The organism is Mesorhizobium sp. M0500, from assembly GCF_040321165.1.
Lineage (GTDB): Bacteria > Pseudomonadota > Alphaproteobacteria > Rhizobiales > Rhizobiaceae > Mesorhizobium.
This window is the reverse complement of sequence record NZ_JAMYRB010000004.1, coordinates 336,299-390,168: the sequence shown is the minus strand read 5'-3', so window position 1 is coordinate 390,168 and position 53,870 is coordinate 336,299. Positions and strand designations below refer to the sequence as shown.

Annotated in this window: 61 protein-coding genes and 1 pseudogene (1 of these 62 cut by a window edge); 21 read left to right on the top strand and 41 right to left on the bottom strand. The window is 62.5% G+C overall.

Annotated elements, in window-relative coordinates:
• Window positions 1-28: 28 nt before the first annotated feature.
• From NKI70_RS11455 to NKI70_RS11430, 6 genes are all read left to right on the top strand, one after another.
• The gene (locus NKI70_RS11455) at window positions 29-511 is read left to right on the top strand and encodes a (2Fe-2S)-binding protein (protein ID WP_352503850.1); all 483 of its coding nucleotides are present in this window, start codon (window positions 29-31) and stop codon (window positions 509-511) included.
• A 14-nt stretch (window positions 512-525) separates the two neighbouring features.
• Complete coding sequence (locus NKI70_RS11450) at window positions 526-1,893, top strand: xanthine dehydrogenase family protein molybdopterin-binding subunit (protein WP_352571739.1); 1,368 nt, start codon at window positions 526-528, stop codon at window positions 1,891-1,893.
• A 1-nt stretch (window position 1,894) separates the two neighbouring features.
• Complete coding sequence (locus NKI70_RS11445; protein ID WP_352571738.1) at window positions 1,895-2,899, top strand: xanthine dehydrogenase family protein molybdopterin-binding subunit; 1,005 nt, start codon at window positions 1,895-1,897, stop codon at window positions 2,897-2,899.
• A 9-nt stretch (window positions 2,900-2,908) separates the two neighbouring features.
• Window positions 2,909-3,805: an AAA family ATPase gene (locus NKI70_RS11440; RefSeq protein ID WP_352700183.1), complete on the top strand. Its 897-nt coding sequence runs from the start codon at window positions 2,909-2,911 to the stop codon at window positions 3,803-3,805.
• A gap of 234 nt (window positions 3,806-4,039) precedes the next feature.
• A complete protein-coding gene (locus NKI70_RS11435) occupies window positions 4,040-5,176 on the top strand; it encodes a vWA domain-containing protein (RefSeq protein ID WP_352571736.1) in 1,137 nt (378 codons plus the stop codon).
• On the top strand, window positions 5,176-6,063 hold the full coding sequence (locus NKI70_RS11430; RefSeq protein WP_352571803.1) for an amidohydrolase family protein: 888 nt from the start codon (window positions 5,176-5,178) through the stop codon (window positions 6,061-6,063). The genes NKI70_RS11435 and NKI70_RS11430 overlap by 1 nt, the downstream gene beginning before the upstream one ends.
• A 213-nt stretch (window positions 6,064-6,276) precedes the next feature.
• Here NKI70_RS11430 and NKI70_RS11425 read toward each other — a convergent pair whose 3' ends face one another.
• A complete protein-coding gene (locus NKI70_RS11425) occupies window positions 6,277-6,684 on the bottom strand; it encodes a carboxymuconolactone decarboxylase family protein (protein ID WP_352571735.1) in 408 nt (135 codons plus the stop codon).
• Window positions 6,685-7,020: 336 nt separating this feature from the next.
• Here NKI70_RS11425 and NKI70_RS11420 point away from each other — a divergent pair.
• Window positions 7,021-8,219: pseudogene (locus tag NKI70_RS11420) on the top strand (IS256 family transposase).
• A gap of 304 nt (window positions 8,220-8,523) precedes the next feature.
• Here NKI70_RS11420 and NKI70_RS11415 read toward each other — a convergent pair.
• The 20 genes from NKI70_RS11415 to NKI70_RS11320 form a co-directional block, all read right to left on the bottom strand.
• Window positions 8,524-10,020 (bottom strand): sugar ABC transporter ATP-binding protein, encoded by a 1,497-nt coding sequence (locus NKI70_RS11415; protein WP_352571247.1) that lies wholly within the window; start codon window positions 10,018-10,020, stop codon window positions 8,524-8,526.
• A complete protein-coding gene (locus NKI70_RS11410) occupies window positions 10,020-11,078 on the bottom strand; it encodes an SMP-30/gluconolactonase/LRE family protein (protein ID WP_352571248.1) in 1,059 nt (352 codons plus the stop codon). Before NKI70_RS11410 ends, NKI70_RS11415 begins: the two co-directional genes overlap by 1 nt.
• Window positions 11,075-13,198: an ABC transporter permease gene (locus NKI70_RS11405; RefSeq protein WP_352724602.1), complete on the bottom strand. Its 2,124-nt coding sequence runs from the start codon at window positions 13,196-13,198 to the stop codon at window positions 11,075-11,077. Before NKI70_RS11405 ends, NKI70_RS11410 begins: the two co-directional genes overlap by 4 nt.
• Before the next feature lie 217 nt (window positions 13,199-13,415).
• Complete coding sequence (locus NKI70_RS11400) at window positions 13,416-14,441, bottom strand: sugar ABC transporter substrate-binding protein (RefSeq protein WP_352465280.1); 1,026 nt, start codon at window positions 14,439-14,441, stop codon at window positions 13,416-13,418.
• A gap of 59 nt (window positions 14,442-14,500) precedes the next feature.
• Window positions 14,501-15,487 (bottom strand): ABC transporter permease, encoded by a 987-nt coding sequence (locus NKI70_RS11395; RefSeq protein WP_352724601.1) that lies wholly within the window; start codon window positions 15,485-15,487, stop codon window positions 14,501-14,503.
• 279 nt (window positions 15,488-15,766) lie between these two features.
• The gene (locus tag NKI70_RS11390; protein ID WP_352700181.1) at window positions 15,767-17,209 is read right to left on the bottom strand and encodes a DHA2 family efflux MFS transporter permease subunit; all 1,443 of its coding nucleotides are present in this window, start codon (window positions 17,207-17,209) and stop codon (window positions 15,767-15,769) included.
• Between the two features lie 226 nt (window positions 17,210-17,435).
• The gene (locus tag NKI70_RS11385; RefSeq protein WP_023675787.1) at window positions 17,436-18,236 is read right to left on the bottom strand and encodes a 3-methyl-2-oxobutanoate hydroxymethyltransferase; all 801 of its coding nucleotides are present in this window, start codon (window positions 18,234-18,236) and stop codon (window positions 17,436-17,438) included.
• A gap of 37 nt (window positions 18,237-18,273) precedes the next feature.
• The gene (locus tag NKI70_RS11380) at window positions 18,274-18,588 is read right to left on the bottom strand and encodes a MocE family 2Fe-2S type ferredoxin (protein WP_352465283.1); all 315 of its coding nucleotides are present in this window, start codon (window positions 18,586-18,588) and stop codon (window positions 18,274-18,276) included.
• 44 nt (window positions 18,589-18,632) lie between these two features.
• Complete coding sequence (locus tag NKI70_RS11375) at window positions 18,633-19,721, bottom strand: fatty acid desaturase family protein (protein ID WP_352700180.1); 1,089 nt, start codon at window positions 19,719-19,721, stop codon at window positions 18,633-18,635.
• A 91-nt stretch (window positions 19,722-19,812) separates the two neighbouring features.
• Entirely contained in the window at window positions 19,813-20,994 is a 1,182-nt protein-coding gene (locus NKI70_RS11370) for an aldose 1-epimerase family protein (RefSeq protein WP_352700179.1), read from the bottom strand.
• Between the two features lie 34 nt (window positions 20,995-21,028).
• Window positions 21,029-21,811, bottom strand: a complete 783-nt coding sequence (locus tag NKI70_RS11365; RefSeq protein ID WP_352700216.1) for an ATP-binding cassette domain-containing protein — start codon at window positions 21,809-21,811, stop codon at window positions 21,029-21,031.
• Complete coding sequence (locus NKI70_RS11360; RefSeq protein WP_352700178.1) at window positions 21,808-22,812, bottom strand: ABC transporter permease; 1,005 nt, start codon at window positions 22,810-22,812, stop codon at window positions 21,808-21,810. The genes NKI70_RS11365 and NKI70_RS11360 overlap by 4 nt, the downstream gene beginning before the upstream one ends.
• Before the next feature lie 61 nt (window positions 22,813-22,873).
• Complete coding sequence (locus NKI70_RS11355) at window positions 22,874-23,815, bottom strand: sugar ABC transporter substrate-binding protein (RefSeq protein WP_023675781.1); 942 nt, start codon at window positions 23,813-23,815, stop codon at window positions 22,874-22,876.
• A 37-nt stretch (window positions 23,816-23,852) separates the two neighbouring features.
• Window positions 23,853-24,767, bottom strand: a complete 915-nt coding sequence (locus NKI70_RS11350) for a sugar phosphate isomerase/epimerase family protein (protein ID WP_352700177.1) — start codon at window positions 24,765-24,767, stop codon at window positions 23,853-23,855.
• Window positions 24,768-24,793: 26 nt separating this feature from the next.
• Window positions 24,794-25,882 (bottom strand): Gfo/Idh/MocA family protein, encoded by a 1,089-nt coding sequence (locus NKI70_RS11345; protein ID WP_352579122.1) that lies wholly within the window; start codon window positions 25,880-25,882, stop codon window positions 24,794-24,796.
• 50 nt (window positions 25,883-25,932) lie between these two features.
• On the bottom strand, window positions 25,933-26,994 hold the full coding sequence (locus tag NKI70_RS11340; protein WP_352465289.1) for an ABC transporter ATP-binding protein: 1,062 nt from the start codon (window positions 26,992-26,994) through the stop codon (window positions 25,933-25,935).
• 1 nt (window position 26,995) lies between these two features.
• On the bottom strand, window positions 26,996-28,087 hold the full coding sequence (locus NKI70_RS11335; RefSeq protein WP_352700176.1) for an ABC transporter ATP-binding protein: 1,092 nt from the start codon (window positions 28,085-28,087) through the stop codon (window positions 26,996-26,998).
• The gene (locus NKI70_RS11330; protein ID WP_352700175.1) at window positions 28,084-29,043 is read right to left on the bottom strand and encodes a carbohydrate ABC transporter permease; all 960 of its coding nucleotides are present in this window, start codon (window positions 29,041-29,043) and stop codon (window positions 28,084-28,086) included. Before NKI70_RS11330 ends, NKI70_RS11335 begins: the two co-directional genes overlap by 4 nt.
• Window positions 29,040-29,900, bottom strand: a complete 861-nt coding sequence (locus tag NKI70_RS11325; protein WP_352700174.1) for a carbohydrate ABC transporter permease — start codon at window positions 29,898-29,900, stop codon at window positions 29,040-29,042. Before NKI70_RS11325 ends, NKI70_RS11330 begins: the two co-directional genes overlap by 4 nt.
• A gap of 78 nt (window positions 29,901-29,978) precedes the next feature.
• Window positions 29,979-31,592, bottom strand: a complete 1,614-nt coding sequence (locus tag NKI70_RS11320) for an extracellular solute-binding protein (protein WP_352452729.1) — start codon at window positions 31,590-31,592, stop codon at window positions 29,979-29,981.
• Window positions 31,593-31,964: 372 nt separating this feature from the next.
• Between NKI70_RS11320 and NKI70_RS11315 the strand changes: the two genes are divergently transcribed.
• Genes NKI70_RS11315 through NKI70_RS11305 form a run of 3 tightly spaced genes read left to right on the top strand, consistent with a single transcriptional unit; the run spans window position 31,965 to window position 33,387 of the window.
• Entirely contained in the window at window positions 31,965-32,996 is a 1,032-nt protein-coding gene (locus tag NKI70_RS11315) for a LacI family DNA-binding transcriptional regulator (RefSeq protein ID WP_352724600.1), read from the top strand.
• A gap of 11 nt (window positions 32,997-33,007) precedes the next feature.
• Window positions 33,008-33,220 carry a hypothetical protein gene (locus NKI70_RS11310; RefSeq protein WP_352724599.1) on the top strand — a complete coding sequence of 71 codons (213 nt, stop codon included), beginning with the start codon at window positions 33,008-33,010 and terminating at the stop codon, window positions 33,218-33,220.
• 2 nt (window positions 33,221-33,222) lie between these two features.
• Window positions 33,223-33,387, top strand: coding sequence for an SIP domain-containing protein (locus NKI70_RS11305; RefSeq protein WP_023675773.1), 165 nt, complete (start codon window positions 33,223-33,225; stop codon window positions 33,385-33,387).
• Here NKI70_RS11305 and NKI70_RS11300 read toward each other — a convergent pair.
• The 3 genes from NKI70_RS11300 to NKI70_RS11290 all read right to left on the bottom strand — a co-directional run bounded on the left by NKI70_RS11300 (window position 33,384) and on the right by NKI70_RS11290 (window position 35,489).
• Window positions 33,384-33,806: an aconitase X swivel domain-containing protein gene (locus NKI70_RS11300; RefSeq protein WP_023675772.1), complete on the bottom strand. Its 423-nt coding sequence runs from the start codon at window positions 33,804-33,806 to the stop codon at window positions 33,384-33,386. The genes NKI70_RS11305 and NKI70_RS11300 overlap by 4 nt on opposite strands.
• The gene (locus NKI70_RS11295) at window positions 33,803-35,053 is read right to left on the bottom strand and encodes an aconitase X (RefSeq protein WP_352724598.1); all 1,251 of its coding nucleotides are present in this window, start codon (window positions 35,051-35,053) and stop codon (window positions 33,803-33,805) included. The genes NKI70_RS11300 and NKI70_RS11295 overlap by 4 nt, the downstream gene beginning before the upstream one ends.
• Window positions 35,054-35,237: 184 nt before the next feature.
• The gene (locus tag NKI70_RS11290; protein WP_023675770.1) at window positions 35,238-35,489 is read right to left on the bottom strand and encodes a hypothetical protein; all 252 of its coding nucleotides are present in this window, start codon (window positions 35,487-35,489) and stop codon (window positions 35,238-35,240) included.
• A gap of 273 nt (window positions 35,490-35,762) precedes the next feature.
• On the opposite strand from NKI70_RS11290, the gene NKI70_RS11285 reads away from it, so the two are divergent.
• A complete protein-coding gene (locus NKI70_RS11285; RefSeq protein WP_023675769.1) occupies window positions 35,763-36,095 on the top strand; it encodes a hypothetical protein in 333 nt (110 codons plus the stop codon).
• Between the two features lie 290 nt (window positions 36,096-36,385).
• Here the strand turns inward: NKI70_RS11285 and NKI70_RS11280 are convergent, their stop codons facing one another.
• The 4 genes from NKI70_RS11280 to NKI70_RS11265 all read right to left on the bottom strand — a co-directional run bounded on the left by NKI70_RS11280 (window position 36,386) and on the right by NKI70_RS11265 (window position 37,987).
• Complete coding sequence (locus NKI70_RS11280) at window positions 36,386-36,619, bottom strand: DUF2934 domain-containing protein (RefSeq protein WP_352594170.1); 234 nt, start codon at window positions 36,617-36,619, stop codon at window positions 36,386-36,388.
• 86 nt (window positions 36,620-36,705) lie between these two features.
• Window positions 36,706-36,918 carry a hypothetical protein gene (locus NKI70_RS11275; RefSeq protein ID WP_352594171.1) on the bottom strand — a complete coding sequence of 71 codons (213 nt, stop codon included), beginning with the start codon at window positions 36,916-36,918 and terminating at the stop codon, window positions 36,706-36,708.
• 124 nt (window positions 36,919-37,042) lie between these two features.
• Window positions 37,043-37,348: a DUF1236 domain-containing protein gene (locus tag NKI70_RS11270; RefSeq protein ID WP_023675766.1), complete on the bottom strand. Its 306-nt coding sequence runs from the start codon at window positions 37,346-37,348 to the stop codon at window positions 37,043-37,045.
• 342 nt (window positions 37,349-37,690) lie between these two features.
• Window positions 37,691-37,987, bottom strand: coding sequence for a hypothetical protein (locus NKI70_RS11265; RefSeq protein WP_023675765.1), 297 nt, complete (start codon window positions 37,985-37,987; stop codon window positions 37,691-37,693).
• A 167-nt stretch (window positions 37,988-38,154) separates the two neighbouring features.
• Here NKI70_RS11265 and NKI70_RS11260 point away from each other — a divergent pair, with 167 nt between their 5' ends.
• A complete protein-coding gene (locus tag NKI70_RS11260; protein WP_023675764.1) occupies window positions 38,155-38,430 on the top strand; it encodes a hypothetical protein in 276 nt (91 codons plus the stop codon).
• Between the two features lie 51 nt (window positions 38,431-38,481).
• On the opposite strand, the gene NKI70_RS11255 is transcribed toward NKI70_RS11260, so the two are convergent.
• The 6 genes from NKI70_RS11255 to NKI70_RS11230 all read right to left on the bottom strand — a co-directional run bounded on the left by NKI70_RS11255 (window position 38,482) and on the right by NKI70_RS11230 (window position 40,751).
• Window positions 38,482-38,688, bottom strand: a complete 207-nt coding sequence (locus NKI70_RS11255) for a hypothetical protein (RefSeq protein WP_352724597.1) — start codon at window positions 38,686-38,688, stop codon at window positions 38,482-38,484.
• Between the two features lie 265 nt (window positions 38,689-38,953).
• Complete coding sequence (locus NKI70_RS11250; protein WP_023675762.1) at window positions 38,954-39,277, bottom strand: hypothetical protein; 324 nt, start codon at window positions 39,275-39,277, stop codon at window positions 38,954-38,956.
• Window positions 39,277-39,480 (bottom strand): hypothetical protein, encoded by a 204-nt coding sequence (locus tag NKI70_RS11245; RefSeq protein WP_023675761.1) that lies wholly within the window; start codon window positions 39,478-39,480, stop codon window positions 39,277-39,279. Before NKI70_RS11245 ends, NKI70_RS11250 begins: the two co-directional genes overlap by 1 nt.
• The gene (locus NKI70_RS11240; protein WP_023675760.1) at window positions 39,465-39,734 is read right to left on the bottom strand and encodes a hypothetical protein; all 270 of its coding nucleotides are present in this window, start codon (window positions 39,732-39,734) and stop codon (window positions 39,465-39,467) included. The genes NKI70_RS11245 and NKI70_RS11240 overlap by 16 nt, the downstream gene beginning before the upstream one ends.
• Window positions 39,734-39,946: a hypothetical protein gene (locus tag NKI70_RS11235; protein WP_023675759.1), complete on the bottom strand. Its 213-nt coding sequence runs from the start codon at window positions 39,944-39,946 to the stop codon at window positions 39,734-39,736. The genes NKI70_RS11240 and NKI70_RS11235 overlap by 1 nt, the downstream gene beginning before the upstream one ends.
• Window position 39,947: 1 nt before the next feature.
• Window positions 39,948-40,751: an N-acetylmuramidase family protein gene (locus NKI70_RS11230; RefSeq protein ID WP_023675758.1), complete on the bottom strand. Its 804-nt coding sequence runs from the start codon at window positions 40,749-40,751 to the stop codon at window positions 39,948-39,950.
• Between the two features lie 152 nt (window positions 40,752-40,903).
• On the opposite strand from NKI70_RS11230, the gene NKI70_RS11225 reads away from it, so the two are divergent.
• The 5 genes from NKI70_RS11225 to NKI70_RS11205 all read left to right on the top strand — a co-directional run bounded on the left by NKI70_RS11225 (window position 40,904) and on the right by NKI70_RS11205 (window position 43,102).
• A complete protein-coding gene (locus NKI70_RS11225; RefSeq protein WP_031211530.1) occupies window positions 40,904-41,089 on the top strand; it encodes a hypothetical protein in 186 nt (61 codons plus the stop codon).
• Between the two features lie 140 nt (window positions 41,090-41,229).
• Complete coding sequence (locus NKI70_RS11220) at window positions 41,230-41,412, top strand: hypothetical protein (RefSeq protein ID WP_031211529.1); 183 nt, start codon at window positions 41,230-41,232, stop codon at window positions 41,410-41,412.
• Window positions 41,413-41,589: 177 nt separating this feature from the next.
• Window positions 41,590-41,757 carry a hypothetical protein gene (locus NKI70_RS11215; RefSeq protein WP_023675755.1) on the top strand — a complete coding sequence of 56 codons (168 nt, stop codon included), beginning with the start codon at window positions 41,590-41,592 and terminating at the stop codon, window positions 41,755-41,757.
• 167 nt (window positions 41,758-41,924) lie between these two features.
• Window positions 41,925-42,098, top strand: a complete 174-nt coding sequence (locus NKI70_RS11210; RefSeq protein WP_023675754.1) for a hypothetical protein — start codon at window positions 41,925-41,927, stop codon at window positions 42,096-42,098.
• Between the two features lie 308 nt (window positions 42,099-42,406).
• Window positions 42,407-43,102: an acyltransferase gene (locus tag NKI70_RS11205; protein WP_352724596.1), complete on the top strand. Its 696-nt coding sequence runs from the start codon at window positions 42,407-42,409 to the stop codon at window positions 43,100-43,102.
• On the opposite strand, the gene NKI70_RS11200 is transcribed toward NKI70_RS11205, so the two are convergent.
• The 4 genes from NKI70_RS11200 to NKI70_RS11185 form a co-directional block, all read right to left on the bottom strand.
• Window positions 43,091-43,804, bottom strand: coding sequence for a class I SAM-dependent methyltransferase (locus tag NKI70_RS11200; protein WP_352452700.1), 714 nt, complete (start codon window positions 43,802-43,804; stop codon window positions 43,091-43,093). The genes NKI70_RS11205 and NKI70_RS11200 overlap by 12 nt on opposite strands.
• 33 nt (window positions 43,805-43,837) lie before the next feature.
• Window positions 43,838-44,059 carry a hypothetical protein gene (locus NKI70_RS11195; RefSeq protein ID WP_352579390.1) on the bottom strand — a complete coding sequence of 74 codons (222 nt, stop codon included), beginning with the start codon at window positions 44,057-44,059 and terminating at the stop codon, window positions 43,838-43,840.
• Between the two features lie 3 nt (window positions 44,060-44,062).
• The gene (locus NKI70_RS11190; protein ID WP_352724595.1) at window positions 44,063-47,266 is read right to left on the bottom strand and encodes an SGNH/GDSL hydrolase family protein; all 3,204 of its coding nucleotides are present in this window, start codon (window positions 47,264-47,266) and stop codon (window positions 44,063-44,065) included.
• Window positions 47,267-47,423: 157 nt separating this feature from the next.
• Window positions 47,424-47,774, bottom strand: coding sequence for a hypothetical protein (locus NKI70_RS11185; RefSeq protein ID WP_352724594.1), 351 nt, complete (start codon window positions 47,772-47,774; stop codon window positions 47,424-47,426).
• 588 nt (window positions 47,775-48,362) lie between these two features.
• On the opposite strand from NKI70_RS11185, the gene NKI70_RS11180 reads away from it, so the two are divergent.
• Entirely contained in the window at window positions 48,363-48,575 is a 213-nt protein-coding gene (locus NKI70_RS11180) for a KTSC domain-containing protein (protein WP_254820486.1), read from the top strand.
• Window positions 48,576-48,686: 111 nt separating this feature from the next.
• Window positions 48,687-49,526 carry an ATP-dependent DNA ligase gene (locus NKI70_RS11175; protein WP_502896285.1) on the top strand — a complete coding sequence of 280 codons (840 nt, stop codon included), beginning with the start codon at window positions 48,687-48,689 and terminating at the stop codon, window positions 49,524-49,526.
• A 1,015-nt stretch (window positions 49,527-50,541) separates the two neighbouring features.
• Here NKI70_RS11175 and NKI70_RS11170 read toward each other — a convergent pair.
• A complete protein-coding gene (locus NKI70_RS11170) occupies window positions 50,542-50,739 on the bottom strand; it encodes a hypothetical protein (RefSeq protein ID WP_352699863.1) in 198 nt (65 codons plus the stop codon).
• Window positions 50,740-51,587: 848 nt separating this feature from the next.
• On the opposite strand from NKI70_RS11170, the gene NKI70_RS11165 reads away from it, so the two are divergent.
• Together NKI70_RS11165 and NKI70_RS11160 are read left to right on the top strand one after the other, a co-directional pair.
• Entirely contained in the window at window positions 51,588-52,049 is a 462-nt protein-coding gene (locus tag NKI70_RS11165) for a hypothetical protein (protein WP_352724593.1), read from the top strand.
• A 75-nt stretch (window positions 52,050-52,124) separates the two neighbouring features.
• The gene (locus NKI70_RS11160; RefSeq protein ID WP_352699859.1) at window positions 52,125-52,643 is read left to right on the top strand and encodes a hypothetical protein; all 519 of its coding nucleotides are present in this window, start codon (window positions 52,125-52,127) and stop codon (window positions 52,641-52,643) included.
• 34 nt (window positions 52,644-52,677) lie between these two features.
• Here the strand turns inward: NKI70_RS11160 and NKI70_RS11155 are convergent, their stop codons facing one another.
• Window positions 52,678-53,487, bottom strand: coding sequence for a hypothetical protein (locus NKI70_RS11155; RefSeq protein ID WP_352724592.1), 810 nt, complete (start codon window positions 53,485-53,487; stop codon window positions 52,678-52,680).
• Window positions 53,487-53,870 carry the 3' portion of a hypothetical protein gene (locus NKI70_RS11150; protein ID WP_352724591.1) on the bottom strand. The gene runs 108 nt beyond the window's last position, so 384 of the gene's 492 nt are visible here — the last part of the coding sequence; its start codon lies off the right edge, out of view; its stop codon occupies window positions 53,487-53,489. Before NKI70_RS11150 ends, NKI70_RS11155 begins: the two co-directional genes overlap by 1 nt.

Below are 53,870 nucleotides of genomic sequence, written 5' to 3'. Positions count from 1 at the left end.
GCCTGGCTGCGGCGCAAGGAGTAAAAAGATGGCAAAGGTCCCGGTTCAGTTCACGCTCAATGGTGCCGAAAAGGCCGAATTCATCGACAGCGGCACAACGCTGCTTCATGCGCTGCGCGACAAGATCGGCGACACCTCGCCGAAGGGCGGCTGCCATCAAGGCACCTGTGGCGCCTGCTCGGTCATCATCGACGGCGAGCTCAGGCTGTCCTGCCTGACGCTGGCCGAGACCTGCAACGGCGCAACCGTCACCACCACCTCGGGACTGGCGGAAGGCGGCGTGCTGCATCCGCTGCAACGCGCTTTCCTCGATGCTTTCGCCACGCAATGCGGTTTCTGCACGCCGGGCATGATCATGGCCGCCAAGGTGCTGCTCGACCAAACCCCGAACCCCAGCCGCGAGGACGTGGTCGAGGCGTTGTCGGGCAATATCTGCCGCTGCACCGGTTACGAGCCGATCATCCAGGCTGTGCTGAGCGCCGCGCGCTCCAATTCGCAGAACGCGGCTTGAGGGGAGTCAAGAAAATGGAACTCCGCAAGAGCTATTTCGCCGACCAGCGCAAGGACGATCTGCACGAGATCGGCCAGCCGCGGCCGCGATCGGATTCGCCCGGCCATGTCACCGGCAAGACCGCCTATTTCGCCGACCGCAATTTTCCCGGCATGCTGCACCTGAAGATGGTGCGCAGCCCGCATCATCACGCCCGCATCCGCAGCATCGATACGTCAGAGGCGGAAAAGCACCCCGGCGTCGTCAAGGTGCTGACCGCCAAGGATGTGCCGCACAATGTCTACACCATCCTGATCCTGATCCAGATCGGGCCGGAGGACGAGACGGTGCTGGCCGACGGCAAGGTGCGCTGGAAGGGCGAGGCCGTGGTGGCGGTGCTGGCCGAGACCGAGCGCGCCGCGCAGGAAGCCGCCGCCAAGGTCAAGGTCGATTACGAAGTGCTGCCGGCCGTCTTCGACATGGAGGAAGCGCTGAAGCCCGGCGCGCCGATCGTCAATGAGTACCATGGCCGGAATTATTACCTCTACGACAGCGGCGAATGCCGCAAGGTGCGCTTCGGCGATGTCGAGGCAAGCTTTACAGGAGCCGACCACGTGCTCGAACAGACCTACCAGTCTTCACCGATCGAGCATGCGCCGACCGAAACGACCGGCTGCATCGTCGCGCCGGAGGGCAACGACCGCTTCACCTGCTACACCAACACGCAGGCGATGTTCTTCACTCTCGATAACGCCTCGATCATCCTGCAGATGCCCGGCAACAAGTTGCATTTCGTCGGCGGCACTGTCGGCGGCGGCTTTGGCGGCAAGGTCGACGTCATCGTCGAGCCGATCGCCATCCTTGGCGCCAAAATAACAGGACGACCGGTCTGTTTTATCTACAGCCGCGAGGAAGAGATGCAGATTTCCTCGCCGCGCGCCGCCGAGAAAGTCGTCATCAAGGACGGCGTCATGAACGACGGCCGCATCGTCGCGCGCAAAGTGACCGGCTACACCGACGCCGGCGCCTATTCGCGCCATTCGCCCTACGGCGCGCAGAAGGGCGCCGGGCATTATCCCGGCCCGTATACGATCCCGAATGTCTGGATCGACACCTACTGCGTCTACACCAACCGCACCCCGTCCTCTGCGATGCGTGGCTTCGGCGTGACGATCGGCGATTTCGCGCTGGAGGTACAGATGGACAAGCTCGCCCGGCTGATCGGCATGGACCCGCTCGAATTCCGTTTCATCAACGCCTATCGCGATGGCGACATGAAAGCACATCGGCAGCCGACCGAGGGTGCTGCGCTGATCGAGTGCATGCAGGAAGCCTCGCGCGCCGCCAACTGGCCCGTGGCAGAAAAATTCATGGCGATGTCGTCTTACGCGAAGGGAGTTTGAGATGGCGATCAGGCGCGGACGCGGCGTCGCCGCGATCAACTATCCGACCGGCATGAATCTCGGCGGCGACCCGACCCAGGCGCTGGTCCATTCGACGCCGACCGGCAATTTCATGGTGACGCTGTCGAGCGTCGATCTCGGCCAGGGCATGAAGCAGATCATGGCGCAGATCTGCGCCGAGACGATCGGCGTGCCGACCGACCGCGTCGTCGTCGACACCGCCGACACCGACACCGGCCCGCATTGCATGGGCACCTTCGCCTCGCGCGGCACGCACCGCGCCGGCAATGCAGTCATCCAGGCGGCCAGGGAAGCCCGCCAGGTGATGCTGGAAGTGGCGGCCGAGGAGCTTGAAGTCAATGCGTCCGACCTCGAGACCGATGGCCAGGGCAACATCCTGGTCAAGGGCGCGCCGCAGAAATCGATCTCGATCTTCGATGTCGCGCTGTCGGCGCATTTCAAGCGCGGTCGTTCAATTTCCGGCCGCGGCATGTTTTTGATCCCCCGCTCCTATCCCGAAAAGGAAACCGGCGCGATGAAGCCGTCGACCTGCTACGCCCACGCCTGCACGGTTGCCGAGGTCGAGGTCGACGACGAGACCGGCGAGGTCACCGTGCTGACCGTGAAGAACGTCTTTGAGATCGGCCGCGCGCTGAACCCGAAAATGGTCGAGCAGCAGCTCGTCGGAGGCTCGTGGATGGGCATCAGCCATGCGCTCTACGAAACGACCGAACCCTATTATCCCAATCGCGACCATGGCGGCACCGACTTCAACCAATATCTGATGCCGGGTCCTGGGGATCTCGCTCAAACCGAGATCATCGTGCTGGAACGGCCCTCGGCGGACGGGCCGTATGGCGCCAAGGGGCCGGGCGAAATGTGCGCCAACCCGCAGATCCCGGCGGTCGCCAATGCCGTCTTCGACGCCGTCGGCGTGCGCATCGACACGCTGCCGATCACGCCGGAGCGCATCCTGCGGGCGCTGAAGGCGCAAGCCCCGAACTGAGTGCTGGAAATGCCCAAGAGAAGCGCCCGGACTTCAAGCGCAGAGACAGTCGCGACCTCGCCGGAGGCGGTGGCGTCCCGCCTCGCCGCCTCGCACTATCTCGCCGATGAAAGCCTGGCCACCGCAATCTTCCTGGCGATCCGGCTGGGCAAGCCGCTGCTGCTCGAAGGCGCGCCTGGCGTCGGCAAGACCGAAGCGGCGAAGGCGATAGCCGAACTGCTCGGGCGCGATCTGGTGCGGCTGCAATGCTATGAAGGCATCGACGCCGCACATGCGCTATACGAGTGGAACTACCAGCGCCAGCTGCTCGCCATCCGCCATGCCGGCGAGCACGAGGTCGACATCTATGACGACCGTTTCCTTATCGCGCGGCCGCTGCTGCAGGTGCTGAAGGCGCCGGAAAAGCGCGTGTTGCTGGTCGACGAAATCGACCGTTCCGACCATGAATTCGAAGCGCTGCTGCTGGAATTCCTGTCCGATTTCCAGATCAGCATTCCCGAGCGCGGCACCATTCGCGCGACGGCGCAGCCGATCGTCATCCTGACCTCGAACCGCACCCGTGAACTGGCCGAAGCGCTGCGGCGGCGCTGCGTCTACCACTCGATCACCTATCCCGACGCCATTCGCGAGGCCGAGATCATCATGCTGCGCGCCGGCGACGTCGCCGAGGCCACGGCGCGCGCCGTGGCTTCCGCCGTGCGCGACATCCGCGCGCGTCCGCTGGCCAAGCCGCCAGGCATCGCCGAGGCGGTCGAATGGGCCAATGCCGCCACCATCCTCGAAAAGGGCGGCAGCCCCTGGCCGGAAGCCTTCCGCCGGGCCATTGGCGTGCTGATCAAAGACGAGGAGGACCTTTCCTGCATCGCGCCCGAGCTCGGCAAGATTGTCGAGGAGGCGCTGGCGTGATGCGCAATCGACCCGCCTCTTTCCACAATACTGGCGCTCTACGGCGCCCCCCTCTGTCCTGCCGGACATCTCCCCCTCGAGGGGGGAGATTGGCAGTCACGAATGCTTTCGCCAATCTCCAATGTTGCAGGAAGGGCGACGCCAACGAAACTGCCAATCTCCCCCCTCGTGGGGGAGATGTCCGGCAGGACAGAGGGGGGCGCGAAGGATCGCGACGCCGAAGACCTGTCAGCCATGTGTAACAAAGTCAGCTTGCCGCGCGCCGCAACCCCAATGCTCGGCTTCGGCCGGCTGCTCCGCCGCTATGGCTTTGCTGTCGCGCCGGAGCAGGTATTAGACTTCATGCAGGCCGTAACCCTGCTCGGTCCCCGTTCGATGGCCGACATCCGCGAAGCGGCCCTCGCCACGCTGGCGCCGCCGCCCGACCGCCGCGACGAATTCGAGGCGCATTTCCGGAGCCATTTCTATGGCGACGCCGCGGCGCTGGTCGAAGGCGAGGCCGACGAGGAAACCCGCATCAAGGACGATGGTGCAACGGGCGACGAAGAAATCGAGGTGGTCCGCCAGGAGCAAGGCGGCGAATTGTCTTCGGCCAGCGAACAGTTGAGCGTCCGCGAGTTCCATCGCGACAGCGACGGGCTTGCCGCCTTCCGCCGCAAGCTCGCCACCGCTTTGCCCGCGCGCCGCTCCTTCCGCACCGTACGCACGCATGCGCGCGGCAAGCTCGATCTGCGCCGCTCGCTTCGCGAAATCGTCAGCGCCGACGGCGATATCCCCTCGCCGCTGCTGCGCCGGCGGCAGGCGGTGCCGCGCAAGCTTCTCATCCTCATCGATGTATCCGGCTCGATGAAGCTCTACACCTCGGACTATCTCAAGCTGGCGCATGCGGCCGTGCAAGGCGCCGACCGGGCGGAGGTCTTCACTTTCGGCACACGGCTGACCCGCATCACCTCGCCGCTGCGCATTCGCGACCGCGACCAGGCGCTGGCCCGCGCCGCTGCCCAGGTCGACGACTGGGACGGCGGCACCCGCATGGGACCGACGCTGCTCGCGTTTCTATCGGTGCCGCGCTTCTCCGCCTTTGCACGCGGGGCGGCAATCGTCATCCTGTCGGATGCGCTGGAGCGCGGCGACCATTCCGAGCTGGAGACGGCGATACGCCGGCTGAGCGCCCGCGCCTTTCGGCTTTCGCTGGCGACGCCATTGGCCGGCGATCCGCGTTTTCGGCCGGCCACGGCAGCACTTCGCACCATCCTGCCGGTGCTCGACGATCTGGTCGACGGCTCGTCGATCGCCGGCCTCACCGAGTTCATCCTGTCGCTCGCCCGCCCCGCCCCTGCGGCCGCGGCAATCTGGAAGAGGGTTTCGTGATGCAGAAGGCGATCGACGCGCATTTCCACATCTGGCGCCAAAAGGACCAGCCATGGCTGGTCGGGCCGATGGTGCCGCGCATCTTTGGCCCTTACGAGCCGATCCGCCGCGACTATCCGATCGAGGAATTCCTCGCCGACCAGCAAGGCTCGGGCGTCGAGAAGGCGGTCTATGTCCAGACCAACTGGGCCAAGGAGGATTTCGAGAACGAGGTCGCGTTCCTGCAGAAGACCGCGGAAGAAACCGGCTGGCCGCACGCCATCGTCGGCTATGCCGACATGACCGTGGACGACGTGCGTTCCCGGATCGACCGGCTGATCAAATACCCTCTGCTGCGCGGCGTGCGCATGCAGCTGCACTGGCACGGAACGCCGGCCTTCCGCTTCGCCGCCTCGGCCGATCAGGTCATCGACCCGAAGGTGCGGGCCAATGTCGCGCGGCTCAAGGATTACGGCCTATCCTTCGACCTGCAGCTTTTCCCCGCCCAGATGAAGGATGGGCTGACGCTCGTCGGCGACAACCCCGAGACCAATTTCATCCTCACCCACGCCGGCATGCTGACCGACATGGAGCCGGAGACCACCGAGGCGTGGAAGTCCGGCCTGCGCACGCTGTCAGCGGCGCCCAACCTCTATGCAAAGCTGTCCGGCCTCGGCACCTTCGTCCACCGCAACGACCCGGCGCTGATCGGCTATATCGTCGACAACGCCATCGACATCTTCGGCAGCGACCATTTGATGTTCGGCTCGAACTTCCCGATCGAGAAGCTGTGGACCAGCCATGCCGAGCTGATCAGGGCGCACCGCGCAGCCGTAGGCAAACATGGCGCGGCCGCCGAGGCGGATATTTTCTGGAACACTGCGGCGAAGGTTTATCGGCCGGTGTAGCGCGCATCCCTTCTCCCGTTGTGGGAGAAGGTGGATCGGCGCGTAGCGCCGAGACGGATGAGGGGTGCTGGAAGAAACTCGGCGGAGAAAATCCAAGCGATTTGAAGCACTTACGTCTCCAAGGCCGCGATCCGTCCAGCACCCCTCATCCGACCGAGCTTCGCTCGGCCACCTTCTCCCACAAGGGGAAAAGGGAAGGCGCCGCGCCTCACCTCACTTCACCTCGAATTCCGGATCGACCGGGATCTGCAGCGCTGTCACCATCTGGTTGGTTTGCCCGGCCAGCCCGATGATCGAGACCAACTCGCCATGCTGCGCGTCGGTCATGCCTTTGGCCCGCGCTGCGGCGGTGTGCGAGTGGACGCAATAGGAGCAGCCATTGGCGGTCGAGACGGCGATGTAGATCATCTCCTTGGTCAGCGGATCGATGGCGCTGTCAGCGACCATCACCGCCTTGAGCTGCTCCCAGACCCGCTTCAGCGAGACCGGATCATTGGCCAGCCCACGCCAGAAATTGTTGACGAAATCGGATTTGCGCGTCGCGCGGATGTCGTCGAACACAGCCTTCACGGCGGGAATCGCCTGGACCTCGGCATCGGTCAGAAGTTTCGTCGTGGCCATGGCTTGGTCCTTTCGTTTGGATCGTTATGCGAGGTCGTTGAATCAGGTCGGGAGAAAAGGCGGCTAACCGCCTTGGATGAATCAGCAATTGACGCGCTGAGGCAAGACCGTAAGGCTGGCCGAGGCCCCTCACCTTCGTCATCCCTGGGCGAAGCAGGAGCGAAGCTCCGTCGCGGAGACCCTGGGATCCATGCCGTGACCTTAGCCGAAGCGTGATAGTGTGCTGAAGGTTCTGCAAAAAGTTTTGGAGAGAGAACGGCGCCTGCTCTGAGGGGCGAGCGGCCATGGCACGGTGGTGACATTGCGATCACCGATTCCCGTGGGAGGGGAAGTGCCATGACCAATCGAGACGTTAGACTGAGCAGAGGCGAGTTGAAAGCGTTGCTGTTGTCGGATGAGGACGGCTTTCGCCAGGCATTGCAGAGTGTCGTGCAGGAGGTTCTTGAAGCCGAGATGACGGAGGCGATCGGGGCCGAGAAAGGGGAGCGGACGGCGGAGCGGACGAGTTACCGGTCCGGCTATTACGAGCGCAAGCTGGTGACGCGGGTCGGGGTGCTGGAGCTTCGCGTTCCGCAGGATCGGGCTGGCCGGTTCTCGACGGAGTTGTTTGAGCGCTACCAGCGTTCGGAGAAGGCATTGGTGTCGGCGCTGGTCGAGATGTACGTGCAGGGCGTCTCGACCCGCAAGGTGAAGGCGGTGACGGAGGAATTGTGCGGCCACTCTTTCTCGGCCTCGACGGTGAGCGAGGCGACGATGCGGCTGGATGAGGCGCTCAAGGCGTTCTTCACGCAGCGGCTCGAGGAAAGCTATCCGTATCTCATCTTGGACGCGCGCTACGAGCGGGCTCGCGAGGCGGGCGTGATCGCCAGCCAGGCGGTGCTGGTGGCGATCGGCGTGGATTGGGAGGGCCGGCGCCAGGTTCTGGGCGTGGAGCTGGCCAACCGGAGAGCCATTCGAGCTGGCGCGAGTTCGTGACGGGGCTCAAGAATCGCGGGCTCGCCGGCGTCGAGTTCGTCGTCTCCGACGACCATCCGGGGCTCAGGGCGGCAATCCGCGAAGTGCTGCCCGAGGCGGTCTGGCAGCGCTGCTACGTGCACTTTCTCAGAAACGCGCTCGACTACGTGCCGCGCAAGGTCGACGACGATTGCCTGATGGAGCTCAGATGGTTCTACGACCGGCGCGACCTTGCCGAGGTCAAACGCGACCTGGCGCAGTGGATCGCCAAATGGCAGGCCAAATACCCGAAGCTGGTCAACTGGGTGGAAGATAACATCGAGGAGACGCTGAGCTTCTATCGGCTGCCGCTAGCTCACCACAAGCACATGAAGTCGACGAACATGCTGGAGCGGCTGAACCAGGAGATCAAGCGGCGCACCCTGGTCGTTCGCATCTTCCCCAACCCGCGGAGCTGTCTGCGACTGGTTCGGGCATTGGCGGTGGAGATCCACGAGAACTGGCTCGAGGCGACCCGCTACCTCAACATGGATCATCTGCGCGAGCACAAGAAGGAGAGCCTGAGGGCCTTGGCCGCCTGAGCACCGTCATGTGTCCGCCGCTCCGCTAAACACGGGGGCTGCGCGGCGGACACGCCGACGTCACCGCAATGCCACGCCATTTTGCAGAACTTGACGCACACAACTCGAAGCGTGCAGCGGAGCAGAATGCTGCACCGCGGCAGCGCTCTGATGTAGCGGCATGGATCCTGGGGTCTGCGCCGCGTCGCTTCGCTCCTTGCTTCGCCCCAGGATGACGAAACGACGGCCGCCTCGGCCAATCTCCAAAGTGTACGATCCGCCGGCGCAAAAACCATCCAAATGTCAACCTTCCGCGCCCGGGAACCTAATGCACGGCCGCGTACATGATCTTCTCCTCCGTGGCCTCCGCAGGCGAAAACTCCTCGACGATGCGGCCTTGCCGGCAGACCAGGATGCGGTCGGAGAGGTTCATGATCTCCGGCAGGTAGGACGAGATGACGACGACGGCGAGGCCTTCATCGGCCAGCCGGTTGATGATCTGGTGGATCTCGGCGATGGCGCCGACATCGACGCCGCGCGTCGGCTCGTCGAAGACGACGATGCGCGGCTTCTGCACCAGCCCCTTGCCGATCACCACCTTCTGCTGGTTGCCTCCGGAAAGCTCGACCACGCGGGCATTGTCGTTGATCGCCTTGACGTTCAGCGTCCTGGTCCATTCGGCAGACATCGCCCGCATCTCCTGCGCGTTGATTACCCAGCCCTTTTCCCGCCCCGCCGCCAAAAAGCCGCCGAACAGGTTCTCGGCGACGTCCATCGTCTCGAAAATCCCCTCGCTTTTGCGGTCTTCGGTGACATAGACGATACCGTCCGCCACCGCCTCGCTGGGCACGAGATAGCGCACCGGCCGGTCGTGCAGTTCGATGCTGCCGCCGCGCAGGAAGTCGCGCTTGTAGATGCCGGAGACGATCTTGAACGTCTCGGTGCGGCCCGAGCCGATCAGCCCGAACACGCCGGTGATCTGGCCCTCGAAGATCGAGAAGGAATTGTTGCGCACGACATTGCTCATCGAGATGTCCTGTACCGACAGCACCTTCCTGCCGGCCCTGCGCAGCCTGGCCTCGTCGCGCTGGCTGTAGAGCTGTCCCGAAAGCGTCCGCCCGACCATGGCGGCGACGATCCTGTCGCGATCGAAAGCGGCGGTATTGTCGGTGATCACCAGCTCGCCGTCGCGCAGGATGGTGATGCGGTCGGCGATATCAAGCGCCTCTTCGAGCGCATGGCTGATGAAGACGATCGACACCCCCCTTGCCTTGAGCCGGCGGATCAGTGCGAAGAAGTGCCGCTTCTCCTCCGGCGTCAGCGTCGCCGTCGGCTCGTCGAAGATGATGATCTCGGCATTGTGGTGGACGGCGCGCGCAATTTCGACCATCTGCCGCTTGGCGGCGCCCAGCGTCGCCACCATGGCGTTCGGGTCGACCGGGAAGTTCAGCGACTGCAGGAACTGCTGCGCCGAGATGTAGGTGCCGCGCAGCCGGTTGAGAAAGCGCTCCGTGCCGAGGTAGAGGTTCTGCGCCACCGTCATCGACGGCACCAGGCTGGTCTCCTGGAACACCATGGCGATGCCGGCTTGAAGCGCCGCGTGCGGCGAGCCGTAGGCGATCTCCTGCCCCTTGTGGAACATCTTTCCCGATGTCGCGTCGACGACGCCGGCGATGATCTTGGTCAGCGTCGATTTTCCCGCACCGTTCTCGCCGAGTAGCGCGTGGATCTCGCCCTTGCGCAGCTCGAAGCTGACATTCTTCACCGCAGGCACGCCGCGATAGGTCTTGGTCACGTTCTCCAGGCGGACGATCGGTTCCATCAGCGATGCCCTCCTGAAGCCAGATCGATGGCCAGCAGGCAATCGCCGCCTTTCGAGGCAATGAACAGGCGACCGTCTGTCTCCGCCACGCTGCAGATGCCGTGGCGCGTGCCGTTGGCGCGGCTGTGCAGGCTGTACCGCGGCCGCATGTCCCGATCGAGCCTGACCACCAGCCCGTAGGAGCGGCTCGGCGACCACGGCTTGTGGATGCCCATGGTGCGGATGCCGCCGCATTGCAGCGGCTCGAGGAAGCTGCGGTTGGAGGCGAGTGCCGGCGCGATCCAGTGTTGCGGCGACACTTGCGCCAGCATGTCGTTCCGATAGTGCGTTTCCTGTAGCACGAATTCGATCAGACGGTTCCGGGGCGCAAACAGCGCCAGCCAGGCACCGCCATCGGCGGCGGGCGATAGCCGCGCGGGATAGCCGGGCAGATGCGCCAGCACCGTCGAGCGGCTGCCTGTCGCGCCGTCGAAGCGGACGAGTTGGTGCCGCCAGCTCTCGCCGACCAACACGTCCTTGCCGGTTGGATGCAGCCCATAGGGAAAGGCGATGTCACCGGCGAGCTTGCGGAATTCGCTGCCTGCCGGATCGCGCTTCCACAGCGAACCCGACGCACCCTTCTTCATCAGATCGGCGGCCCATTGCGACGGCCCGTGGTCGGCCGAGCCATTTGCCAGCCAAAGCGTGCCATCTTCCGCGTAGGCGAGTGCTGTGATGCAGCGGATCTCGGCCGGCAGGGCGGCCTCCTTGCCTGCAATCAGCAGCCTGCCGCTTTCGAGCCCGACCGTCAGTTCGCCGGCAGGCGAGCGCGCGAGCGCGGTGACTGCGGCCGGAAATGTCTCGACCAGAACAGGCGCGCCACCGGCGGCGAGCGCGTAGACGGCATTGCCGCTGGAAACCAGCAGCCGGCCGTCGGCGACCAGCAGATTATCAGGCTCGAGCAGTTCGGCGAAGGCCGCAGCATCGTCCAGCAGCGTGTTCGGCCTGAAGGCGCCGTCGAGCGGCGGGATGGTCACCGCCTTGCCGCGGAAGATGTCGAGGATCGGGTCCAGCATCATGCCTTCGCCCCCCAGTAAGAAGCGGGGCTGGTCCAGTTCGGGTCGGCCCCGGCAATCCGGTAGCGGCCGATGCGGTTGTTGAGAATACCGCCGACGAACAGAAAACCCTTGTGCTCGCGCATCGAGGTGACCATCGGATGCGCGGCGCCCGACAGGTCGCCCATCGCTTCGACGATGCCGCCCTTCTCGTTGAATTTCACCACGCCGCCGGTGTTGATGTTGGGGAACAGCCATTCGTCCTGCGGCAGCCGGCGCGTCATGCGCTTGCGCATGTCGGGGTGGCGCAGCGACAGGTCGAAGCTTGGCGTGCGCATGCCGAGCCAGGCCATCCAGTAATTGCCGTCCGACGCTCGGTTGATGTTGTCGGGGTAGCCAGGCATGTCGCGGATGACGCATTCGGCAACGCCCGCCTTCGGCCCTTCCAGCCAGTAGCGGTGCACGCGGCAGGCCCAGCTTTCGGCGAAGAACAGCGACTTGCCGTCATGCGCCATGCAGACGCCGTTGGTGTAACGGTAGCCGTCGAGCAATGTCTTGGTCGAACCGTCCGTCGGATCATAGACGAGCAGCCGCCCGGTGGCGCGGTTCTCGATCGAATCCAGCGCCCAGTCGTGCGCGTCATAGCGCTTGGTGGAATCGGTGAAGTAGATGCGGCCGTCCGGCGCGATGTCGCAATCATTTGGGTCGCGCAGCCGCGCATCGTCGACGATCGAGGTCCAGGAGCGCGACGTTTCCGCCGAAAGCCGCTTCACCTCCCGCTGCGGCGAAACCGAATAAAGGCCCATCGCGCCAACACAGCTGATCAGATTGCCTGTCTTGTCGAAGGCCAGGCCGAGCGGAAAGCCGCCAATATGGGCAAAGACCTCCGAGCGTTTGTAGTCCGGTGCGAAGAAACGGACGATCTCGCCATGCCTGGTGCCGCAATAGAGATGGTCGTCGCGGTCGAGGATGACGTCTTCCGGCCCTTCCAGCTCGCCGAGCCCGATATGGTCAGCCCCAGACAGCCGATTGTCGAGCTCGTAAGGCGTGCCCGAGCCCGGTGCCGCCGACTGCGTTGCGCCCATTTTCAGATAGACCGGTGCGACATAGACCTCGTCCAGAACCTTGTGGCGGTTCTTCAGCCAGCGAATGTCGATGGTGACGGCGACGGCCAGCATGATGCCCAGCACCATCTGGTTGGTGCCGGTGCCATAGCCCAGCCGGATCAGCCCGTTGGTCATCGTCAGCACGATGATTGCGCCCATCAGCCCCTTGATCACCGAACCGCGGCCGCCGCCCAGGCTGACGCCGCCGACGACCGCCGCCGTCAACGCCATGACCTCAAGGTTGAGGCCGGTTCCCGGCCCTGCCCCGCTCAGCCGGCAGGCGATGAGAAAGCCGCCGAGCGAGGCGCAGAAGCCGGAGAACACATAAGTCATGAACACGGTGTGGCGCACGCGGATGCCGGCATTGTGGGCCGAGCGCCGCGACCCGCCTACCGCCTGCACATGCCAGCCGGGCCGCGAGCGCGTCAGCGCGACGTGGGTGATGATGGCCAGGATAATCGCCGCCCACACCGCAACCGACAGGCCCCAAAAGGTATCGTCGCCGATGAAGTCCAGCACATCCGATGTGGCATCGGAAAGCTGCACGTCGGCGGCATAGGTGGTGACCAGTATGTCGAACAGCGCCCGCCCGAAAATGAAGGTGACCAGTGTCGTCAGGAAAGCGCGCAGGCGGAAATAGCCGATCAGATAGCCATTGATCGCGCCGAACAGCAGGCCGGTGACGATCGAGGCGGCCAGCGCCAGCCACATCGACTGTTCGAGGATGAAGAAGACGAACACGGCGGAAAAGCACGACAGCGCGAAGATCGAGCCGACCGAAAGGTCGATGCCGCCGCCCAGCATGACCACCGTCATGCCGGTGACCACCAGCGAGAACTCGCCGAGCTGGCGGGTCGATTCCTGCAGCGACATCGGCTTGAAGAAGCCGGGAATGATTGAACCGAACACGCCGAGCGTCGCCACCAGCGCCAGGAACGGAATGGCGTTGTCGGTCCAGCGTTTGCTCAATATCTCGCCGACGAGATGGTCGGGCACGAGATTGTAGCGCCAGGACTGGAGGCGTTCGCGAAAGGACATCGGTTGCTGCTATTCGAGAGAAAAGGGAAAAAGAGGCCGGGCTATCCGCAGAACAATCGCCTCAGGTTTGCGCTGCCCCTCACCCTTACCCTCTCCCCGTATAGAGACGGGGAGAGGGGGTCGCCAGCGTTGGAGCGTATCCCTTCTCCCCGTCACTATACGGGGAGAAGGTGCCGGCAGGCGGATGAGGGGCAGCGCCAAGCTCAGGAAAGCCGGCCTACTTGGCCGCAGCTTGGGCTTGCAGTGCTTTCAAGTCCCAGCAGCTGTCTGGCTTGAGGTCGGCCTTGGTTGTCGCCTTCTCCAGCGTGTAGATGTAGGTGTGCGAGGTGCCGGCCGGCTGGCCACTCTGCAACAGGAACTTGATGACGGCGTTGATGTCGCCCGACTGGCGGGCAAGGTCGGTCATCACCACCGCGCCATAGGTGCCGTCCTGCAGCTTGTCGCAGTCGGCGGTCTTTTCGCCACCGCCGGTGGTGACCAGAAAGACTTTGCCCTCGAGCTTGGCATCGCGGATCGCAGCAGATGCGCCGGTCGCGTCGCCGTCCCAGAAATCGATGATGGCGCAGATGTCGGGGTTCTGCTGCAGCATCGTCGTCGTCACGTTGCGCGAGGTCGTCGCATCCCAGTTGGAGTCAGGCTTGGCCACGACCTTGAAGTCGGGGTTCTTGTCCAGCACCTTCATGATGCCGGCATATTGGTAGAGGCTCGACGAGTTGGCCTGGTCGCCCTGCACTAGCCCGATCTTCTTGGACGAGTTCGGCCCACAACCCTTGATCGCCGCTTCGGCTTCCAGCTGGCCGAGCCGATCCCAGTCGCTGCCTACAAAGGCATCGGCCGGGAAGTTCGCCGGATTGTCGACCAAAAGCACATAGGTGCCTGCGGCCTGCGCCTTCTTCATCAGCTTGGCATAGGAGTTGAGGTCCGGCGAATGGATGATCAGCACGTCCGGCCTGGTGTCCGACGAGATTGCGTCGGTTATCGCCTGCGCGCCGGCATCGACCACCCAGTTCGGGTCACGCGTCTCGAACACGCCGCCCCAGGCCTCGACCTCCGTCTTCAGGTAATGCGCCCAGCCCTGTGCCAGGTCGAAGCCCATCGCCATCGGTACCAGCATCACGCGCTTGCCCTTGAGTGCTTGCGAATAGGCGCCCGGACCCGGATCTTCGGCCGCGAAGCTTGGCGCCACGAATGCGGAGGCGGCAAGCGCTGCCGCGGCAGCCATAAACGTCCTGATGATTTTCATGTCACATCCTCTGGTTTGGTCGTTGTCGTTCGCGGCCGGCCCCAACCGTTCGCGTCAGTCTAAATGTCGCCTTGCTGCGCGGTCTGCTCGTCGCGCGGATTGATGAACCCATCGACGATGATCGCCGCCAGCAGGATCGCGGCCTTGATCAGGTTCTGATAGAGCAGCGGAATGTCGATGATGGTCATCGCATTGAGCAGGATGCCGATCAGCGCGGCACCCACCAGCACGTTGCGCACCCCGCCCCGCCCGCCAGACAGACCGATGCCGCCGATCACCGCCACCAGCACGATGTCGTAGAGCAGCGTGGAATTGACGATGCGGGTGTTGATCGAATGCAGGCTGGCGGCGGTGAGCAGGCCGGCCACCAGCGAGACCAGGGCCGACAGCACGTAGCGCAGCACCAGCATCGGGCGCACTGGAATGCCGATGTTGCGCGCGGCAACCGGGTTGTCGCCGGCGAAATAGACGTAGCGACCCCATTTGGTGTAGCGCAGGAACAGGAAAAAGGCGAAAGCCAGCCCGGCGAAGACAAAGACCTCGACCGGGATGTCGAGGAAACGCAGCCCGCCCAGAAGCTCGACCCAATGGCCGGGCGGCACCGGCACGGCGTCCTGTGTGATCAATTGTGAGCGCACATAGCCGAAGACGAAGGATGCGGTCGCCAGCGTCACGAAGATCGCCGGAACCTCGGCGTAGGCGACCAGGATTCCGTTCAACAGCCCGATGGCGAGAACGCCAGCGAGCACATAGGCGAAGGCCAGCCCGTCGGATGTTCCCGAATTCAGCAGTTGCAGATACCAGGCGACCGACATCGCCATGATCGCCACCGCCGACAGGTCGATGCCCCTGCCGATAATGACGACCGCCATGCCGAGCGCCAATATGCCCAGCACCGAGACCGAGCGCACGATGGCAACGAGATTGTTCGAGTTGATAAAACCAGGCAGTCCGATGGCGGCGGCAATGAACAGCACAACCGCGATGGCAAAGACAACGCCCTCCTGGTTCAGGCTTCTCCAGTTTAGCCAGCCGGTCGCGTTCATTGCCCGCTTTCACCCGCGATGGCTACGCCCTGCTCCCTCTGCGGCCATCGGAACGAAAGCTAATCGGCTCAAGACCAATTCGTCAAATGAATCCGCGCATTGCAGGCCGGCTTGCGAGGAAATTCCGCGGTTGGACGCGCCGATTGGCGAGGCTGGCGCAATGCCAGGAACTCAAGCACTTTTGCATTAACCGTGCCGATCGGAGCGCTCGCAAAAGTTTGTTCCACAACGAGCGAAGCAGGCAGAATTTATGTCCGCGATCGCCGCTGGATTCCCGCGTCAAATCCGCAAAACATGGCCCGAGACCTCGGCGCCGGCAGCCTTCGGCAACGCCAGGAAGCGACACGAGGCGACGAGCCCGATTGCGCCGATCACCAGGAAGGCAAGTCGGAAGTCGACGAGATCGAGCGCCGCAGCCCCCCTGGCGATCTGCGACAGGTTGAGCAGTGCCGCGGCGACCGCTACGCCGAACAGCATCGCCACCTGCTGCAGCATGCTGGACAACGTCGCCGCCGAGCTGCGCTGCGGTGAGGCCACATCGGCGAAGGCCAGTGTGTTGAGCGCGGTGAACTGCATCGATCGCGAAAGGCCGGCGATCAGCATCAGCACCACCACCAACGCTTGCGGCGTCTGCGGCGAAAGCGCCGCGCAGGCCATGATCGACAAGGAAGCGATCACCCCGTTGACGATCAGCACCGAACGGAAGCCGAAGCGCCTCAGCGTCGGCGTCGTCACCGCCTTCATGCCGAGATTGCCGAGGAAATAGGCCAGGATCATCATGCCCGCATCGACTGGGCTCAGTCCGAAGCCGACCTGGAACAAAAGCGGCAGCAGGAACGGCGTGGCGTTGATGGCGATCCGGAAAATCGTGCCGGCCGACAGCGTCGAGATGGCGAAGGTCTGCACCTTGAAAGCTGTGAGATCGAGCAGCGGATGGTTGGCGCTTCCCAGATGCCGCACCGCCAGCCAGCCGACCAAAATGCCCGTGCCGAGCAGTGCCACGGTCGGCAACACACCCTCCTGCGGATGCGCGATGCGCTCGAGGCCATAGAGCATCGCGGCGAGCCCCACCGAGGTCAGCAGGAAGCCCGGCCAGTCGAGCGGCCTAGCGCCGCCTTCGCGGTCGCCGGGAATGAAGCGGGCGACCAGCGCCAAACCGGCAACCCCAAGCGGAATGTTGATAAAGAAATTCCAGTGCCAGGAGAGATAGGTGGTGATGAAGCCGCCAAGCACCGGCCCGACCACCGGCGCGAACAGCGCCGGCCAGGTGATCAGCGCCGTGGCGTTGAGAAGCTCGGATTTCGGCGCGTTGCGCAGGACCAGGATGCGGCCGACCGGCGTCATCAGCGCGCTGCCCAGGCCCTGAACCGCGCGTGCGGCGACGAACTCGGCCAGGTTCTGTGAGATGCCGCAAACGAGCGAGGCCAGCGTGAACAGGGCAATCGCCACGAGGAAGATGTTGCGCGCGCCAAAACGGTCGGCAAGCCAGCCGGACAGCGGCACGAACACCGCCATGGTCAGCATATAAACGGTGATGCCGATGCTCATCGCCACCGCCGGCACGCCGAAGGATTCTCCCATCTGCGGCAGCGAGGTCGAGATGATGGTCGAATCCAGAAGCTGCATGAAAAAGGCGACGGCGACGATCAGCGCCACCCGCCGAGCTTGCCGCGCCGCCGGCGCGGTTTCGGGCAAGGCTTTGTTTTCGGGAATGGCGGTCATGCACAGAACTGTCCGAAGGGGAATTTTCACCCGCTCCATCGGCAACCGCACAATTGTCCGGCAAACCGATGACGCACCGGTTTCAACAGCATCTGGCCGGTGCCGTCCAGACCTGGTCCAACAAACTTTCGTGTGGCATCGCTGCCGGCCATGCGATGACCTGGCCCTGGCGCCGAACCGGCCTTTTACGATCCGCGATGACGCTTTGTGCCGCAGCCGGCGTATCTCATGCGGCTTCGATCTTCTCCAGGAACAGGCTGAGCTGGTCCGGGTCCATGTGCACGACGTGCCTGTCTTCGGGATAGGCCAGGCTGTTCACATCGGCGACATATTCGGAAAAGGCGGCGATGCGTTCGGCCTGCAGGCGATCGTATTCGGCGGCGAAATTGCGATAGACCTTGGAATGCCGAGGCATGTGGCCGCGGTTCTGGCCGAGGATGTCGTCGGCGAACAGATATTGCGCGTCACAGCCGGTGCCCGCTCCCATCGACAGCATGATCAGCGACGTCCGTTCCGAGATCGCCTTGGCCACTTCCACCGGCACCACTTCGATCTCGGCGCCGATCGCGCCGGCGGCCTCCAGTTGCTTCACCGCTTCGAACACCTGCATGGCGGTGTCGGCGGTCTTGCCGACAGCCTTGAAGCCGCCGGTCCAGGTGGCGCGTGACGGGATGAGGCCGACATGGCCGATTACCGGAATGGCGTCGTCGGCCATCCGCTTGATGGTGGCATAGCCGGCGCTGCAATAGACCGCATCGGCGCTGGCCTTGTAGAGCCGGAACGCCCAGCGGACGAAATCATCGGCGGTGCCGATCTCGAAGAAATTCTCGCCCGGCATGGTGAACAGGCTGGGTGCCGCATCGCGGTATTGCGGATTGAGCACCAGCTCCGGTGGCACCGAGACGATGTCGACGCCGGCGCGTTCGGCGGCCTCGGCCTCGTCCATCGTCAGCACGCGCAGCATCGTCAGCTGCCGCTTGCCCTTCATGGCCCGCAGGTCTGCGACGGTCGGTCTTTTCCGGCTCATGGATTTTGGTCCCCTTTGCTACGTGACAGAAGGCCGGTCAGGCGATCTGGATCATCACCTTGCCAGCTTCCACCTTGACCGCATAGGTCTGCAGATTGACACAGACGGGAGCCCCTTTGGCCTGGCCGGTCTTGTAATTGAAGCGGCCATTGTGCTTTGGGCATTCGATGATGTCGTCCATGACAAGCCCATCGGCCAGATGCGCCTTCTCATGCGTACAAAACCCGTCGGTGGCGAAGAATTCATCGTCCGGCGAACGGTAAATCGCGAAGGTGCGGCCGCCATGGTCGAAGCGAATGACGTCTTCCTCTTCGACATCGTCCACGGCGCACGCTTCGACCCAATCGGCCATTCTATATCTCTCCTGAAATTTTCTGCATGGCGCCGGTGCGGTGCCTATTCAGCCGCCGCCGACATGTTCACTTCGTGGAACTCGCCACGATAGGGCCTGGCCGTTGGCGGCAGTTCGCGCTTGAGGAAATGATCCTCGTATTTGAGCTGCCTGAGCAGGACAGGCCAGACCTCGCGATAGGCATGCCATATCGACGGGTTCGGCTCCGGCAGATCGTGCTTGATCAATTCATGCAGCTTGGGCAGCGCGTGATAGGGCACCATCGGAAACATGTGGTGCTCGACGTGGTAGTTCATGTTCCAGTAGATAAACCGGCTGATCGGGTTCATGTACACGGTACGGGTGTTGAGCCGGTGATCGACGACGTTGTCGGCCAGACCGATGTGTTGCAGCAGGCCGGTCATCACCATGTGCCAGGTGCCGTAGAGGCGCGGCACGCCGATGAGCACCACCGGCACCCACGACTGCATGTAGAGGGCGAGTGCTATCGTGGCGATATAGATGGCAATATGCCAGCGCGCCGCGATGACGGCCTTGTGCTGTTCCATCTCGGGAACGTAGCTTTTCTCGTCGGGCGTCAGCTTGCCGAACGCCTGGCGTACCAGCGCCGGAAGCGAATAGCGAAAATCAAGGATGCCGGTGAAAGCCAGCGCCGCACGCAAAAGGTCCGGCGGGCGCATCACGGCGATCTCGGCGTCGCGGCCGACGATGATCGTGTCTGTATGGTGCCGGGCATGGCTCCAGCGCCAGGTCACCGGGTTGCGCATCAGCATGAAGCTGGCGATCTGGTAGACGACATCGTTCATCCAGCGCGTGCGGAAGGCAGTGCCATGGCCGCATTCGTGCCAGCGCGAGTCGCTGGAGGAGCCGTAGAGCACGCCGTAGACGAAGAAGAACGGCACGCACCACCAGGTGCCCCAGAAATAGATGGCGCCGGCGGCCGAGCCGAGGATGGCGACGATCCAAATGATCGTGTCGCGGATCGCCGGGCCGTCTGAGCGCTGCATCAACTCCTTGATCGCCTTGCGGGGGACATCCGTGTGGTACCACTCCGCCGAGGCCAGTCCCGTCTCGATCGCCCTGCGCGTGCTTTCGCCGACCAGGCTGTAATCGCGCTTTACCGTGCCAGCCATTGTGACCTCCAATTCCCTCTCGGCCGCGAGCCCTCCCCGCTCCGGCCGGAGCCAGCCTCCCAACTGGTGTCCCGTATTCTGTTCGCCATTATCACGACCTGCCTCCAAGAACAGGAAAATGGCCCGACGGCTGGGGATAATCCTGCTGCGGCTGCCTGGCGATTGCCGCGATCCGGCTCTCGGCGACGGCGATCTCGCCGGCGCCGTCGAGAACCCGGAAAACGGCATTGTAGGAGCGACTCTCGCCATGCTCCAGCCAGATCATCTCGCCGCGTTCGCGCGCGGCCAGATTTCCCAGCACATGATGCGTCGAGGGCTCGATCCCAAGCGCGTACTGCCCGGCCTGGAAATTCTGCCATTGATAGGCGCAAGGCAACTGGTCCTTGCGCGTGACCACTTCGAAGCCGAGGCCGAGCCTGTCGTTGACCACCGCCACAGGGACTTCGCCGGTGCTGTCGGCGCCGAGTTCGTGCTGCCAGACCTGTTCCTTGAATCCCGGTTGCGGCGCCGGCACCGTGCGGTAGCCGACCTTCTGCACTTCATAGCGCTCGCCGGCATGGCCCGCCCAGACGACGTCGCGGATCGGCGCCAGGTAGCGCGATCCTTCGTCGAGCACGGGATGGCTGATATTGATGTGGTAGAAATACATATGCGGCGTACGGTTGAAACCGTGATTGACGACACGGTCCGAAAGCCGGATCTCGTTGCCGCCGACATCGGCCTCGATCCGCCGCAGCAGGTGCAGATCCTCGCCGAATACAGTCGATTGCTGAACGATGCCTTCGGCCCACAACACGCAGCGGTCGCCGTCCCAGGTCTCGCCATAGCCGGTCAGCCGCGCCGGGATGGTGCTGATGCGGCCGTGCAGCGAATGGCGCACCATCGTCTTCGGCGGGTAGTTGTAGGTATCGGCCGGTACTTCGTTCATGAACAATATATGGTCGAGGCCGCAGGTCAGCAGAAGGCCGGAAAACGACCGCGCCCACGCCAATCCCTCCTCGCCTTCATACTCGTGCAGGCCGGGATGGCGAAAACCGCTCGGCGAGTGCCAGCCGATCGCCTGGCCTTTGAAGTCGCAGTCGGCGATGTCGAGCGCCCGGTCGACCAGCGCGGTGAAGCGCAGGCCGGAGCCGGTGCGGAATTCGAGCATGCGGATGCCGCGCTCGACGCCGTCGCCAAGCGTCATCAGCCGCACGCCGGCGAACTGCGACAGCATGCCGGATCGTTCCGAGACCTGCCGGCGCGACAGCGTCTTGCCGTAAAGCTCTACCATGTGACGGCCAGTTCTTTCACTTTGCTCCCGACCTTCATTTCGCTCTCGTCTCCTTGAGCAGGGCCGACATGTCGGCGCCGGTGATGATGCTTTCCACGGTCAGCAGGTCGGTGTCGGCGACCGTCTGCTCGGCGACGATCTCGCCGCGGCGCATGACGATGATGCGATCGGCGACCTGGAAGACGTGATGGATGTTGTGGGTGATCAAAAGCACCGAGTGACCGGCGTCGCGCACTTCCTTGACGAAGCGCAGCACGCCGTGCGTTTCCTCGACGCCGAGATTGTTGGTCGGCTCGTCGAGGATGATGACCTTGGCGGCAAATTGCATGGCACGCGAAATGGCGATCGATTGGCGCTCGCCGCCCGACAATGTGCTGACCAGCGCATCGGCGTCGAGTTTTTTCGAGATGCCGACGCGCTTCAATAGAGCCGACGCAGCATCGCGCAATCGAGCGAGATCGAGCGGCGCGAACACGCCCAGCCATTTGAGATTGACCGGCTCGCGGCCGAGGAAAAGATTGCGCGCAATGCTGAGATCGGGCGCCAGCGAGGTGTCCTGGTGGATGGTCTCGATGCCGAGATCCATCGCATCGCGTGTCGAGCGGATCGAGACCTTCTGGCCGCGCACATAGATCTCGCCGCGATCGACCGGAAACACGCCCGAGATCGCCTTGATCAGCGTCGATTTGCCGGCGCCGTTGTCACCGAGCAAGGCCACCACTTCGCCCTCGTTGAGCGTGAAGGAGGCGCTCTTCAGGGCGCGGACGCTGCCGAAGGATTTTTGCAAATTCTGCAGCCGAAGCACTTCCATGATCAGCTCCTGGCGGCGTTCTTCTGCAGCAAAGCGTGCAGGATGAGCATGGCAAGGATGATGATGCCGACGAAGATGTTGTAGGCGAGCCCGGGCACGCCGATCAGCACGATGCCGTTGCGGATGCTGCGCAGCATCAGCGCGCCGACGATGGTGCCTAGGATGGTGCCGCGCCCACCGGTCAGCGCAGTGCCGCCGACCACCACCATGGCGATCACCTCGAGCTCGTAGCCGGTGCCGGCCACCGGCGAGGCGGCAGAGATGCGGAAGGCGCTGATCATGCCGGCGAGACCGGCCAGCACCGAGGTCAGGATGAACAGCCAGATCTTGACCGCATCGGCCGGCACGCCGCGCGCCACGGCAGCGTTACGGTTCGAGCCGATAGCGCTGATCCAGTTGCCGAGCTTGGCGTAGCGCAGCACATAGATCGCCAGTAGCGACAGGCCGATGAACCACCACAGCGAGGTATAGAAACGGAACGTTCCGATATTGAAGCTGCCGGCCAGCAGCGTCACGAAGAAGCCTGGCTGGTTCCAGGATTTCAGCGGAAAGCCTTGGGTCATGTAAAGCGCTGCCCCACGCACGACGAGCAACATCGACAGTGTCACCAGGAAGGACGAGATCCCGATCTTGGTGACGATCAGGCCGTTGATCGCACCGATCGCTATGCAGAGCAGCAGGCCGGCCAACAGCGCGACGCCAATATCAAACCCGCCGTTCTGCACCAGCAGCATGACGACGACCGGCGCCAGCCCGAACACGGCACCGACCGAAAGGTCGAACTCGCCCGCCGTCAGAAGCAGCGTCATGCCGAGCGCGATGATGCCGAGCTCGGGCAGGAACGCCATCATGTTGGAGATGTTGAGCGGCGACAGGAAATTCGCGTCGGCGATCGCGAACACCGCCAGCAGGACGATCAGGATGACGAGCGAAGAGAACTGCGGCGAGCGCATCAGGCTCGACCTGCGTTTGGTACGCGGCATTTCCTCTTCTGCGGCAATTGTCATGACTGTTTCGACCATATTTCAAGGTGACGCCCGCCGCCTGCGCGGCGAGCGTCAATTTCAATCACTTGTTGTAGAGTTTCAGGATCGGTTCGACGCTCGACGCGTCGTAGAGGCTGAACGTGTGGATGTCGTAGCCGATCGGTTCGCCAGCGGCGGCCAGCCCGAGCAGCGCCACCGGCATGAAGCCTTGCGCCGAGGGAAACTGCCAGGCAGCCGCGTTGATGAACCCAGACTTCACTGACTCGGCCGTTTCCTTCGAATTGCCCCAGCCGACGACCGGGATCTTGCCGGCCGGCACGCCGGCGCCGTCGAACACCCGCTTGACGCTGGCCGCAACGGAATCGCCGAGCGCGATGATCGCCGGCGGGTTGTTGGCCACCATGTAGTCGGTCATCTTGGCGATGATGCCGGCCGGATCGGTGCCGCAATCGACCACATCATATTTGATGCCGAGCGGATCGAAGACGCTGGCAATGCCTTCGGTCTCGAGCTGCTGGTAGCTGGCGCCCGGCACTTCGACCGGCAGGAACACCTTGTCGCCCTGCTTCACCATCTTGTGGTCGACCAGATATTTCGCCCAGATGACACCGGCTTCCTTAAGGTCGGCGCCGACATAGGCCTGCCGGCCGGTTGCCGGATCGTCGGTATTGAAGAACACGATCGGGATGCCGGCCGCCTTGGCTGCCTTGACCTCCTCGGTCCACAGGCCGGGCTGCGCCGAGGTCGTGGCGATGCCGTCCGGTTTGGCGGCGAGTGCCGAGTTGAAGGCTTCCTTCTGCGCCGCCATGTCGCCGCCGCTGAACGAGATCTTGCAGGTCACCTTGAGCTGGTCGCAGGCCTTGGTGGCGCCGGCATTCCAGTCGATCCAGAAGGCATCCGACGGGCCGCCATGCGACAGCAGGTAGAACGTCTTCTGGGCGTCCTGCGCCAGCGCCGGCGTACCCAGCGCAACACCGGCGAGAACCGTCGCCGCGGCAGCGATTTTCAACGCGAATTTCAACATTTCTCTTCCTCCCTTGTTTCGTAGCCGAACCGCGCCATCACAGTCCGTTGGCGCGGAATTTCCCGTCGAGGAATTTCTTGGCACGGGGCACGTCGTCTTCCGAAAGATGCTCGATGATGACCGGGATGTTCGGATGCTTTTCGGCCAGCCGCTTGAGATAGAGGTCGTAATTCAGCGAACCGAGGCCGGGCGCCGGCAGCTCGATCTCGCCGACGCCGCGGAAGGTGTGGCTCTCCAGCGCGTCCTCGTCGCCGATGTCTGCGTGCTTTTCCGACTTGTCGCCGCCGGAACGCTTGACGTCCTTGGCGTGGGCAATCTTGATCTTGTCGGTCAATGTGTCGAACACCTGGTTCAGGATCTGGTCCATCCTGTCGATGTTGTGCGTTTCGAAATAGTTGGTCGGGTCCATCAGCAGGCCGAGGCCTGGGTGGTCGACCTGCGCGAACATCCTCACCGTCTCCTCGACCGAACCGACGACATTGTTGACATAGGTTTCGAGCAGGAAGACCGCGCCGTGGTCATAGGCGGTCTGGGCAAGGTCGGCGATGACCTTGCGGCATTCCTCAAAACCTTCCTCGGTCTTGTTCTTCGGGTGATGCACCCAGTCGGACTCGGTGTTGTAGGTACCGGTTTCCGAGATCACGTAAGGGGTGCCGAAATGGCGTGCGTTGCGGATGATCTCCTTCAAATAGCCGACGCGCCGCTCGCGCTCGGCCATATCCGGATGGATGATGTTGGTATAGCCCGATACGCAGCAGATCGGCAGATTGTGATCGCGAAACGTATCGCGGACGGTCTTGGCCTTGTCCCTGGTGATCTGCCCGGCCGACAGATCTATGTCCTTGAAATGCAGGTCGAGCTGTACGGTGTTGAAATCGAGCGCACGGATCTTCTGCGCGGTTTCCTTGAGGCCATACGGGAAATAACCCGTGAAAATACCTGCCTGCATCATGGTGTGAAGTCCTCCCTGTAAGTAATTCAGTCAGTTGATATTTCGGAAAGTTTGACTGTCCGGCCCATGTCGATCGAGCGATAGCCGGCTTCGACCAGCGCCATGGTCTTGACGTTGTCGGCGACCGAGAGCGCCGGCGGCTCGCCCGTCTTAACCGCGTGCTGGAGCTGCTCCATGACGCCGATGAAGGCATGCGGGAACCACATCGTATCCCATTTGGGTGTCACCCATTCGCCACCGGTGGTCTCGGTCGAGGCATAGGTCAGCGTCGAGGCAGAACCTGTCGGCCAGCCGATGGTGCCCTTGGCGACGCCCTTGGTGCCGTCGACGCGCCAATTGATGTGCTGGTCGTCCTTGTAGCCCTCCTGGCGCGGACCGGACCAGACATCCTCAAGCGATACGGCGAGCACGCCCGACGGGAACTTTATCGTCGACACGGTGATGCCGTCCGAATGATCGAAGCGGGTGCGCGGATCCTTGCGGGTCAGGCTGGTGATCTCCAAGGGATCGCCGAACAGGAAGCGCAATACGTCGAGATGGTGGACGCTCATATTGGCGAGCGTCAGCCGGTCATAGTCCTCGAGGAAGCTCTGCCAGTGCGGGATCGCATGCATGTCGATCTGGGCGAAAACGATGTCGCCGAGCGCGCCGCTGTCGATGATCTGCTTCAAGACGCGCATCGACTGGTCGTAACGCATGTTCTGGTTGACCGAGAGGATCTTGCCTGCCTTGGCCGCCTCGTCGCGAAGTTTGACTGCCTCTTCAAGGGACAGCGCCAATGGCTTCTGCGCCAGGATCGCCTTGATATGTGCCTGCTTCAGAGCATGGCGGATCAGCGCCGGCTGCTTGTCCGGCGGAAAGGCAAGGTCGATGATCTCGACGTTCTTGTCCTCGATGAGCTGTTCCGGCGTGTCGTGGACGGTTGGGATATCCCAGCGTTTGGCGACCTTCTCGGCGCTGGCCTTGGTCCGCGAGGCAATCGCCACCACGGGGAAACCGGCTTCCTTGTAGGCGGCAAGGTGACATTCGGCCATGATCATGCCGGCGCCGACGCAGCCGATCCTGTATTCTCTGGTGCGGACTTTAACGTCCGGCTCGAAGCCGTTGCCCACCATTTCTTGGCTTGCCATATATTCCTCCCGAAGCTCGTTCCTTGCAGCCACCGTCATCTTGCCAGCGCTCCGCCGCCTTGCCCGAAATAATGCACCCTGCCCGGCTCGCAGGATATCGCCACCATCGCGTCCGGCCTGATGTCCGGCTGGCCGCGCAACAGCGCCCGCAGACGCGCCTGCCCGGCGGCGAGCGTCACAACCGTGTAGCCGCCGAGCGGCTCGACCTCGAACACTCGCGCCGCGCGGCCCGCGCCCCCCTCCGACCAGGCCTTAACCTTGATATCTTCCGGCCTGAGTCCAATTTCCACGGCATCGGCCGGGGCGCCGGTATCCGCGATGCGGATCGTGCCTTCCGCCGCCTCCACGCCTTCAGCGCCGTGCACCGACTTCAATATATTCATCATCGGCGAGCCGAGCAGCCGCGCCACATAGGTGCTGGTCGGCCGGTCATAGATCTCGGCCGGCGCGCCGATCTGCCTGATCTTGCCGTTCTCCAGTATGGCCATGCGGTCGGCGACCGACATCGCCTCTTCCTGGTCGTGCGTGACATAGATCAGCGTCTTGCCAAGCTCGCGCTGGATGCGCTTGAGCTCGACGCGCGTCTCCTCGCGCAGCCGGGCGTCGAGCGCCGAAATCGGGTCATCCATCAGATAGGCGGCCGGGTCGCGCACCAGCGCGCGGGCAATCGCCACGCGCTGCCGCTCACCTCCGGAAAGCTGTGCCGGCGGCTTGTGCAGGATATGGCCTATATGCAGCTTGGCTGCGACGTCGGCGACGCGCTCTTCGATCTCGGCTTCGGCGACCCGGCGTTCGACCAGCGGAAAGCGGATGTTGTCGCGCGCGCTCATATGCGGAAACAGCGCCAAATTCTGGAACACCATGGCGACGTTGCGGTCGGCCGGCGACACTGTGTTGACCGGCTTTCCGCCGATCAGGATCTCGCCCGCGTCCGGGGTTTCCAGCCCGAGCACCAGACGGAGTATCGTCGACTTGCCCGACAGCGGCGGCCCGAAGAAGCAGAAGAACTCGTTGTCGTTCACCGCGAACGACGCATCGTCGACGGCAAGCGTGCCGCCATAGCGTTTTGTCACATTACGGAAAACGATATCGGCCATCTCAACCTGCTCTCAATGCAAGACCGGAGGCGGCGTCGAAGACGCGCACCGCCTCCGCCGCAGGCGCGACGACAGCTGTCTGCCCGATCGCCAGCCCGACATCATTGTCGAACACCGCCTTCACCGCAGTCTCGCCGTCGCCAAGGTGGATGATGGTGCGCGCGCCGATCCGCTCGACGAAACTCACCGGCATGGACAGGCCACGGCCACCTTCAGCCAGCGTCACCTGCTCCGGTCGAAAGCCATAAAACACCTCGCCGCGCATCCTGCGTACGGCATCTGCGATCTCGACCGGCAGCGGCGGTGTCACGCCGAGCGGGCCGAGATCGATGACCAGACCTCGGTCGCTTTCCGCCGGCCTGCCCTTGAGCAGGTTCATGCCCGGCGCGCCGATGAAGCGGGCGACGAAGACATTGGCCGGGTTGTTGTAGACCTCGAGCGGCGTGCCGACCTGCTGCAGCACGCCGTGGTCCATCACCGCGATGCGGTCGGCCATGGTCATTGCTTCGAGCTGATCGTGGGTGACGTAGACCATGGTCTGCCGGAACTGCCGCTGCAACTGCTTCAGTTCGGTCCGCATCACTGCCCGGAAGGCGGCGTCGACATTGGAAAGCGGCTCGTCGAGCAGGAAGATCGCCGGCTCCATGATCGCCGAACGGCCGATCGCCACCCGCTGCAATATGTTGACCGACAGTCTGTCCGCCTTGCGGTCGAGCAGCGACGTCAGTTGCAGCATCTCGGCAATGGCGTCGACACGGCGGCCGATCTCGGCCTTTGGTGCGCCGCGCATTTTCGGCCCGTAGGCGAGGTTCTGCCGCACGCTCATATGAGTGAAGATCGCATAGTTCTGGAAGACGAAGCCGACGCCGCGCCGCCCCATCGGCACGCCGGCCATGTCGCGCTCGCCAAACAGGATCTTGCCGCTGGTCGGCCCTTCCATGCCGGCGATCATGTTCATCGTCGTCGACTTGCCGCAGCCGGACGGCCCGAGCAGCGCCATGAACTCGCCGTCAGCAATGGCCAGGTCCATCGTCTTCAGCGCGGTGAAGTCGCCGAATTTCTTGACCAGGTTCTGCAGGTGGATGGTGCTCATGCCGCCACCTCGCGTACCCGGGCCATGCGTTTCATGGCAAACACCGCAGCGATGGACAGCACGATCAATATGGCCAGCGCGATTGCCGCCACATAGCCCCAGATCAGGTCCTGGGTGGTGAGCTTGTAGATGTAGACTGAGATGGTTTCGGTAGCGACGCCGGGACCGCCGCCGGTCATGATGTAAAGCGTGTCGAATATCTTGAAGTTCTCGATCACCCTGATCGCCAGCGCGATGATGATGATCGTCTTCATCTTCGGCAGCACGATGGTGACGAAGCGCTGCCACGGGTTGGCGCCGAGCAGCGTCGCCGCCTTGATCTGGTCGTCGGGCACGCCGACCAGGCCGGCAAGCAGGATCAGGAACATCAGCGGCGTCCACTGCCAGATGTCGGCGACCATGACGGCGATGAGCGCCAGCGTCGGGTCCGACAGCCAGGCGATGGTGACGGGAAAGCCTGAGATCGCCGACAGGATGTCGTTGACCGGGCCGCCTGACTGAAACAGCATGAAGAACATGTAGCCGGCAACCGCCGGCACCACCATCATCGGCATCAAGAGGATCGAGTAGAAGATCCGCTTGCCGGGGAACTCGTCGGCAAACAGTGTCGCGAGCGCCAAGCCGAGCAGGAACTCCGCCGGCACGCAGACGATCATGACGATGGCCGTGCGCTTCAGCGCACTCCAGAAGCGCGCATCGGCGGCAAGGTCGGTGTAGTTGGCGAAACTGTTCCACATCGACCAGGCGTTCCACCAGCCGGTGCCCGACAGCGGCGACCAGTCGGTCAGGCTGATGTAGAGCTGCATCAGGAGCGGGAAGACGGCGATGAACAGCACCAGGATCTGCGCCGGCAGCGTCAGCCGGAAGCCGAGCTTTGCGCCGTCGTCCGGCAGCACCGACGCCGCTTTGGAGGCTTGCATGTCGCCCTCCGAAATCGTCGCAGTCACCGCGCTCATTGCTTGAGCGCCCCGAAAGTTAGCCCGCGCACCAGATGGCGCTGGATGGCGATGCCCATGATGACAGGCGGCACTGCGGCTATCAGGCCGAGGGCTGCCTTGGCGCCGTAGAGTTGGCCGGTCATCGAGGAGGACAGCGAGGCCATGTAGACCGGGACCGTCACCCATTCGCGCGTGGTCAGAAGCAGCGCAATCAGATAGTCCGACCAGTTGAGGATGAAGACGAACAGCGCGGCACTGGCCAGCGGCGCGCGCATCATCGGCAGCGTGATGCGCGTGAAGACGCGCCACCGCGAACAGCCCTCGACCAGTGCCGCCTCCTCGATCTCGCGCGGCATGTCGTCGAAGAAGGTCTTCATCAGCCAGAAGGCGAAAGGCAGCGTGACGATGCCGTAGATCAACGACAGCCCCCACCAGCTGTCGGTGAAGTTGAGGAAGGCCCACATGATCATCACCGGGGTCATGACCGCCATCGGCGGAAACAGGCGAAGCTGGATCAGCGCCAGCGGCAGGTTCTGGCCCGAGCCGAAGCGCGACAGCCCGTAGGCCGCCGCGGTGCCCGCCGACATGGCGATTGCCGTGCCGAATGTGGCCGACAGCAGCGATGACAGGATCGGCTTCAAAGCTGTGCGGTCGAGCGCGACGATCAGATTGTTGGTCGATTCACCGAAGACGAAGCGGAAATTGCTGAGTGTCGGGTTCTTCGGCCACCATGTCAGGTCGGCGCCGGTCGCCGACCATTCGGCGATCGGCTTGAACGCCATCGACACCATCCACAGGATCGGCACCAGCGTAACCGCCATCGCCGCAAGGATCGCGGCATAGCGCAATATCTCGAAAGGAACTGAACGCTTCATCTTGCGGCTTTGCTGGGTCCTTCGTTGCCGAGGGGAAGAGCGACCGCTCCTCCCCTTCTTGGTAAGATCCTGCGAGGATCAGGCGATCGGATCGAGGACGGTCGGCCAGGCCTCCTTGTTGGTCTTGATGGCTTCGAGAAGCTTCTCCTCGCCGGTGCGGCGGGCAATCTTCTTCCACTCGGCCTCGGTGTCGGCCATCGCCTGCTCGGCTGTCTTGGCCTTGGTCAGCGCGGCGACGAGGTTCTCGTCCAGCGCATTGTGGAAGGCGGTGGCGCCGGGATAGTTGATGGTGGGCACGGTGCGGGCGACCGTCTCTCGCACCACGTCCATGTGGTAGGCGTGATAGGTTTGGCGAACCAGCGGATCCGAGAAATCCGATAGCCGGAACGGATCGAAGTAGCCGCCCGGATTGGCAGTCATCCAGGCGTAGATGCGGCTTGAGCCCAGCCACTGCAGGAACAGGTAGCAGGCCTCCGGATTCTTGGCTTGCGAGGACACCGACGCCGACAGATTGAGCCACAGCACCGACCGGCTGACCAGCTTGCCGTCGATTTCACGGCCGGGCGGCAGCATCGAGCCGATCTTGCCGGTGACAGCTGAATCCTTGTTGCCGGCATTGTCGAGGAACTTCGGCAGATTGGAGAAGGCACAGGTCATGGCCGCGCCGCCCTTGGCGAAATTGCCGTACTGCTCCGGCCAGCCCCAGGAGATCGCATCCGGCGAATGATGCGAAAGCGACGCAATGTACTCGCTGGTCGCCGCGATACCTTGCTCCGAATTGATCAGCGGCTTGCCGGCGTCGTCGAACAAGAACTGATTGGGCGAAGCCATTGAGACATAACGCTGATACCAGTTGGTGTAGCCCCAGCCCTGGTTGCGCAGATCGGTCGAGCCGAACAGGCCCTTGTCCGGGCGCTGGAAGAAAGCCGCGATCTCGTCATGCTGCTTCCAGGTCTTCGGCGCCGCCAGTTCATAGCCGTATTTGTCGGAGAAGGCCTTCTTCTCGTTTGCGTCGCCGAACAGATCGGTACGGTAAACCCATGTCTGGAAGTCGCCATCCAGCGACACGCCATAGGTCGAGCCGCGATACTGATTGAGCAGCGAGACGCCCTTGGCGCCGTCGACATAGCCGCGCTCGGGATCGTCCCATTCCGGCTTGTATTGCGCGACGAAGTCGTCGAGCTTGAGGATGCCGCCGGTTTCGGCGAGGTCGCCAAGGCGGTTCCATTCGACCGCGTAGATGTCGTAGGCCCCACCCTTGGTGGAGATGTCCTGCATCGTCTTGGTGAATTCCTGGCCGTTTGGCACACCGACGATTTCCAACGGAATGCCGGTTTCCTTCTCCCAGAGATCCTTGATCGACGGCGCACCGGCCGGAAACGGCTGGGTCAACTGGCCGATCGAGCCGTCGGACAGGCCAAGTACGATCTTGGCCGGCGCCTTGCCGGCGCCTTTCATCGCCTTGGCCGCCTCGATGGCGCGACCCTCGGGCGTGTCGGCGCCATATTGATAGCGTTCCGAGCCGTCGAAGCCCGTCGGGCCACCGATCATGCCGGGCGCCAGGGCATCGGCCGCATAGGCACGGCTCGGGCGAATGAATTTCGGTGCAATACCTGCGGCGGCAACAAGGACTGCTGCCTTTCCACCGGACGCCAGCAAACGGCGCCGCGACACGCGGATCAAATTCGACATTGGAACTCCTCCCTCAGGGCCTTGTTCCTCCACGGCCCTTATGATGGATATTGACGGCACTATACGAAGGCTGTCAACATCATAAATAATCAATACACCTCATAACATCTCATGGGAGGGGAAGAATGGCGTTTGTAAAGGCTCTCATACTGAAGCCGGTGCTTGAATTTGAGGGAGCCCGGCTGCCCACCTCCCCGCTTTGGTCTGCTTGGGCATTTTGGTATAGCGCAGCGGCTTGCGCATCGGCCAAGGCCGGTTACATCATTTCCCATCAGAATCGCGGACGGCGATGAAGCCGCTCTCCGACGGTGGACCCATGAAATGCGTGATCTCGATGCGCCCCTGGCGCGTTTTGGAATGAGGTGATCGACAGTGCGGTCCACCCTGACAGACATAGCCCGGGAGGCCGGCGTTTCGGCCGCCACGGTCGACCGTGTGCTCAACAACCGCGCCGGGGTCAGGGCGCGCACCCGCGAGGTCGTGCTCGAAACGGCACAGCGGCTTGGCTATATCGCTGAAAATTCGAATAATCCGAGCTCGCTCAACGCGCTGCGCGGTGAGGTAATACGGCTCGATTTCGCCCTGCCCGCCGGCACCAATTCCTTCATCAAGATGCTGCACCGCCAGATCGAGGCGCAGGCGCAGGCGCGGCCCGACCTCGACGTCCGCGTCGCTACCATCGAAGGTTTCAATCCGGACCGGCTTGCGCGTCTGCTGCAGGAACTGCACGGGCAGACGCAAGGCGTTGGTGTGATCGCGCTCGACCATCCAACTGTGCGTGAGGCGATCCGCTCGCTTTCGGCCAGCGGCGTCAAGGTCGTCACCATCGCTTCCGACATCCTGCATGTGCCGCGGGTCGCCTATATCGGCATCGACAACCGCGCCGCCGGCCGGCTCGCCGGCTACCTTCTCAACCGCTTCATGGGCGCCGGGCGTCCGGGCAAGGTCGCGCTGTTCGCCGGTTCGCTCTCCTACCGCGGCCACGAGGAGCGCGAGATGGGCTTCCGCCACATACTGGCGGAAGAATCGCCCAATCTGCAGATTGTCGAGATGCGCGAAATGCTCGACGACCGGGAGAAGGCCTATTCGGAGGCCTCCGCCCTGCTCGACCGGCACCCGGACCTGGCCGCCATCTACAATGTCGGCGCCGGCAACACCGGCATCGCCCGCGCACTCAAGGAGCGCGGGCGCGCGCTGTCGACGGTCTTTCTCGGCCATGAGGTGACGGAAGGCACCAAGGAGCTTCTGCTCGACGGCACGCTCGACGCGGTCATCGACCAGAACCCGCGCGTCGAGGCCCGTGAAGCGCTCAACACCTTGACCCATGCGGTCAGGGGCTTGCTTTACGAACTGCACCAGCCACGGCTGCAGGTGATCTTCAGGGAAAGCATCCCGGAGATCTGAAAGAAGGGCCGATGCCGATCATAGATGCGCCGCCCAGTACGAACAGCGCCTTCGTCTCCGCCGCCGGCGACGACCGTCTCGGCGGCCAGTGCCTTGAACCCGCAAGACGGCGCAAGGACAGACACGCCATCGGCAGCATAACCGTCATGCTGCCCGATCGAAACCAGCGCATCTGCCCGCGCCGGCTATCACTGCCGACCATGCCATTTCGCCCCTGTGGGTAAGCTTGCTCGCATGGCCGACCGGTTCGGCGTTCGGCTGGTTTGCGGCCGAAGCGGCAGCCGCCACGACGGTGCGCGAACACTGGCGCGGCACGCTGGCGCTCGGCCGCAACGAAACACTGGCGGCAGCCTACTGGCGGCGGGGCGCGGCGGGACTGATGGCCGGCTAGAGCTTGCTCACCATCGCTTGCGCATCTTCGCCCAGACCGATTGCGATCCGGTCGCCGGAGACAATGCCTGACATGTCGCAGACAACCAGCGGCATGCTGATTTCGTAGAGGAATTCGGCAACGATGGCGCCGACGGCAAGGATCGGGTCCGGCCGCTCCAGGATAATGCCGGCCGGCGCCGTGCCTCTGCGGATCGCTTCGGCCAGAACCGAAGACGAGGACGACGACCCTCGCCCGCTCGGCATCACCAGGATCTTGCCGGCGATATTGCCGCCCAGGTCCGGATGCGAATGGTCGATGATATCGCCCGTTTCGACGTCGATCCCGCCCCAGAAGCTGAGCGCCTGCGAAAGCACCAGCGCCGGGCCTTGTGCCGAGCCGGAAAGGTGGAATGTACCGGTTCTGGCCGGCGTCTTCATGGCGCGCCTCGCACGACGCGGCCGGCCGCAGCCGAGCGGACGCAGTCTTCCATGTCACCGAAGGCCACCGAGACACCGATATTGCCAGGTGCGTAATGCGCCCATTTGCCCGAATTGGTCATCACCACGCCATCGAGACGCTCGAGGATCGACGTGACATAGGTGCAGGTGTCGGTGACCGGAACGAGGCCGAAGGCTTCCATGCCGGCCAGTGCGCCTTCGTCCTGCAGCCGCGTCAGCGTCGCGCGCCCTGTGTTGACATAGATTGGGACACCCTTGCCTGGACCGACTTCGCGCAGCAGCGGCAACAGGCGCATCCACTCGTCATAGGAGAAATGCGGCGTGCCTAACGACACGGCTGCAAGCTGCACGCCGTCGGGGACGCTCGACAGCCTGGCCAGCGCATGGTGGATGTCAGCGCGAGAGATCCGGATTTTTTCGTCCGGCGCCAGGCCGTGCAACGCCTCATCCGGCGTCTTCGCCTCCGGCGTGATGCCGACGGCATGAAACAGCGCCACGGCACCCGTCGTTGCCGCCGCCGCGCCCAGCGCCTTCAATTGGTCCTCGTCGCGCGGCTGCGGCAGGCCCGATATGACAGGGATGCGGTCGCGAGCCCTTTGCCCGATGATCAGCCCGACGCCGACAAACAGAGCGTCGCTTGGCTCGAAAGCAGCGTCAGTCAGCTCGAACAGGACCTGGCCTCGTCGATTTTCACTCAGATGCAGCCCCCATGCCGGCGCGCGCCCGGTCATTGCGCAGCACAAATCGACGAAATCGCCATAGCGGTTGGTGCGCGCGCCGATCACCGAATTGGCAAAGACGATGGCGTTGGATTCACCCCAGGCGATCTGCTCGCCGAACCTTGGCCGGAACCGGGTCTGATAGGGTGCGCAGGTGAAGGTCGCCTGGCAGCCGAGTTCCAGATGCGCCTTCATCAGGCGTCGCGCCGGCGATTCTTGCGACACCGGCATCTTCACCAATCCGGGATGGATGAGGTCGAACGAACCGACATTCAGCGTCGTCGGCACCCGAACGCGGCCGCCGCCCTCGATCAGCCTTTCGACGAAATCGAGGCTGGCCTGGCCGTGATAGAGGCAGCCGTCGATATGGGCACCGGCAATGTCCAGCAACTTGCGCGCGCCGACCGCCTTCGCGAAAGCGACCAGGATCTTCATGGCGGCAGCCGCTGCCGAGCCTTGCTCGCCATGCAGCATCGACTGGTCGCCGGCCGTCAATTCCAGCGTCATCGGCAAATTCCCGAGCCCACACTATGCCGATCGAGCACTCCCTGATTGCGGAGCGTCTGGCAAGACAGAGCTTTGGATCTCTTCTACTTCGCGGCGATCAGCGGACCAGACGTTCACAGCTCATCGCGAAGCAAGAGAGTCGCGAAGCACGGTCGCAGAGCGGGCGATCGCCGCGGAAACGACGCTATTCCTTCTGGGGCACCCCGTCGACTGCCCCGTCGCCATCTGCAGAATGCGGCAGGATGCCGAAGTCGCGCGACTTGGTCCCATGCGCCGCCGTCAGGAAACCATCGGCTGTGAGGCCTCGCCTCAAAAGTTCCCGTACCGCGGCCGACCGGCTCGGCATGCGCTTGTCGAAGCGCCAGTTCTCCAACGCCGCCAGTTCATCGGCGGTCAGCATGATCTGCAATCGTTCCGGGCGTTCCAGTTCGGACATCTCGGCCTCCAGTCATACCAGGCTAAAACTAGCTGAGTTAGCATGTTCCTAATTCTTCGTAGAGTTAGGTATGTTGGCAGAGTACGTCAAGATCTCCAGATGCGTGATCCGTGCAGAAATCCAATGAAGCGGATCAAGCATCAACCGCACAATCGACAAAATACACTAACTATTTGATACTAAATGATTTTTCAAGATTTTCGCTTGTCAATCGCCGACTCTGGGCGCATGGTGAAAGCGAGGGATAAACCGCTCCTGAAGGGAAGGTTTTCCATGCGCTACGGATTTTCGGTTCGCCTGCACGAAGACGTCAGTTCCCGAGTTCGGGCTACATTGCGGTCCGGGATTGCCATCAATCTGACTGCTGTCGCCGAAGCCGCGCGACTGCAGAACCTCGCCGAGAATGTTGCGCGCGAAGACATCGAATGGCTCGTCATGCAAGCAGCCCAGCTCTACGGGGCGGCTATCGAGTTCGACGGCTTCGCGGAAACCGATCTGGCGGAGTTTGCGTGCCCTCAGCTGATGCAAAGAAGCCCCGCCGTGGGCTGGGACGCCTTGGAAGACGGAGCGTCCGCTTCGCCGGATCCTGGCCGTCAAACACACTGAGGCGCGTGCTCGTGTGAGCCCCGCCCTGCTGCCGCCACGTGCAAGGCGGTAAGTAGCCCGCCATTGGGATGGCGGGCTTGGCGCCGACGAATCTCGCGCCTGAATATGAGCTCTGCACTGGCAGGCACGAGGAATGGCTGTTGCCATTGCCTGGGCAGGGCAGTTCCGCCGTGACCGGACCGATCCGGACAAGGCGGGGCGGCCGGGCCTATACCATGAACGTAGCCTATAATGGATCTGAATTCTGCCGTTTGGACGCGTTCAATCCAAGTCTGCCTAAATCCGCTCGTTCACGCTTTGCGTGGTCGCGCCTTGGGTTTGCTTCCGTCCTTGGTGACGGGCGCCGGCTTAGGCTGGCGTGCTTTCGGCTTCGGCCGGCTGGCGGTCTTCTCTTTCGCGGCGATTTCCGTGTCGATTTCTGTGGTAGCCTGATCCCAATGCTGCTGATGCGCCCCATCGGGCCTGCCTGCCTGTTCCCAGATCGCGTGTGCCCGCTGGCGAATCCGTTCCTGCCTGTCCGTCACTGATACCTCCGTCGGCTCGGTTCATGCGTAAGCAACGCTGTTCTAGCTGAAATTTCGACCCGCGTCTTGAGGCGCAGGCAACACCGTCATTGAGCCTCTCTGTCACACAGGACAGCGACGCCAAGGAGCGCCGCCTTCTTGATGATCAGCCCTTCAAGGTCGGCGTCCGAGCGCTCGGTTCCGGTGCGTTCGCGCAACAGTGCTATCGCCGCCTTCATCGACAGCAGGCCATCGCCTCGTTCAGCAAGCAGTTTGTCGACGGCGGCGGCCACGTTGACCGGCTCGACATGCGGCAGCATGGGAATGGCTCCTTTCCTTGTTTCGAGACGACAGCGGCTCCATCCCGATCGCGCGGGATGGAGCTCTGATTTGGTTATTAGACCGTGACCTTTCCAAACCCGGTTCGCGGTTTGGCAACGCCGATCACTCGATGACCTGCACTATCTTGCGGGTGCCTGGGTCGACGAGCACGGTGCGATTGCCGACGACGACGTATCTGTACCGCACGTCTGGAACATCGATCGGTTGCAGCTCGACCGTATCGGGCAACGTGGAACCGATATTGAGCTCCACCCCCAGAAGACTGATCGACGCAAGCGGGTGCTTGTGGACGTATTCGCGGATGACCGTCTGCTGTTCGGGCGTGACAATCACCTGGTCCGCGGTGGCCACGCCGACGCCGGCAAGCAACGCCAATCCCGCCGCAGCAGGAACAAGGTGGATTTTCATCGTCTACTCCTGTTGTTACGGGCCTCGCCCTTACAATTGCGACGCGGCATTCCGGTCGAAGCGGCGAACCCTCTAGGCAAACGCCCACGCCACCTTGTTGTTCCGTAAGTGGCGGCTAATCGAACACCGGTGAAGTGCCCGCGCGATGCGGCGAATGGACTGCGAATGAACTGCGGTGGCCCGCGTCGCAAGACGCGGGCCGATCGGTTTCCCGATCAGCAGCGATACCGGAGGGGGGTGATATCTACTGCGTCTGAAATAACATTTAGGACAAGCTAATGTTCCTAAGCGAGTGCAACAAACCTGCCGGCGCAAGCGGCGCGAAGTTGCCGCTCGTCGCTGCTACTGCTTTGGCGGCTGTGGCGGCACCTCGCCGGGCTTGATCACCGGGGTCTTGCCCTCATCCGGCGGTGGCGCCGCCATGCCCTGATCGCCCGTTGGCGGGGGCTTCAGCACCCCACCGCATGGCTCGAGCGTATCGGACAAATTGTTGCCGGCCGGCTTCTGCTGCTCGCTGTTCTTGTCGGGCAGCTCGACTTTGCAGCGGTCGGATTGCGCCTGTTCGCCCGGCTGCGCGGCCGCCGGCACCGCCAGCAGCAGCGCACCTAGCATATACGGCAAGAAAATGAGCGGTCTCATGTCGAGCTCCTTTCGCGCCAGTATCTTCTGAATGTGAAGGCGGGCAGGCGCGATTGGTTCCGTCGTGCGGCAATGCGCCCGGACCGCAGCGGCCCGGAACCGGCCGCCAGACTTATGAGTTCAACCACTGAGCCAATTCAGGGCCCCTGACATTATGGAGAACCGCGATGAAACCGCGCAGGAAAGAACGAACCGACGACGAGACGGAGAGCCCGACGATCCAGCAGCAGGACTGGGACGCCATCCGGAGCGGGAGAATCCTCCCTGACGGCGTGCCGCAAAACGGCGATATTCGCTACGACGTCGAGAAAAGCGGCGAACTGCCGGAGGAGGACGACGATAACGCTTACCAGGAAAGCGACGAGGCCTTGCCGGACGACACCGATGAACGCGTCATTTCGCGCGATCTCCAACGGGAAGGTGGTCCTTTCGACGAGGAATGAGCCACCGCCTTCCGCATTCTGCATCGGCGGTCGGATGAAAAACCCTTGCTTTCAGTCCGGGAGGTCGAAGACCGGATCCTGGCAGCGATAGACCGGACATTGACCGTCACGCGTCTTGATATAAGCGGCGCGCGGCACCTGCGGCCAGTCGCATTCATTGCCGAATTGGCGGACGTATCGATCGTAGGTGTTCTGGCCGGTGGTCAGCACCACCGAGCGATGCCTCTGGATCAGAAGCTGTGTCTGTTCGCACGTCACTCGCGCGGCTGTCCGGCCGGGCGTGGGCCGTCGCGGCAAACAGAAGCGCCCCGGCTGTCAGGACTGCCGCTTGTGTCAGGACCTTGGCAAGCATGACACCATCTCCCATGCCTAACGCGCATCTTGGTCGGGCAGCGCCGGATCGAGCCGCCCTGTCGCGAAAGAAAGATCGTACAGAATGCGAGGGAAAATGCAAAAAGCCCGCCGCACCTTTCGGTGCGGTGGGCTCCAACTGAACGTCACTATTTCGTCGGGCTTGGGCGGCTTACTCCTCCTTCACCGGCCCGAACCGGCGCACGATCATTTCGAAGACGATGTCCGAAATCCACATGGCCGAGACGCCGATTAGGAACGCCGCGGCCAGCGTCGTGGTGTCGTCGTCCGGAGAAGGAATGGGCAGGCCGGCGGCGCGGAAATAATGCACGACCGGCAGCGTCAGATAGGCCGCCGCCAGCGCGCCGCAGATCGGCGAGGCCACCATTTCGCGGACCTTGTAGCGATGGCGCGACAAGGCCCGCAAAATGCCGCCGGACAGGCCGGCGACCAACACCGGCGCCTTGATGCCCAGGACGTCGAGCAACTCGTGCATCATGGCGTCCACCCGCACCATCTGGCGCCCTGCCCGTTGAAGGCATTCATCTCGTCGAGCTCGGGCCGGGTCATGGCGGCGACCACGGCCGCCGATGGCCGGCGCGGCTGGTTATGGTCGCACCAGACCTGGCGCGGATTACCGGCCGGCGCGGTTGTCGTGCAGCCGGCGAGCACCAGGCAGAGGATCAGCGCCTTGCCCATTTCCCAGCCTCCGCTCTGGCTGCCGCATCGGTCATGCCGGCGGCCTTGCGCTCTTCGGCGGCGGCCTCGCGGCTCATTTCCAGGCGGTCTTCGGCGGCCGCGACTTTTGCCTCGGCCTGTTTGACCGCCTCCTTCTTCGCCCGGTTGATGCCGCCGGCAACATAAAGGCCGATGCCGCCGGCCGCAGCGGCCAATACCGTCATGACGACCTTGTTGCCGAGGATGGCGCTGAGAATGGCGAGGAGTGCGGCCATCACAAATCCTCCGCGCGGCGGCGGCGCAGGAACTCGGTCAAAACGCCGTTGATCACAAGAAACCAGGGGAACCATTCCCCTGGGATAATCGGCGAAAGAACCTGCGGGTCGACATAGGTAACGACGGTCGCGATAACGCCGATGGCCGCCTGAAGCCGCGCCCAGAATATTGTTTCGCTGCCGCGGAAGAAGCTCTTGATCCGGGTCCACATGTCATTTCCTTCCAAACAGTTTCAGGATGGCTGATAGTTTCAGGATGGCTGCGATCAGCGCTGCCCAGAGGCCGGGCCTGGCGGCAGGCACGGGAGGTGCAGAGGACGCGGGCGCAGCGGTCGCTTGCGGAACGGCAATTGGCTTAGCGGGCTCTGGCGGGACTGCGGGGACGACCGCCGATGACACCGGACCGGCAGACGGCCAGGGCGTGTCCTTGATGCGCGACCATTTGCGATAGGCCTCGGCAAGCCTGGTATCGTAGGCGTTCTTGCGGTAGCCGGCGCCGTTGTAGCCCTTGGCAAAAGCAGCCCAGTCATGATTGCGCAGATTGCCGTCGAGCCGGTTCGCGACGATGAAATCGATCGCCGCACCGAGCTGCAGCGCCTCGTCCGCCATCATTGCCTCGGCCATCGCCTGCACGGTAAGGAAGCCCGCGGCCTTGAAATTCTCGCCGAGGACCTGACCCAGCCCCCACGAAGCGGATTTGAGCGCCGCGGTTTCGTCGATCGCACAAGCTGCCCTGAGCCGTGGGTAGCTGTCCCTGGGATAGGGCTTTGCGCCCCACTTCGGATAGGCGAGGCCGGCGGCTACCGCCTTTGCCCGCTTGGCACCCGACAGGTTGCGGTAGAAGACGTGCGGTTCGAACAGGATGACCGGCCGGCCAACGGCGTCGAAGCCGCGCCCGCTGGTTTCAACATCGAGGAACGCGTGCATCTCGTCCTCGCCGACGCCGATCCGGGCACCGAGTTTCGGCAAGTCTATATCATCGAGGCGCCTGGCGGCGCCCCTGAACGTCATGTCCATGGGCAGTCCTTTCCGCCCTCGCGGGCAAGGTTTTGAGGTTGAAAAAGCAGATGCGTGGCGGCAAAGCAGAATTGGGCGGCAGCCCGTGCCGATGTTGCAAGGAAGGTTGATGTTTTCGACCTGCCGTGTGAAATGGCCGCGGGATGGTGCACATGTCTGATGATGAACAAACCGCTGCGGCGCGCTGGACGGTGAAGTCCGAGCTCCGCACCGTCGGTCGCGACAAGCCGCTGCTGCTGGTGCTGTCGGCGATCCTCTGCCTCTATTGTGCGTTTATCGCCGGACCGATCGTCTATGCGGTGCTGGCCATCAACGGCATTGCGGATTTCTTCAAATGAAGCCAGTTCCGGCGATCTCGCTCAGGTCCCGGTTCCTGCGTCTACCGCGCCCGAAATTGCTCGACCTGGATGAAATTGCTTAGCCGGGATGAAACTGTTCCCGTCTATCGTTCGTACCTGTAGCGGGTACGGGAGGACACGTGACGATAAGAATCAGGCTTCCAGGCGGCACCTTGAAGATCAAGAAAAGGGACGAGCTGCGGCGCCGCGAGCAGAAACGCGAGGTGCCGGTTTGGCAGTTCGGCAATTACTTCGTCATCTGGTGGCCGAGCGGCATGTCCGGTCGCCCATCCTCGCCCAATAAATCCTCGCCCAGGAAATAGCCCCCGCACCCGACGATCCCAACTGGCACTGGCGCCCCGTGCGGGATCGGGAACCGCCGCGCGCGCCCGAACCTCAAGACCGCTCGACTAGTCCCAGAAATAGTCAGCGGGCAGGCATTGACTCTTCCGCAGCGGAAGGTCTCTGATGCTGCATTGCACAATGGGGTGGCGGAATCGATGGCGGTGCGTATCAGGATGCCTGGCGGCACACTGAAGGTGAAGGTGTACCGCGAATTGCGCGACCGCGAACGCGCCCGCCGCATACCCGTCGTCAAGATCGGCCGGATCTATTTCACCTGGTGGTCGAACCGCCAGCGCCTGATTGATGATCAGTCGCCAGGGTGACGCATGAATTTTTTCGGCTGCCATGCGCCTGGGAAAGCCCGCCCCGACCTCCGCCGGCCAGCTTGCAAAATAAGTTGATGAGGCCGCTGTTGACTCTTCCGTAACGGAAGGTCTCTACTTACCGCATTGCACGAAAATTGCTGCGTTGCACAACGGGAGTTGGACCGATGGCAGTGCGTATCAGGTTGCCTGGCGGCACTCTGAAGATGAAGACCTATCGTGAGTTGCGGGCCAGGGAACGCGACCGCCGCGTGCCTGTGATGAAGATGGGCTCGCTGTATTTTGTCTGGTGGTCGAAAAGCCAGGAACCTCACCAGAAGCCGCAGGACAGCAGACGGTAGCGGCTCCGCCGCGGTGGGTCTGCGTCGGCGATGAACCCTAGCCGAAACCTCTCCTCCCAGGATTTCTGGTCGAGTTGCAGTGCCGTGTTGGTGTGACCTCGCGCGGCTCCCGATTGTTCTGACGTCTTTCGGCGATTTTCACGGCGTCTAGACTGGCGGACGCGGTCGTTCGCAAGCTTGCAAACCGCCGCCGCTTGTCGCAATAGCTAGGCCGTAAAGAGACGCATGGATGATGGAGGCTGACCTGTCTATTGCGAACAGCCGATTTCGGTTGTCGGCTCAGTTAGCCGACGAGCCACCGATCCCACGTGCAATTATTGATTCGGACCTCGAAGACGCGGCGCGGGCATTCTTCGAAGGGGTATCTGAACACCAACATTGGAAGCATTTCTTCGAGCGATCGCAGCTTTTCGCTGAGAGGGTGCGAAAGTCGCGCTTCGGCCGCAACTGATATGCCATTCGTTCCACCATTCCTCTACCGCCTAGCCGGCATCAACTCCGGCCCCGCAACGAAGCTAAGTTTGCGGAGCGTCCGCAGTTTGCGGCGAGGCAAGCATGCGATCGGCGAAGAATGCATCATCAACAGCGTCTTTTCCTTCGATCGCGCCGATGCAAAGATCACCGTTGGAAAAAGATCCTATATCGGCAAGAGCCACCTCGTGGCGGCTGAGAAGATCGAAATCGGGGATGACGTGATCATTAGTTGGGGTACCACAGTCGTCGATCACAACTCACACGCGACGGGTTGGCAAGACCGCAAGGAAGATGTCGCCGACTGGCATCAGGGAAAAAAGGACTGGTCAAAGATCACCATTGCGCCAGTGAAGATTGAAGACAGTGTTTTTATCGGCTTCAACGTCATTATTCTCAAGGGCGTAACGATCGGCAAGGGATCGGTCGTTGGTGCGGGCTCTGTCGTCACGAAAGACGTGCCGCCCTTTAGTATGGTCGGCGGTAATCCTGCAAAGCAAATCGGCGGCGCTGCTGCTAGATCAGCGACTTGAGCACAGAGCTCCGGCCATGTAGGCCATGCTGCGCATCGCCGTCTTGGGTGCAAACCTTAGAAATTCGGTCCGCAGTCTGTGTTTTACCCATCCTTTTTTTTCGCCAGCCAGGTGCTGTTCATAAGCGAGGTCGTGCGCAAAAACCTTTAGCCGTTCGACCTTTAGCCCAGACGTTTTGAGAAGGTTTTCAAACGTTTGGGTCGTGTAGAAGTTGATATGCCCATACGGCCCTGACATCCGAATGGCCTTGCTGAGATCTCGCGTATGCTCCAAAGGCACTTCAATATAGAGCTTCTCGCAGACCCGAGCCGCCTCCCTCAGAAACATCCGTTCGTGCTCGACGTGTTCGACGACGTGAATGGCAAGCCCAAGATCGAACGACTTGTCGGGATGAGGGATGTGATAGCCGTCGAATACGTCGATGCTGTCCAGTTTGGCGATTTTTCTTGCCTTGATGGCCTCGACGCCGCTCTTCGAAATCTCGACGGCGCCAAGCTTCTTACCGAGCCCCTTCCTGTTCAGCTTATCCAGCACCGCACCTTCGCCCGCCCCGATGTCAAGAATCCTGTCGAAGAATTGGCCTTGAATGACCGCTTCGATGTGCCCGACCGACTGGTTTGAAGCTATGTCCCGTTTTGCGGCTACTTTTCCATCGGCGTAATAGTCGTCATAGATGTCGATGATGCTGCCGGCATGCGCCATGGGACAATCCTCCAAGGATAGCCCCCGCCGACCTCATCCTGCCATTGCCTGCGAATGGCGTCCAGCGTCGACTACGGCGCCGCCTACCCAGACCTCGACGAGACCCTCAATGTCGCCGTCAGGAACCGGGATTTCGCGGCTGTGTGCCGGATCCTTCGGCTTTGCGACCATGATCATTGCGCCCACCACCAGCCATTCCTCGCCCTCCTCGAGCTCGGTGATGATTTCGCCCTTATGCTGAATAGCGAATGCCATTGCTTATCCCCTTTCCGCGACTTGTTCGATGAAGCGCAGCGCATTGCCGTCATGGCCGGCATCGTTGAAATGCAAGCCCTCTTGATAGTTTCCCGAATTGATGTAGTCGAAGCCGTCGATCGGGATGGTCAGCATATTGCGCGATCGATAGGTCTGACGGATTGCGCCAAGGGCGGCATCATAGGTCCGACCGCCCGTGTAGCTTGCATCCCATGCGGCTGACGGCCGCGTCGGCGGCATCACAAGGATACGCGGTGCAGCGGCCGCTTCCAACGTGTTGATGATTGTTGCGATGTTTGCCGATATCGTGGCCGGCGGCGTGCCAAAGCTGTCATTGATGCCGAGCGCCAGGATGGGCACGATCTTGCCGCCGGCGTAGCCGCATTGAGCGGCGGCCGATGTAAGACGCGCGGTGTTGAATGACGAGAAGGCATAGCTGCCGTGTGCCGCGCGCAAGGTGCGCAGGCGCGGACGCGAGCCGGCCGCCTTGACGCCAAGCCTGATGAGCCCGGTAATCTCGACAGGACCGCCGACAGCCGTAAGAGTGTAATTGCCGCTTGCCGCCTGCCCGGTGAGCGAAGGCCCCGAATACTGATCAAGCGCCAGGGCGCCCGCGCAGTTGACGGTTTTGTACGCCGCGCCGCCGTTGAAGACAAAGGCAAGCGACCCCTGGCCGGCGTCCTGAGTGTAGTGGACGTCGACCTGTTCATAGGTGCCGGTAAACGCCAAGGACGCGCCGGCGGCGAGGATGATGCTCTCGCCGATCGGCCCGCGCGACCCTGTCAACACGCTCCCGGCGACGGTGACGCCATAGAAAGTCGGAAGATAGGTAGAGCTTGGCCGCAAAGCAGTCATGCCCGGTTCATCGTCGGCAATGCCGATATTGGCAAAACGCGTAACCAGGTTGAACCAGTGTTTCGGCCCGTCGCTGGCAAGCGCCCAATGGCCGATGCTATCGGCGATCAGGCAGAGCACATCGTTGTTGGCGATGTGTTCGGCCATCGTCGCGCGAAAGCCGTCATAGAGATTTTGCAGCGACGGCCGGCGCGGAATGAAGAAGCGCTTACTGTTGACGGCCGGCTTGCCAGGTCCCCAAAAACCGTCGCCAGATGCGGGAATGGCCGTCAAGGCGAAATTTCCAGGCGGCACATAGGGATTGGGATGAGCGCTCGCCGCGGACGCAAACAGCGCGGTCGCATCGACGACGCCGTTCGGATCGGCGTCAGCTAGCAGGTTCATGCCGGTATTGCTGGCGCCGCCGGTCAAGGCCCGGTCGGCATCGGCGAGCAGACCGGTCTTGATCGTAAAGCGGACCTCGTACCGATGCTGGGCGGACGATGCTACGGTCGCGCCATTCGACAGCGCGCCTGATTTGATCCATGCCGGGATGCCTTGCGGGTTGACGTTGTTTTGAAATTTGTAGGCGCCACCGCTGATCGCCGGATATTTGCCGGCTGGGATTGGGATACCCAGCGGGATATGAGCGACCCCGTTGACCAGCGTCACCGTATATGTGCTTAGGACATTGACCACCAACCCGCCGAGATAGTCCACTACATGAATGAGCGCAGCGCCGGCGCCAGCGCCAGCGCCAACGTCGACCGCTGTAATATGGCCGTCGGCCGGCGCTGGCGTCTGCATGATGACGCTGTAGCTGCCCGGAACGTCCGACCCCGTGTTGACCAGCGTCGGCCAGCCGATTTCCTGGCTAACGCCGACAGCGGAAACGAGACCGTTTGCTGTGGTATAGGCAGCACGCGCCTTGACGGCGACTTCGCCGGTGAAGGTCGCCTTCCACTGCGGACCATTTACAGCGCCTATAGTCTTGGCAGTGTGCGAGGCCGGAACCGCCGCCGTGAACCACTCGACTTCGCCGTTCGGAATTGCCCCGGCAGTGTAGTACCAGCTACCAGCGCCAGTGCGCTGGAGGCCCATGACGCTGCCGGCAGGCTTCAGGATCGAAAGCCCTGAAACAACAGACGACGGGCCGGCTGGAACGGACATTGTCTGGTCGGAAACCAGGCTAAGCGTCCCGTCGCCCTCGACGTGGGCAATAACGATGTGGGCTGTCCCCGGCACGATGCCAAATCCAAGCTCCAAGGTCGACAGATATTCATCGACCGTCGACAGCGATCCAGGCCAAAAATAGACGCTGTCGTTCGTAATCACCGTGCCGCCGACGGAACCCGTGATCGGAACGGGTCCGACGATCCTTGAGCTGATCAGGGCAATTTCCGCCGTTGCCGCGCGAACGCCCGTATCGGCCGCCACAGGCCCGGCCGTGACATTGTACAGCCCAAGCACACCAGTCGAAACTTCGGTCCAGAAATACTCGCCGACATCGACATTCCTGCCCAGCACCGCCGCGGCGGCGGCGCCGGCGAGCCCTGCCGAGGCTGCAAAACTGAACGTCGGCGCCACCGTGTAGGAGCCCGGCGCCGTGATCAGTATCTGCGTCAGCGCCCCGCCCGCCACTATGAAGCGGCCGGCGGCGCCCGAACCGGTCCCGCCAGTAAACGCCAGGTCGAACGTGCCGTTGGCGCCGCCCGAGCCCGCCGTGATCGCACCGTTGCCGACGACGCCGAAGCCGATTGCCGCCGCAGTCGTCGGGAAAATGCCCTTGCCGTAGAGCGAAGCGTCGCGTGCGGCCTGAGCGCTGATGACGGCCGCCGCGGCCGCGACAGCATCGAAATTGGTGGCAGCCCGGTCGGCAGTGGTTTGGCCGGCATTCGCGGCGGAAGCGGCGGCACTGGCGGATGCCTGGCCGGCGCTGGCGGCGGCAGCATCCTTCAGCGCCTGGGTTTCATCGCGCAGCGCTTCGACCTCTTCGACCACGTCCGCGATGTCGGGCGGAACGGATGCGGCGATGGTGATGGCATCGGCGCCGACGGCCGGCTCGTCGGCCGTGAACTCGAACACGCGGTCCGCATTGTCCGATCCGATCTGGGTATGGACCGTCGTGCCCTTCTGCAGGGTGCGCGTAGAACGGGCGTCGGCGGCGCGGAACCATTCGCCTTCGCTCGCGGTGTAGATGCCGTTCTGCGTCGGGTCGGCCTGGTCCTTGACCAGCACGCGGTCGCCGATTTCGGCCGGCACGCCGTCGATGGCCTGCAGGCCGTGCAGGAGGATGTCGGCCGTGGTCGCGAGGCGCACGGGTTCGCGTTCGCCGGTCAGGAGACGAACGGCGGCAGTTGCAGGTCGGGACATGAGGGCTTGCTCCATGAAAAAAGCCCCGCATAAGCGAGGCTGTAAGGGTTCGGTGCTGGTGTGGGAAAGCTAAGCTACGCGGCCGGACACCGCGCTATTCGGCGCAGCCGGTGTATTCACGGACGATTTTGCGGATAGTGAGCAGCGCGCTCCAGGGCTATAGCAGCCCGCCGATGAGCCTTCTTGTCCCGCCCATTGCGGCCAGCCCACAGGCCATGCCGGCGCAGTCGGCGACCCAGTCAAGGATATCCATATCGCGCGCGATCAGCTGCGCGCCTTGAAGCAGCTCGATCGCCGCGCCGGTAAGAGCCAGGAGCACGACCAGCCTCGTCTTGTGTTCCGGCCAGCCGAGGCTTCCGAGCGCCGCCAACACCGCGAACGCCGCGGCGTGGTTGAGCTTGTCATGCTGGAAGGTAAAGCCCATGTCCAACTCCTGCAGGAAGCGCACCGGCGAAAGCGCGAGCAGGAGAACGCCGGCCAAGGTGAGCAGAAAAACGATCCTTGCCATGGTCGAAAAAGAGTCCGTGCGCAACAGGTCAATCCTTCATCTGAAATGGGAGACGATCCAGAAGGCACCACCGACTGGGACCGCTCTGCGGCTATCAGGCCATAAGCCAGCTTCGTGACCACAATCAGACCGCGGTAAGCAGAAAATCAGCATGCGTTCCTCGAACTTCGGAAAAGATGTCCTCGGCGGGCTTGCGCGTCATGTTGCACTAGTTGATGTTGCCGGTGGGCAAGCATAACGGGGGTGCACTATGAAGCGACTAGGTCTTCTAGTCTCGATTTTGGCCGGCTTGGTAGGGTGCGCCACGCCCCCCGACAAGATTGCAGGAGTTCCGAATGCCGGCCCTTGCACGCAGGCTGACAGAGAGCGTTTGGCCGTCATATCAAATCAGCAAAACAAAGCTGCGAGCGGCGATGCCTTGGGCGTATTTCTCATAGGCATACCCGTCTCTTCTCTTTCAGGCGGCGACCACGAAACCGAAATTGCAGTCCTCAAGGGACGCTGTGGCGCGCCGAAGACTTAGCGAGGAGCATCTAGGGAACGCGACCGCCTTCTTGACCATTGATAGCTTTTTGGTCGAGCGCGGTGATGCCATCCACGTCGATACGCAAGACGGAATACGATCCGGAGAACAGAATCCTTTCGATTTGGTTCGTGGCCAGTGGCAAACGGTACGAGTTTGAGGGCGTGCCGCCGGAGACCTATGCTGCGTTCAAAGCGGCCTTCGCCAAGGGCCGCTACTTTAACGATCACATTCGCAACCACTTCCGCTACCGGCTTGTCGCTACCGACGACGGGTGACTACCTTTGACGATCATCCCCCGTTCGAGGGATGCGTTACGAGATACCAAGACCTAGACCCTAGTCGTGATAAAGGGACCGACTGCCGGAGGTCTAGAGTTCATCCCTCCGATGATGCCTACTCTGGTAGCGAAGCCGCCCCAGGGCGTCGGATGGAGTCACGAGGTCAAGTTCGACGGCTACCGCTCCCAGATCATCATCGACGCCGGCCGCGCGCGAATCTTCACCCGGCATGGCCTAGACTGGACATCGAAATACCGCGACCTGGCTGCGGCAGCCAAAGAGATGGACGTCCAGAGCGCCATCATCGACGGTGAAATCATCGTCCTCAATGACAAAGGCCTGTCGGACTTTGCCGAGTTGCGCAAGGCGATCACCCGGCGCCAGCACGATCTCTATTTCGTCGCCTTCGATCTGCTGCACCTCAACGGCCATGATTTACGCGACATGGCGCTGGAGGAGCGACGCGAAATCCTCGCCGGCGTGATAGAGGCCGGTGGCCGTATTCAATTCAGCGAGGCGCTGCCAGGCGAGGCAAACGCGATCTATCATTTGGTAGACAAGGCCGGCCTAGAGGGCATGGTGTCTAAGCGAATAGAGAGCAAGTATGTCAGCGGCCCCACCAACAACTGGCTGAAAACCAAGTGCTACACAACTGGCGAATACGAATTGCTCGGCGTTGAACGCGAGCGCGGCAAACCGGCTTTCGCCCTGATGGCCGAGCCCGGCACGCGCAAATATGTCGGCAGCGCTTTCGTCAGCGTCAATCGTGAAATGCGCGAGCGGCTGTGGAAGCGGGTCCAGGAACATGCCGGCCCACCGCCAAAGAACATGCCAAAGCGGCCGGCAACGCAATGGGTGAAGCCGGGGATCAAAGCCCGCGTCAAACATCTCAGGGGCGAGGAAGACCTTCGGCACGCTTCGCTGCAGGATTTCTGGGTCGATGAGTGATCCAAGCTTGCCGCGTCAATCTGGCAAGTTCGAGGAGCGGCGATTGGCCGGCCAATACCTTACCACTCCTGTCGAGCCGCGCGTCGACACGTGAGGCCTATCTAATTGCAAGCGGCCTGATATGATGTTCTTCGTAATCTTGAGAGGGGGGACTCATGAAGATTTCGGTAAACCTGCTTGTCAGCGGAATACTACTCAGCACCGTTCTAGTTTTCGGGCGACCAGCCTTTGCAGAGGACATCCAAATCTGTGGAGAGCTAGGGGCAAATGGCACCTTCTTGCAATGTCGTTGGACCACTGGGGCTGGCGTGTGCGTCTTCCCTTGGACAAGAATTGGGGATGGCGGAGGGAGTAGGGAGGAGGCTTGCCGACGAATGCAGAGCGGTGATCCGAAATACGCCAATTGCCAAAAAATAACAGGCTGCTAATCCGCAACGCCTAAACCTAGATATCTCGCAAGACTGGGCCGCCGAGTTGCGCAGACCCGGAATCTGCGAGTGGCGGCCTCCCGCGGCGCTGCTGCGAGACGCGGGGCGATCAGAGAGGAACTTGTATTCGGAGGACGCACACTATGCTACTTATTTTGCCCGGGTAGCTGCTACCGCTACTTGGGTGGCATGGAGAACAAACTAGTGTCGATAGGGGGATGACATGGAAGTACGTTATTCTATTTTAGCCGCTGCCGTTATATTTTCCTTTACCGCGCTCGCTGAAGATGCGGATCAAAAGAAAGATACACTTATGGCCCAGGAAGATCACTGGGGCTATTGCATGAGCCAGAGCTCCGGCCATGACGACTGTATCGTCGTAAATAGAACTCAGAACCTCTGTCCAGATGACTATGGCGACGGCGGCGTCTTGTACACAAGTCGACAGGCAGCTTGCCAAGCTGCTCATAGTTCTATGTCGTGCGGGGGCGGTGTTACTTGCTAGGAGGAGTAATGCATCTAGTCACCGCTCAAGCGGCGATCGCATTCAGTGGCGATAGTCGGGGTGAGAAGGCGTACATTCTTGCTCATTTTGCGTCGCGGGTCAGCCTCTCGACAGTATCGATGATTGCCTTTGCAAGGGCTTCGGCCTCATGGATAGGCAAGGGACCGTAAAGTCCCAATACGGCCTCCTCGCTCGGCAGCACGCCGGGCGGGCACTTCTCCTCGATGACCATGCGAATGAGGTTGAGGCAGTTCCGGGCGTCACAGGCCGGGTCGTTCATCGTCATGATTCTGGCGCAGGTCTGGCGATCGTCAAGATCGGTCCAAGCGCATCCTCGCGCGCAATGGCCATCTGCGCCTCGACCTTTGGCATTTCCCTTTGCTTATTGTTGTCGTTTAGGGCCCGTCGGGCGAGCATTCGCGCTTTCAGATTGTCAATTTACCGTCACGTGCGCCCTTGTGGCCCTGACCTTTCCGCTAGCGCATCTAGCCGATTCCGACTTAGCTCTGGGGCTGCGCCTAGGAGACTGCGCCCTACACTATCAATATTGACGCAGTTTCGCGGCTACGTGCGCCGCTTTTTAGAAGCCGCCGTTTCACTCCAAAAGGCCGCTCTCCAGCTCGGTTGCTTGGCCGACAAGCCGAAGAAGATAACCCCGACAAACGGATTAGTACTCATCAATGTCCCACCGCCAGCGCCAAAACGGCGACGATATACGAAACGGCAAGCATTGCGTAGGCGATTTGAAGCAGGGTCATGGGCGCGAATCCTTTTCGCTGAGTCAGATGACCACCTTCATATGCCTCCCGATACGAGAACAGATCATGAAAATATAGAATATCACTTCTATGCCCGCGATTCACAGCCGCGAGTTTCTTGTGAAAAGCAATTAGCGTATTCGCCCTGTCGCCTTGGCGGGGTAATCATCATTTCCTCAGAGAGACCTTGCCGTCGCCGCGGTGCTCGCATGAATCGGCTCCCTGATTTCGCTCGATTTGCCAACGTGAACAAAAAGCGAACGATAGGGTCAAGGGCCTCTTGACCTGAGAGGAAAACATTCCTTATTCCTCTTTCATCTGAGCAGGGAGGAATGGTGGCGAGGCGCCAGAAGCGCTGGCCGGCGAAGCTATGGCAAAAACAGCAGAGGACAATTTCCGGATCGAGGTTTGGGACCGCGATGAAAAACGGCTGGTCGAGACCATCGGGCGGTCGCCGGATTCGGTGGTCAGCCAAGCCGCATGGCAGGCAGCTATCCGCCGGCGGCCCGGAATGCTGCTCATTCATTACAACGGCCGGCATGTAATGGAGAGGATCATAACACCCGGCGAGACGAAGGTTGAGTCCCAGACTATAGTCGACGGCAGTGTCCACGCCGGCCTCGATGCCTCCCTTGGCGATCTACGCGAATGGCATACCCTGAGAGCATGGTGCAAAAACTGTTCGCATCATGCCGAAGTAAAGCCCGCGAGTCTCATCCGGCGATATGGAAAAGATGCGCTGTTCAGCACCGTGGAACGAGCGCTCTTCTGCACGAGTTGCGATCGAGGCGGACCGGTCAGGCTTGAGATCCACAGCCTGCCGAGGAATTAGCCGGCCGATTGTCTAGCCTCATCATCTTCGGGTGAGTCGGTATCGCCTAAACAAAAGACGCCGACTGCTAAAAGTATGAAAAAAGAAGTATGCTCCTCATCTCTCGATTCTTGGGGTATGGCGATGGTGGGCGAAGTCTTTGCGGGTATAGCCGCTTTTAAGACCATGTTCGATTTGGCGAAGGCTCTTAAGGAGATGGACGCCGCGAACATTCGGAATAACGCTGTCATGGATTTGCAGGACAGGATCATGACAGCGCAGACAGCTTATGCGACGCTGGCCGGCAGCGTAAGCGAGCTTGAAGCACAAGTGCGACGCTTCGAAACATGGGAAGCTGAGAAACAGCGTTATCAGCTTGAAGAACTGCCACCCGGTATTTTGATGTACCGCCTGAAGAGCGGCATGGAGAACGGCGAACCGCCTCATAAGATATGTGCCAATTGTTATAACAAGGGCGTCAAATCGCTGCTGCACAACACCGGAACGTACAACGGAAGAACTCATTGGAAATGCCACTCCTGCGGTTTTGACGAGCAAACTGGGAATTTCAACCCGCCTCCAGTTAACCGGAGGGGAGACGGCCCTTGGCGCTAATCTGAAGCCAAGGCGCGGTTCGGCTTCGAGGGAACTATTGGATACCGGCCGGCACCTCGGCCACCCGTACCGCCGCTGCGTGAGCCTGTCGGACCAACGCTTGCCTCTCGTCAGGAGTGAGGTCGGCCAACCGGCCGGCACCCGGCCCAGTCCCCAGCACCTCCGCAGCGCGCTTCGGGTCCCGCGCGATCATCGCCTGGGCAAGCGCCTTTGCCGTGTTGCTGCGCCATGCAGCCTCGGCGGCTTGCCGGGCAAGCGGGTTGCCCATCTTGCCGATCAGCTCGAGCCCGCTCCGCCTGATCGCCTCGAACGTGCCGGTATCGTTCGGGTCCCCCTGCGCGATGGCGCTCGTGTAGCCGTCCTCGACCTTGCTCCACTCGGCCTGTTCATAGGTCTGGCGCCGCGCGTGCTGCTGGGCGGCCATGCGCGCCGAGCCGGCGAGCCGCAGAGCCTGCTTTTGGGCGAGGAAATTGGCGCGTTCGCCCTCCGGTACTTTCGCCGCGGTGTCGTCGAAGATCTGGTCGAACAGGCCGGGCTTGACAACGCCGTCGCTGCGCGGATCGAGCTGGCCATACATGAAGTCGTGCAGGCCGCCGCCGTCAGCCGGTGCGGTCTGCACCGCCACGGCCTCGGCGTGGGCGATGCGTGCGTTCAGCTCGCGGCCGATAATGTCGGCGTCGAACGCATCCTGCTGCTGCTTCTGCTGCCGGAAGCGTTCGGCAATCGCCGACAGCTCGTCGCCAAAGCCTTGCACGGCGGCGCCCACCGGCGAGCCGTTGGGATATGAGGCCACAGTGCCGGTATCGAGCCGGCGCTGGGCAAGCTGGAGCGGGATGGTGGCCATCAGTAGAGGCCCCCACCCGGCGACGGCGGGAAGGCGCTTCTGCCGAACGTCACCGCCTTGGCCGGGTCGTAGAGGCTGGAGATGCCGGACACGAGATTGCCGCCGGCCTTGAAGATCGAGGCGCCCACCGCCTGCCTGCCGGAAAAGCGCGCGATCGCCGCCTGCGTTGCGAGACCGTTCTGGCGCAGCTGCGAGCCGTACTGGATCGCCTTGAGGTCGAGCTGGCCCTGCCTGGCATTGGCCGCCAGCACCTCGGTCGGCGAACCAGAAATGGCGACGCCCGAAGCGCCGGCCTGGACACGCGCCTGCGCCTGCAGCAGATCCTGCTTGTGGCGCTCCTGGCCCTGCTCGAAGGCCGAGCTTTGGGCGTCGGCCCGCGCCTG

What these genes read in the sequence shown, in the direction of transcription:
- NKI70_RS11455 (WP_352503850.1), top strand. Translation starts at nt 29, where the DNA reads ATGGCAAAGGTCCCGGTTCAGTTCACGCTCAATGGTGCCGAAAAGGCC.
- NKI70_RS11450 (WP_352571739.1), top strand. Translation starts at nt 526, where the DNA reads ATGGAACTCCGCAAGAGCTATTTCGCCGACCAGCGCAAGGACGATCTG.
- NKI70_RS11445 (WP_352571738.1), top strand. Translation starts at nt 1,895, where the DNA reads ATGGCGATCAGGCGCGGACGCGGCGTCGCCGCGATCAACTATCCGACC.
- NKI70_RS11440 (WP_352700183.1), top strand. Translation starts at nt 2,909, where the DNA reads ATGCCCAAGAGAAGCGCCCGGACTTCAAGCGCAGAGACAGTCGCGACC.
- NKI70_RS11435 (WP_352571736.1), top strand. Translation starts at nt 4,040, where the DNA reads ATGTGTAACAAAGTCAGCTTGCCGCGCGCCGCAACCCCAATGCTCGGC.
- NKI70_RS11430 (WP_352571803.1), top strand. Translation starts at nt 5,176, where the DNA reads ATGCAGAAGGCGATCGACGCGCATTTCCACATCTGGCGCCAAAAGGAC.
- NKI70_RS11425 (WP_352571735.1), bottom strand. Translation starts at nt 6,684, where the DNA reads ATGGCCACGACGAAACTTCTGACCGATGCCGAGGTCCAGGCGATTCCC.
- NKI70_RS11415 (WP_352571247.1), bottom strand. Translation starts at nt 10,020, where the DNA reads ATGGAACCGATCGTCCGCCTGGAGAACGTGACCAAGACCTATCGCGGC.
- NKI70_RS11410 (WP_352571248.1), bottom strand. Translation starts at nt 11,078, where the DNA reads ATGATGCTGGACCCGATCCTCGACATCTTCCGCGGCAAGGCGGTGACC.
- NKI70_RS11405 (WP_352724602.1), bottom strand. Translation starts at nt 13,198, where the DNA reads ATGTCCTTTCGCGAACGCCTCCAGTCCTGGCGCTACAATCTCGTGCCC.
- NKI70_RS11400 (WP_352465280.1), bottom strand. Translation starts at nt 14,441, where the DNA reads ATGAAAATCATCAGGACGTTTATGGCTGCCGCGGCAGCGCTTGCCGCC.
- NKI70_RS11395 (WP_352724601.1), bottom strand. Translation starts at nt 15,487, where the DNA reads ATGAACGCGACCGGCTGGCTAAACTGGAGAAGCCTGAACCAGGAGGGC.
- NKI70_RS11390 (WP_352700181.1), bottom strand. Translation starts at nt 17,209, where the DNA reads ATGACCGCCATTCCCGAAAACAAAGCCTTGCCCGAAACCGCGCCGGCG.
- NKI70_RS11385 (WP_023675787.1), bottom strand. Translation starts at nt 18,236, where the DNA reads ATGAGCCGGAAAAGACCGACCGTCGCAGACCTGCGGGCCATGAAGGGC.
- NKI70_RS11380 (WP_352465283.1), bottom strand. Translation starts at nt 18,588, where the DNA reads ATGGCCGATTGGGTCGAAGCGTGCGCCGTGGACGATGTCGAAGAGGAA.
- NKI70_RS11375 (WP_352700180.1), bottom strand. Translation starts at nt 19,721, where the DNA reads ATGGCTGGCACGGTAAAGCGCGATTACAGCCTGGTCGGCGAAAGCACG.
- NKI70_RS11370 (WP_352700179.1), bottom strand. Translation starts at nt 20,994, where the DNA reads ATGGTAGAGCTTTACGGCAAGACGCTGTCGCGCCGGCAGGTCTCGGAA.
- NKI70_RS11360 (WP_352700178.1), bottom strand. Translation starts at nt 22,812, where the DNA reads ATGACAATTGCCGCAGAAGAGGAAATGCCGCGTACCAAACGCAGGTCG.
- NKI70_RS11355 (WP_023675781.1), bottom strand. Translation starts at nt 23,815, where the DNA reads ATGTTGAAATTCGCGTTGAAAATCGCTGCCGCGGCGACGGTTCTCGCC.
- NKI70_RS11350 (WP_352700177.1), bottom strand. Translation starts at nt 24,767, where the DNA reads ATGATGCAGGCAGGTATTTTCACGGGTTATTTCCCGTATGGCCTCAAG.
- NKI70_RS11345 (WP_352579122.1), bottom strand. Translation starts at nt 25,882, where the DNA reads ATGGTGGGCAACGGCTTCGAGCCGGACGTTAAAGTCCGCACCAGAGAA.
- NKI70_RS11340 (WP_352465289.1), bottom strand. Translation starts at nt 26,994, where the DNA reads ATGGCCGATATCGTTTTCCGTAATGTGACAAAACGCTATGGCGGCACG.
- NKI70_RS11335 (WP_352700176.1), bottom strand. Translation starts at nt 28,087, where the DNA reads ATGAGCACCATCCACCTGCAGAACCTGGTCAAGAAATTCGGCGACTTC.
- NKI70_RS11330 (WP_352700175.1), bottom strand. Translation starts at nt 29,043, where the DNA reads ATGAGCGCGGTGACTGCGACGATTTCGGAGGGCGACATGCAAGCCTCC.
- NKI70_RS11325 (WP_352700174.1), bottom strand. Translation starts at nt 29,900, where the DNA reads ATGAAGCGTTCAGTTCCTTTCGAGATATTGCGCTATGCCGCGATCCTT.
- NKI70_RS11320 (WP_352452729.1), bottom strand. Translation starts at nt 31,592, where the DNA reads ATGTCGAATTTGATCCGCGTGTCGCGGCGCCGTTTGCTGGCGTCCGGT.
- NKI70_RS11310 (WP_352724599.1), top strand. Translation starts at nt 33,008, where the DNA reads ATGCCGATCATAGATGCGCCGCCCAGTACGAACAGCGCCTTCGTCTCC.
- NKI70_RS11300 (WP_023675772.1), bottom strand. Translation starts at nt 33,806, where the DNA reads ATGAAGACGCCGGCCAGAACCGGTACATTCCACCTTTCCGGCTCGGCA.
- NKI70_RS11295 (WP_352724598.1), bottom strand. Translation starts at nt 35,053, where the DNA reads ATGACGCTGGAATTGACGGCCGGCGACCAGTCGATGCTGCATGGCGAG.
- NKI70_RS11290 (WP_023675770.1), bottom strand. Translation starts at nt 35,489, where the DNA reads ATGTCCGAACTGGAACGCCCGGAACGATTGCAGATCATGCTGACCGCC.
- NKI70_RS11285 (WP_023675769.1), top strand. Translation starts at nt 35,763, where the DNA reads ATGCGCTACGGATTTTCGGTTCGCCTGCACGAAGACGTCAGTTCCCGA.
- NKI70_RS11275 (WP_352594171.1), bottom strand. Translation starts at nt 36,918, where the DNA reads ATGCTGCCGCATGTCGAGCCGGTCAACGTGGCCGCCGCCGTCGACAAA.
- NKI70_RS11270 (WP_023675766.1), bottom strand. Translation starts at nt 37,348, where the DNA reads ATGAAAATCCACCTTGTTCCTGCTGCGGCGGGATTGGCGTTGCTTGCC.
- NKI70_RS11265 (WP_023675765.1), bottom strand. Translation starts at nt 37,987, where the DNA reads ATGAGACCGCTCATTTTCTTGCCGTATATGCTAGGTGCGCTGCTGCTG.
- NKI70_RS11260 (WP_023675764.1), top strand. Translation starts at nt 38,155, where the DNA reads ATGAAACCGCGCAGGAAAGAACGAACCGACGACGAGACGGAGAGCCCG.
- NKI70_RS11250 (WP_023675762.1), bottom strand. Translation starts at nt 39,277, where the DNA reads ATGCACGAGTTGCTCGACGTCCTGGGCATCAAGGCGCCGGTGTTGGTC.
- NKI70_RS11245 (WP_023675761.1), bottom strand. Translation starts at nt 39,480, where the DNA reads ATGGGCAAGGCGCTGATCCTCTGCCTGGTGCTCGCCGGCTGCACGACA.
- NKI70_RS11240 (WP_023675760.1), bottom strand. Translation starts at nt 39,734, where the DNA reads ATGGCCGCACTCCTCGCCATTCTCAGCGCCATCCTCGGCAACAAGGTC.
- NKI70_RS11235 (WP_023675759.1), bottom strand. Translation starts at nt 39,946, where the DNA reads ATGTGGACCCGGATCAAGAGCTTCTTCCGCGGCAGCGAAACAATATTC.
- NKI70_RS11230 (WP_023675758.1), bottom strand. Translation starts at nt 40,751, where the DNA reads ATGGACATGACGTTCAGGGGCGCCGCCAGGCGCCTCGATGATATAGAC.
- NKI70_RS11225 (WP_031211530.1), top strand. Translation starts at nt 40,904, where the DNA reads ATGTCTGATGATGAACAAACCGCTGCGGCGCGCTGGACGGTGAAGTCC.
- NKI70_RS11215 (WP_023675755.1), top strand. Translation starts at nt 41,590, where the DNA reads ATGGCGGTGCGTATCAGGATGCCTGGCGGCACACTGAAGGTGAAGGTG.
- NKI70_RS11210 (WP_023675754.1), top strand. Translation starts at nt 41,925, where the DNA reads ATGGCAGTGCGTATCAGGTTGCCTGGCGGCACTCTGAAGATGAAGACC.
- NKI70_RS11200 (WP_352452700.1), bottom strand. Translation starts at nt 43,804, where the DNA reads ATGGCGCATGCCGGCAGCATCATCGACATCTATGACGACTATTACGCC.
- NKI70_RS11195 (WP_352579390.1), bottom strand. Translation starts at nt 44,059, where the DNA reads ATGGCATTCGCTATTCAGCATAAGGGCGAAATCATCACCGAGCTCGAG.
- NKI70_RS11190 (WP_352724595.1), bottom strand. Translation starts at nt 47,266, where the DNA reads ATGTCCCGACCTGCAACTGCCGCCGTTCGTCTCCTGACCGGCGAACGC.
- NKI70_RS11185 (WP_352724594.1), bottom strand. Translation starts at nt 47,774, where the DNA reads ATGGCAAGGATCGTTTTTCTGCTCACCTTGGCCGGCGTTCTCCTGCTC.
- NKI70_RS11180 (WP_254820486.1), top strand. Translation starts at nt 48,363, where the DNA reads ATGCCATCCACGTCGATACGCAAGACGGAATACGATCCGGAGAACAGA.
- NKI70_RS11175 (WP_502896285.1), top strand. Translation starts at nt 48,687, where the DNA reads ATGATGCCTACTCTGGTAGCGAAGCCGCCCCAGGGCGTCGGATGGAGT.
- NKI70_RS11170 (WP_352699863.1), bottom strand. Translation starts at nt 50,739, where the DNA reads ATGAACGACCCGGCCTGTGACGCCCGGAACTGCCTCAACCTCATTCGC.
- NKI70_RS11165 (WP_352724593.1), top strand. Translation starts at nt 51,588, where the DNA reads ATGGCAAAAACAGCAGAGGACAATTTCCGGATCGAGGTTTGGGACCGC.
- NKI70_RS11160 (WP_352699859.1), top strand. Translation starts at nt 52,125, where the DNA reads ATGAAAAAAGAAGTATGCTCCTCATCTCTCGATTCTTGGGGTATGGCG.
- NKI70_RS11155 (WP_352724592.1), bottom strand. Translation starts at nt 53,487, where the DNA reads ATGGCCACCATCCCGCTCCAGCTTGCCCAGCGCCGGCTCGATACCGGC.